The sequence below is a fragment of the Clostridium sp. genome, from assembly GCF_022482905.1.
In the GTDB taxonomy this organism is placed as follows: Bacteria; Bacillota; Clostridia; order Clostridiales; family Clostridiaceae; genus Clostridium_B.
Map to the genome: position 1 here is coordinate 2249189 of NZ_JAKVOI010000001.1, position 57671 is coordinate 2306859.

The following is a 57671-nucleotide window of genomic DNA, read 5'->3' on the forward strand; positions in this document are numbered from 1 at the left end:
TACCATCAAAGAAGAAAAATGTTACTGAAAAATCAGCTGCACTTGAAGCAATGTCCAGCCTGGACATCATAAAAGCACCAAAAGCAAAAAATGCTATTCCAAACATCATAACCTTATAATTTCCAAAGTAATCAGAAATTTTTCCTGCGACAGGACTAAAAATAGCACATCCAATGGGACCCGAAGCCAAAAGCAATCCTGACATGGATGTAGAATATCCCATTGCCTGTTGAAGATAAAAGGGAAATATAAGAGTGGATCCGGTAATTACTGCATAAAGAAGTACGGCTACAGCAAGACTTCCAGCAAATAAAGGATTTTTAAACATACTCAATTCTACAAGTGGAAACTCTATCTTTTTTTCATAAAATATAAATACGGCAATTCCTGAAACAGCACTGCCAATAAGTATTATAACTATAGTATCCAGGCCCTTATTTTCTGCAAAAGTTATACCCAGATTATAGCAAACAAGTATGCTTGCCAAAATAAATACCCCTATGAAATCGAATTTCTCCACATGTTCTGTTATTGGAATCTCAGGGAATTTTGAAACTAAAACAAACGCTAGAATTCCTATGGGAACATTAAAAAAGAAAACAGCCCTCCATCCGCTTAAGCCTATAAGTACACCGCCAACTGATGGTCCCAGGGCAATTCCTATGGGGAGCATTGATGTCAAAACTCCCATACTTTGAACGAGTTTATTTTTAGGAATCAGATCACCTGCAATCGCAAAAGATAATGAAGTCAGTACTGCTCCACCTATTCCCTGAAGTATCCTGAATAATATGATCATGTAAATGGAATCTGCCAGGCCACAAAACAATGAGGCTGCTGTAAATATTACAATTCCCAATGCAAATATAGATCTTTTACCAAATATATCTCCAGCCCTCCCTACACCTACTATTAGAGAAGTGACTGCAAGCAAATATCCCACAGCTATCCACTGGGCACTGGCAAAACTTATGTTCAGTGATTTTTCTATTGTAGGAAGTGCAATATTTACAATATTAGTATCAATAGAAGACATGAGAACAGCAAGTGAAAGTGTAAAAACAACCAGAGGGGGGTTATTTTTATTTTTTGTCTTATCTATTATCATAATTGTAGACATCCCCTAAAATATGCTGAACAAGTTATAATCTTCCTTCTTGTCGCTATTTTCAGTATTTATCTCACCAAAATTCACATATATGATTTTGTTGTTTCTAATCCCGACAGCTTTATTTGAAAAACCATTTATCAATAGATCCACAGCTTTTATACCCATTTTAAATGCCAGTATTCTGTCAAAAGCAGATGGATCTCCCCCTCTCTGTACAAATCCCAATACTGTACTTCTTATGCTAATGTCAAGCTTGCACTCAATATATTTTTGCAGTTCATTTATATCATACATCCTCTCTGTTACTATTATGATATTGTCCTTCTTGCCATTATGGATATTATCACTCAATTTTTTACATATATCATCAGGTTTCAGCTTATTCTCAGGTGTAGATATTATCTCAGCTCCTCCCGCAAAAGCAGAATACAAGGCCAGATCACCACAGTATCTCCCCATGACTTCCACAATAGTGGTTTTTTCGTGTGAACTGTCTGTATCCTTTATTTTTTTTATACATTCAAGAACTGTATTGAGAGTTGTATCAAAGCCTATGCAATAATCCGTGTAATTCAAGTCATTGTCTATAGTGCCAGGAAGTCCTATAGTATTAACACCAAGTCTGCTCAATTTCTCCGCACCCTTGAATGATCCATCTCCACCTATTACAATCAAGCCACCTATTTGAAATTTTTTCAATGTATTTAGAGCTTTTCTCTGTCCTTCTTCTTTAACAAATTCAATGCATCTGGCAGTTTTTAGAATTGTTCCCCCTCTTTCAGCTACATCATCCACCTCTTTATTATCCAGTTTTATTAAATCTCCATCTATTAAACCTTTATAGCCATATTTAACTCCAAAAACCTCCGCTTTTTTATAGGAGGCAAATTTTACTACCGCCCTTATGGTAGCATTCATTCCCGGAGCATCTCCACCGCTAGTCAAAATTGCTATTTTCATATATTCCATCACCCCATAATTTACTATAATTATCGCTCATATACTAATTTTGAATTTATAAAAATACACTGCACCTAAAAATCCGACTGCAGATATAAATGACATGAAATAATAGGAAGTACTTATGCTATAATTATTTGCAATAATTCCTGTAAAAACCGGGAATATTGTCATACCAAGCGCATAAATCGCCTGAAAATATCCCATGGCAGTTGATTTTCTATCCTGTTTTACATTTTTCATTGCCTCACTTGTACAGAAGGAAAAAAGAATTCCTGTGGACATTGCAATTAAAATTTGGGCAAAATATATATATATTACAAAATGTACATTTGGAATAATCAAACAATATATACAAATACAAATAAGTACACCTGGAATCCAAATCCCCGGTCCCTGTTTCAACGCTAATTTTGAAGCTGAAAAATAAGAACTGATTACAGCTGCAGATATATATATTATTGAACTTATGCCAATCTGCAAACCTGAAGCCCCAAGCTGTCTGGCAACCTGATTGGTAAAAGACATTGCCGTGGACATGAGTACTCCCTGTTGTATCAGTGCAAGCAGGGAAAATCCTATAAGCCTTTTATCTTTATAGACAGTAACAAGCTGTTTCACAGACAGTGGTGTGAAATTTACAGTAGGCTCTTTTATAAAAAATCCCAAAATAGTAGAAGGTAAGGCCGCTATAAGACTCAGTATACATAAAAAATTCATTCCCAGTTTGTCATAAAATAAAGAGCCGCATACAAAACCTATAAGAATACCTATATTATTTGCAGCAATAATGGTCCCCATGGATTTTTGCATTTCCTCTTTTTTAAAATAATTTGAGTAAAGAACCATAAATGAAATCCACATGGCTGATGCCAGCCCTGAAAACAAACTTCCAAGCAGGAATCCAATACCATCTGGTATAAATATTCTAAAAAGAGAAGCAAGTCCACTGGAAGCAGCACCTATTATGATAAAAAATCTGTGGTGTCCTCTCAAATCCGCTATTATTCCTACAGGCATACGAAGCAGCATCTGGGATAGTCCATAAGCTCCAACAACTACACCCACAAAACTGGCAGTCACACCTATAGAAATCAAATATGGAGTTTGATAGGGCATATAAACATACTGAGAAAACCAGAACATCACAACTACAATCAATAAAATATTTTTCTGCACTTTTACATTCAACTGCTTGGTCATCGTTAAATATCCTTCTGATTTTATCAAATTATCATCCCCCATTAAAAATATATATTACAGATATACTTTTGTTTTCTCCGCACCAATACGTATTACATCCTCGGGTTTCATATTCCAATATTCCGGACGGAATAATTCCAGAGAAGCAATTTTATCATATCCCTTCTCCTTCAATATGTCCATAATTCTATTTATAGGAATACAACCATCCCCCGGGAAAAGCCTGTGACAGTGATCCAGAATTCCAAGCGGAAGATTTTCGCAGTCGTTAATATGAAACACAAAAATCTTGTCTTTAGGAATTTCCCTGAGATATTCAATATCTGCACATTTATCATTCAAATAAAAATTTATACAATCTATTACTAATCCAACATTGTCTCTGTTTATTGAACTTATAATTTCATATGCCTGCCGAATACTGTTACAAACCCACCTCCTGTTTCCAATCGGTTCAAATGCCAATTTTACCCCATATGCTTCTGCAATATCTGCAAGTTTATTCAATACATTCACAGAATCAATAAAAACCTCCTGCTCATTTCTATCAGATACCTTCTGACCTACCGTTGGTACTACAACAATATAAGGATTGCCAATTTCCCCTGCAACTTCACATCCAAAAGTAAACAAGTCAACAAGTTCCTTCCACTGAGCTTTACTGCAAAAATTAATGTTTTCAATAGAATTCAATGCAAAGGGCTTCAAGCTGCTTGTCTCAAAAAAATTTTTCAGATCTTTTACAGTGTTATGTTTAAAATATTCCTTAAGCATGTCAAGACGAAGTTCAATATAATCATAACCATATTTTTCACAAAGTTTCAAGTCCATTTCAACATTTGATTTTTTCATGCATGTTGCTTCATTAAATCCCAATTTCATTCAACTTTCAACTCCTTTTTAAGATAATATAACCTTTATTTATTTTTAGAATAAACAAAGGTTATATTTTATATAAAATCAACTTGTTCTTTATAAAATTTCAGATATCTTGACAGGTCTATTCTCATGAAGAGATTTTTTTGCTGCAAGTCCTATGAGTACTGCTTTCAATCCATCATCGGCATTCACAGGTGTATTCTCATCATTTACAATAGCATCTACAAATTCTCTTATCTCCTCCGCATATGCCTGAATATATCTCTCCAGGAAGAAAAACATTGGCTTTTCACCTGTAACACCTTCCGATGTAGATATTACCGCGGATGACTTAAAGTCATTTGATATTCCAACCTGGCCTTTTGATCCAAACACTTCTGCTCTCTGATCATACCCATACACAGCTTTTCTTGAATTATCTATAACTGCCAGCGCTCCACTTTCAAGTTTTAAGGTTACAACTGCAGTATCCACATCTCCAGCCTCACCTATTGCATTATCTATTAAAACATTTCCCGAAGCATAAACTTCCACTACTTCACTGTCCATAAGGTATCTGACCATGTCAAAGTCATGTATCGTCATATCCATAAATATTCCGCCTGAAACTTTTACATAATCTATTGATGGCGGCTCAGGATCTCTGGAAGTTATTTTCAATATATGAGGTTTCCCTATTTTTCCCTCTGAAACAGCTTCTTTCACAGCCCTAAAATTATGATCATATCTCCTATTGAATCCTACCTGGTATTTAACTCCAGGATTTTTCTGAAGTTCAGAGATAACTTCTTTTATTCTGGAAATACTATGATCTATTGGCTTCTCACAGAAAACATGCTTATGTGCCCTTATAGCTTCAATAGAAATTTTTGCATGAGTGTCAGTTGACGAACATATCAGGACCGCTTCTATTTCAGGATCATCAATTATCTTCCTGTAGTCCGTATATACATTCGGTATTCCTTTTTCTTTTGCCCATTTTCTCTGCTCATCTTTCATATATGGATCTGCTATAGCCTTAATTTCCGCACCTTCCACGTATTTTGTTATACTTTCACCATGTGTCTTTCCTATTCTCCCTGCACCAATAATTCCCACTTTCAACATTTTCATGCTACCCCCTAATATAATTTTTTATAGGTATCTATTATATCCTGTCTTGAAAAAGGCTCATAGCTATTTACGAGAAGTCTTTGCTGTCCCTTTATTACTTCGTCAGTAAATATCTCTATCTCCTTTTCTTTCATTCCATATTCTCTGAGAGGCTTTCTAGGAAGTAATTTGTCCAGAACTTCTGATAGATTTTCATATACGCTTTCCTCATTGCATTGCAATATAACAGATAATATATTATTCAGTTTTTTTATTTTCCCATGTGGATTTTTCTTAACATAGGTTTTAAATATCTCCGTAAAGAAAAGATAATTGGCTTCACCATGAGGTACATGATAATTTCCCCCTATTGGATAGGATAATGCATGTACAGCTGCACAACCGGCATTCCCAAATGCAATGCCTGCATAGTTGCTGCCAAGAACAAAATCGTCAATTATCTTTGTCCTGTAATCTTCATCATTTTCCAGTATATTGATATATCCATTCAATATTAATTTTATAGCTTCCGTACTGAACATCTCCGTATACGGTGTGGCTTTTGGTGATAAATATGATTCAGATGCATGTATGAGTGCATCTACGGAACTTGTGACAAAGAACTTATATGGCAGCCCCTTCACAACTTCAGGTATAAGAACTGCATAATCTGCATAAAGCTGATCTGATGCAATTCCCTTTTTAGTATGTTTTGATTTGAGTTCTGCAACAGATACATTGGTGACCTCCGAGCCTGTTCCACAAGTTGTAGGAACTATAATCAGCTTTTTATTTTTTACCAGAGGAATCCTGCCCTCAAATAAATCCAGGGAATCCTTCGTATACCTGAGTCTCAGTAATTTGGCTATATCTATAACCGTACCACCGCCCAGCGCAATCACTCTTTCAAATCGTTCATTCCCTATATTTGGGATTATACTGTTTATCATTTCATCCGATGGTTCTCCTGCCCCATACTTCTCCTGAAATACAGTATATGCCCCCTTTTCATATTTTTCCAAAAACGGCCTGTATAGAAACTCATTAGTGATTATAAGATCACCTTTACCGATATTGAAAAATTCTACAAATTCTTTGGTACTGTCAAACTTATAAATTTCAGGTACTATCTGCAATAGCTTCATATAAATCCCCCCTATTTGTAAAATTCAGGCTGTTCTCCTACATTAATTGTCTGTGCCTTTCCCTCATTACGCGACCTAATAAGTGAATCAGCAGTTACACATGCAATATATCCATCCCAGGAACTAGGTCCTGCCAACCTGTTATTTTTAACTGAATTTACCCATTCCTGAAATTCTATGTCATAGGCTTCTATAAAGCGCTGTGACCAGTCCTCGTATATTTCATAGGAACGCTGACAATTGTAACGCATAAGTACCGTATTAGGATCAGGCAGTCTTACTGTACCTTTCTCGCATACTACTTCACATTGTATGTCATATCCATATCCTGATGACATATTTACTTCAACATCTATTCTCACACCACTCTTTGTCTTGAGAAGCATGATCTGCGGATCAAGAAGTTTATCTGATGAATTTTTATTTTGTTTTACGGTAAGTACCTGTCCGCTTTCATAATCTTCACCTAGCAGCCAGTGTGATATGTCTATCTCATGAATACCTGAATTTGTAATAGTCATGTCTGTAGTATGGCTTGGAATATGGGTAAGATTTCTGTGACATGCATGAATCATCAAGGGACTGCCAAGTTTTCCACTTTCTATGGTCTGTTTCAGTGCACGATATCCTCTGTCAAAACGCCTCATAAATCCGACCTGCACAAGACGTTTCCCAAATTTGGTCTCAGCTTTAATAATATCTTCACATTCCTTCGCAGTAGTTGCAAGTGGTTTTTCACAAAATACGTATTTCCCCTGCCTTATGGATTCCAGTACATATCCTGCATGAGTAGGGTCCCAGGAAGTAATTACAACAGCATCAACTTCATCACTGTGGATAACTTCTTCACCGGACTTATAGAATTTTGCTCCATATTTTTGTGCAACTTTTTTAGCTGTATCTTCATTTATATCTGAAACTGCAACTACTTTTGCACCTGTAACTACATCAGTTAAACGCCTTATATGATCACGTCCGATTCCACCTGTACCTATAACTCCTATTTTCAAATCCATAATAAAATCCCCCCGGACAAATTATTTATATCTCAGCAAATTGCAGCCATGCAAGCTGCAATTTACTTTATACATGCTCCCTAGCCTTCATATGGAAGCATCTGACCTTTTTCAAATGATTCCTTGCATCTGTTTGCAATTTTCGATACAGCCGTACCATCATATACTGTTACATCAGGCTGATGATTTTCCTGAACACACTTAACAAATTCCACCATTTCGTCTATATAGGCTTCATGCCAGCGAGCAAGGAAATCCGGATAGCATTCACGGCATACGCCATGTTCACTCAATACTTCAAGCAGACTGTCCGTTCCCACAGACCCAATACGAAGTGTACCACGAGTACCAATAATTTCCGTTTCTACATTACAGCCATGTGCTGCAGCTCTTCCTGCAAACAGAAAAGCCATGGTCTCATCTTCAAACTGGATTAGACAACTTACATTATCTCCATCGTTCCACTGACGATATTGCTTAAATTCAAAGCATCCACCGATCCCCCACATATTTTTAGGTTCACTTCCGGTAAACCATCTGCACAGATCTATATCATGTACGCACATATCAAGAAACTGGCCACCACTGTGAGGAGCAAATGCCAGCGTACCTTCTATTGTAGTAATAGGATCCTGTGTATATGAACGTACCAGAATAACTCTTCCAATATCACCATTTTGTATCTTTTCTTTTGCCTTTCGGTAGGATTTGTCATAACGACGCATGAAACCCAGCATGAATATTTTGTCCTTATGCGCCTCTACTATCTTTTCAGCCTGTTTGCAGTGCTCTACATTGGTATCAAGCGGTTTTTCACAGAATACATGCTTGCCTGCGTTCAATGCAATGGCAATCTGCCCGGTATGGAGGGCAGACGGAGTTACTATGGCAACTGCATCCAGTTCAGGATTATTGCACATCTCCTTGAAATCCGTATAGGTATATGGAACATTTAATTCTTTTCCTACTTCATTAACTCTTTTTTCATCTATATCACAAATAGCAGTCAATTCAGCTCCAGGTATACGACTTGCAAGATTACAAGCATGCTCATATCCAAGCCTTCCCAAACCTGCGGAACCAATTTTTACTTTTTTCATTTTATATACCTCCATATTTTTGTTATTTTAATATTCGCAATATTACACTAATTATATCAGATACCAGTCTGCTCTTTTATATATGCTCGTGCCGTTTCCGCATAATCCAGCGGATTGTATTTATATGGGTTCTGTTCTGCCTCAACAACCAGCCAGCCTTTGTAATTTCTATCCTCCAGTATCTTAAAAATGGAAGGATAATCTATGCAGCCTTCTTTATCTCCGGGTACAGTAAACACTCCCTGCAGCACAGAACGTAAAAAGCTGAGTTTTTTCTCCCTGCATACCTTCAACACATCAGGTCGTACATTCTTGAGGTGAACATGTTTAATTCTGTCAAAATGTTTATCAAGAATTGCAATTGGATCTTCTCCTGAGAAATAAAGATGTCCAGTATCATATAACAGACTTACATACTTAGGATCTGTGAGTGCCATAAGCTTGTCAATTTCTGAAGTTGTCTGTACAACTGTTGTCATGTGATGGTGATAAATCAATGTCATTCCATTATCTGCAGCTATTTTCCCAAGTTTGTTAAGTCCTTCGGCAAGCTTGTTCCATTCAGCCTCATCTGTTATGACATACTTCTCTCCAACAAAAATATTGCTGCAGTGCTGTATACTATGGCTCTGGTCTGAAACCACAACATGTTTTGCCCCAATTTCCTTCAGAAAATTCATATGATCGATAAATCCCTTTTCGCTAACTTCATAGGGTTTTTCAGTGAGATATGAACTATACCATGCAGTAATGGCTGAAATTCCCCTGCGGGCAAACTCTTTATTCAAGATATCAGGATCTCTTGGAAACTGGCAGCCTATTTCCGTCCCCTCATATCCGGACAAGGCTATCTCACTAATAGTTTGAAGAAAAGTGTTTTCCTTTCCCCATTCCGGCATATCATCTTCTGTCCATGCTATAGGTGCAATACCCAATTTGATATTCTCTCTCTTTAACATAAGGTCTTCCTCCTAAATATTGGATTATATTAATACATTCTTGCCTTTTTAAGTTTTTCACACAAATTTTTGTAAGCTTCCCTGGTCTTTTCAGATTTGCTGACGGATGCAACACCTATATGCCACCAGGATTTATAACCCTCCGCCATGGTCTTAGGAAGTACCTTGGCATCTATAATGCATGGCTTGGTCTGTTTCCTGGCATCCTCCAGAGCAGCTCTCAATTCCTGGGGTGTCTTTGCAGTATAGCCCTTCATGCCATAGCCTTCTCCTACTTTTGCAAAATCTACGTAAATATATTTTCCATCTGTTTTCCCACTTTTTTCATCACGATAACGGAATTCAGTACACAAACTGTCTATGCCGCTTCCCATCTGAAGATTGTTGATGCATCCAAATGCTGCATTATCAAATACAACTATAGTAATTTTGGCATTTTCCTGAACTGCCGTAGTAATCTCGGAATTCAGCATGAGGAATGAACCATCTCCAACCAATGCATATACTTCTCTTGAAGGCTCTGCCAGCTTGGATCCTAATGCTCCGGCAATTTCATAGCCCATGCAGGATGCACCATATTCCATATTGTAACTGTCTTTTACATCTGTAACCCAGAGACGTTCCAGATCAGCTGGAAGCGATCCTGCCGCAGCTACAACAATTGCATCATCATCTATAACTTCACGAACAATGCCAACTCCATTGGATTCCGTTATTGTTCCTCCGATATCCCTGATGTAGTCATTTATAATCTCTGGTGTCCAGCTTGGAACACATGGTACGAAATCTTTACCAGTATAAATAGCATTGCAAACTGATTTTCTCTCTTCTTCCCATTCTTTCTTAATTTGAGCTATCTCATCTTTTCCATAAGACGGTTTGTAATTTATTTGTTCAAGCTTTTCGCATATAGCCTGCAAATTCAGTTTTGCATCTCCTACAACTCTTGAAGCATCCATTTTGCCAGCATCAAATTCTGATGTGTTTATAGTAACAAACCTTACATCCGGATTTCTGAAAACTTCCTTGGAGCAGGTTACAAAATCATTGAATCTGGTTCCTATGCCAACAACAAGATCTGCCTTTTCAGCTATGGTATTTGCAGCCAGAGTTCCCGTTATACCGACTCCGCCAAGATTTAAGGAATTGGAGGACGGGGTAGCACTTTTACCTGCCTGAGTTTCAGCATATGGTATTTTGAATTTTCTGCATACTTCCTGAAGTGCTTCACCTGCTTCTGAATATCTTACACCGCCTCCTCCAATAAACAGAGGATATCTGCTCTTTGAGATCAACTCTACTGCATTTTCAATTTCCTTTGAATCTGCAAGTCGTCTTGCTATATGATGGATTCTCTTTTTAAAGAAATAATCAGGGAATTCAAAACTTTCTCCTTGTACGTCCTGTGGAAGTGCAATACACACTGCTCCTGTACTGCTAACATCTGTAAGTACACGCATAGCATTTATCAGTGCAGTCATAAGATGCTCGGGACGTGAAATTCTATCCCAGTAACGCACTACAGGCTTATAGCAGTCATTTGTCGTAATGCTCAAATCATAAGGTTGTTCTATCTGCTGCAGAACTGGATCCGGTTGTCTCGTTGCAAAAGAATCGGATGGAAACAAAAGCAGAGGAACATTATTTATTGATGCTGTAAGTGCCGCAGTAATCATATTTGCAGCTCCGGGTCCAATTGAAGACGTACATGCAATTATACGGCGTCTGTTGTTTTGCTTTGCATAACTCATGGCTGCATGTGCCATACCCTGTTCATTACGTCCCTGATAAACTTTTAGATGTCCGGGATCTTCTGCAAGGGCCTGACCAAGTCCCACTACCATTCCATGCCCAAATATTGTAAAAAAGCCATCTACAAATTGATTTTCAATACCATCAAATTCTACATACTGATTGTTTAAAAACTTGACTATTGCCTGTCCTACTGTCATTTTTATTCTACTCAAAGTAATAACCTCCTCTTTTTCTTTTAATTATTAAACAAATTAATAATCTATTCAGCAGTAACCTTTGTTTTTTTATAGTTTCTGAATTTCTCCTCCAATTGCTCCAGAGAATATCCAAGTGTTTCAGGTACAAATGCAGTTGAACATATTATACATACAACTCCCAGTCCTACAAACACGAAAAATGTATTTGACAGACCAATTGATGCTATGGCCAGAGGAAATCCAAGTCCAACTCCAAAATCAGCAATCCAGTCAAAGAAGGTTGCTACCCCATATCCCATTCCTCTTACTCTGAGAGGGAAAATTTCGGATAAAAGAAGCCATGTCAACGGGCCCAGAGTAGATTGGAATATAGCCAGATAAATCATTGTCAATACAACAACTATATATGGCAGTATAGCTGCACCTACAAGAGCACGTGAAACTATACCCATTAATAGAAGAGTTATAGTACTTCCAACATATCCTCCTATAAGCAGAGGCCTCCTTTTGCATCTGTTTGCCAGATAGTGCATATATACCCATGATGCAAGAACTGACATACATCCATTGGCTACGTTTGCAATCAGTGCAGTTTTTACACTGAAACCCGAATGCTCAAGCACAGTTGTTCCATAATACATTATTACATTGATTCCTGCTATCTGCTGACAGATAGTCAATACACATCCTATTAATACAATTCTTCGAATCCATGGAGTTCCCAGGTCCTTGAATGTAGCTTTGTCCAGATGCTTTTCAGCTTCAATATTCTTTTGAATTTCATTGAGATCCGCTTCTGCTTCTGCTTCATCACGTGTCTGCCTCAAAACCTCCAGTGCCTGTGCTATCTTTCCATTAGCCGCCAGCCATCTTGGTGTCTCAGGGACTATAAACATACCAATCCACAATACAATCGCCGGAATACTGGACAGAACTATCATATAACGCCAGATTCCAGGATAATCAAACATATTTCCCAAAATAGCATTGAACACATATGCAAGAAGTTGTCCTGTAACAATCATAAGTTGATCCTGAGAAACAAGACTTCCTCTTATACTTGTAGGTGCCAGTTCAGCAAGCAGTGTCGGTACGACAACAGATACTCCTCCTACACCCAGTCCCACTACAAACCTGCATATAATTATAACCGATGCATTTGGCGAAACTGCACATCCTATTGTTGAAACAAAGAAAATCGCCGCCAGTATTTTAAGTATTTTTCGTCTTCCATATTTGTCAGCAAAACGTCCCCATAATATAGCACCAAAAGCTGCTCCAAGCAACAACGAACTAGTAACAAGTCCTTCAGTCAGAGGTGTTAGATTCAGCTGATCCTTCCTGGTCATAAAACTAAGAGAACCATTTATTACTCCGCTGTCATATCCAAACAAAAGTGAACCAAATGTTGCCAGAATGGATACTTTTTTCAGGAATTTTTTCTTTTCCTTGATATTACTTTGCTCCATCTTATTAATTCCCCCATCTATTAATCATTAATCTGCAAAATTGCAGATTTTAAATCACAGGTATTCACTGGTGTCACCTTGCCTTATAAGAAAACGTTTTATTATCTTTTTCTATTTACAGCCTTTTTGCAGCTATTGACTATATCTCCTACTGTCAAACCATATTCTCTTTTTAGATAATCTACTGATCCTACCTGTCCAAATCTATCGCGTATTCCCACTCTTTCAAGAGGTACAGGGATATTTTCACTTAATACTTCGGAAACTGCACTTCCCAGTCCATTTATTATACTGTGATTCTCAGCAGTTACTACAGCACCTGTTTCCTCTGCACACTTTATTATAAGCTGTTTATCAATCGGCTTTAATGTAAACATATTCACAACTCTTGCACTTATACCTTCCCTATCAAGCATGTTGGCAGCATCTATGGAATCATTCACCATAATTCCACTGGCTATTATAGTGACATCATTGCCATCTTTTAATGTAACTCCCTTTCCAATTTCGAAACTTGAACCTTTCTCATATATTTTGACTGGATTTTTTCTAAGCAGCCTGATGTAAAAAAATCCTTTCAGCTTTTCAGTCTGTCTTATAATATCAGCAAGCATTGCCCCATCTACAGGTTCTATGATAGTTGCATTCGGTATATTTCTTACTATTCCCATGTCTTCAAAGGGCATATGAGTTCCCCCATTATAGGCCGCCGTCACACCTGGGTCGCTTCCAATGACTCTTACATTCTGACCTGAATAACCTATGGACAGAAACAGCTGGTCAAAACATCTTCTTGTGGCAAATGGTCCAAATGTATGTGCAAAGGGTATCTTGCCCGTAGCTGAAAGTCCTGCTGCCACGCCCATCATATTTGCCTCCTGAATCCCAACATCAAAAGTTCTATCCGGAAATTCTTCTGCGAATCTCTTCATGCCCATAGATGACATTAAATCACCATCCAGCGCAACAATATTTTTGTTTTTTCCTGCAAGATCTATGAGAGTACTACAGTACACATTTCTCATTTCTTCATCTTTAATCCTATTGGATGCCAGAACTATATTCATGATTACACCACCTTTTTAAGTTCCTGTTTCAGATATTTTAATGTATCTTCAAATTGTTCCCTGCTGACTTCTATATGGTGGTTCAATTTCAACTTTTCTGCAAATGGTATACCTTTCGCCTTTACTGTATTCATAACTATTACAGAAGGTTTCCCTGCAACCTTTTTTGCTTCTTCTATAGCATTGTATACCTGCTCTACATCATTTCCATCTATTTCCTGAGCATGCCATCTGAAAGCTTCAAATTTAGCTTTTACATCCCCAACGTCATTTATATCCTTTACATATCCATCAAGTTGTTTTTTATTGTAATCTACAAATGCAATCAAATGATCCAGCTTTTTCTGTGCAGCATAAAGTGCCGCCTCCCATACCTGACCTTCCTGTATCTCACCATCCCCAAGCATCAGATACGTATAGTTATTTCTTCCATCCATCTTGTTTCCCAGGGCAATCCCTACTGCAAGTGAAGAACCTTGTCCAAGTGATCCTGTAGACATATCAATCCCTCTTGTAAGATCCTTGTTGCAGTGGCTTGGAAGTCTTGTTCCTCCCTGATTTAAAGTCATAAGTTCTTCCTCCGGGAAAAATCCTTTTAATGCAAGTGCAGCATATAACGATGGTCCAGAATGACCCTTGGAACATATAAACCAATCCCTGTCTTTCCATGCTGGATTCTTTGGATCATATTTCATAACCTTTCCATATAGTACAGCAAGAGCGTCAACCATGGACATTGCCCCTCCAAGATGCCCTTTTCCAAAATTTGCAATTGCTTTTAGCGTATCTATTCTTATCTCTATGGCAAATTTTTTAAGTTCTTTTACCTCATTTTCTGTCAACATCTCATACCTCCTTATCTAAATTTCTGGAAAGTACTTTGCGTCCGGTGCAGTTGTCCACTCATGTTCCGGCTCTACAGTTGTAATTATATTCTGATCATCTCTAAGACGGATTACCCAGATATAATATTCTGCATAACCTGGTGCTGTAGCCTGTGAATGTGTTTTTTTACTGGGCATTCCCGTAAGTTCATTGTTATTTACCTTGTAAACGTCATCCCCGATTTCCGCAAATCCATAGCCGTTTTCCGGTAGGAATTTATAAAAATATATTTCCGGCTCTACATGTGTATGCGGTGGGAAAGATGACCATTTACCCGGATAACTGACAACTTCACCTACAAAGAAATTTGTTTCCGGACAATTGGATCTGTCAAAGAAAGTCCTTACAAGACGTGCAGAACAGTCATTAAGTGTTCCTGCACCTCTTTCCTCATTGGCACAAAGACAATCTTTTCCCCTAAATAATTTTGGTTGAAAATTTTTAGAATTTTCTGTCCTTGATACAGTGAGTTCTGCAGTGTCAGAAACACACTCAATTGATACCAAAGTATTTTGAGGAACATGAAGCAGAACTGGCTCTTCATGAAAACAATCCTTTCTTTCCACTGTTTCAGTTTTTGCTTCCCATGAAAACGTAATCTTTCCGAATGTAAGAACATATATTACCTCTTGAGCATAATTAAATGAAAGCTTATCCTTTTTCCCCATGGAAAGTACTCCAAACTCCATACCCATCATTTCAGGATGTTCTTCTTTATCCACAATTTTATTGTATCCTTTTGAAAACGGAGTATTTCTAGAAATCTTCATTCATATCCACCTCTCATTAATTTTATTTTGCGCTTTATCACTTCCACGTTATATATAAATTATAAATTTATTACATATAAAATTCTATAGATTTCTTGCTTTGATATTCACCAATATAAAAGGGGTTTATGCCATTTGTGTGATAACGTTTAAACAAAATATAAAATTCTTGTTTTTTCCATATAAAAATAGAGTATAGCCTTCATATTCTATTCCTACAAGGACTATACTCGTACTATTTTTACGTCTTCTTTGCTTTTAATATATAGCTGTTTCTATATTTTCGCGGCGACATACCGACATGTTTTGTAAATATCTGATTGAAATTGCTAGGGTTGTCATATCCAACCATTGAAGCTATACGGGTGACAGGAAAATCCGTCGTTATCAATAATGTTTGAGCTTCTCCAATACGACGTCTCAATATGTACTGAATAGGTGAATATCCTATCGTGTCTTTAAATACATGAGACAAATAGTAGGAGCTTATATTTAAATCATCTGACATTTTTTGAAGACTTATATCTTCCATATAATATTTGTCAATATACTCACGAATACGTTTTCCCAATACATTTGCTTCTTCAGATACCGTATCATGAAAATCAAGCTTCCTCTGCAACAGGTGCATAACTTGAACCAGAAGAGACAATGTAAGATAATGACAGGTTTCCTCCGCACCTGCATAATCACTTGAAAGAGTTGAAAATATCAGTTCAAAGATACCTGACAAGGTTGAAAAGTATTCCCTGCTGGGTATAACAGGACTTTCATCATCACCAATCAGGGCATTTTCCCTTAATCCACCTAGCTTAATTCCCCCAATAGCACAACAATAACTTCTAATTCTCGTATTTGGGCCTGAAATTTCATCATGAATAATTCCACTGTTATATATCAGAATATCGCCTTTTTTAATATTATACATTTTACCATTGATTGAATATTCACCTTTGCCATTGCAGATTAAAACAATTTCAATAAAATCGTCATGAGAATGCATTATACGCGGATAGATACTAGCTTTTTCTTCTATTTTACTTACATAAAGCAATCTAGGAATTCTATTAATATCAAAGCTATGAATAAAATTTTTCTTCATAAAACATTGTATCATCAACAAATCCCCCCATTTTTGATACAACAACAATCACTTTTGCAACATAAGCTTGTTCTTATACCTCTTCCTCTTTCTAACCAGTGTAGATGCATTTATTCCAAGTTCCCGGGCAGCATCCCTAACATTTCCATGTCTTTCAAAAGCAGCTTCTATCAATGATTCTTCAAGACTTTCAACTTCCTCTTTCAATGTCAAATGCCTGCTTCCCAAACTTGTTCTCGATTTGTCACTGCTCCAGACTTCCTTTATAGGCAGGTCACTTCTTAATATTTTATCCCCCGTACTCATAATCATGACCCTCTCTATTATGTTCTTCAATTCTCTGACATTTCCCGGCCATCTGTATTCTTTGAGAGAATCCACTGCACCTGAGGTAATTATCTTGTTGAAATCATACTTCTTATTGAATACGCACATAAAATGTTCTATGAGCGGTTCTATATCATCTTTCCTATCTCTAAGGGGCAATATTGTAATAGGCACTACATTCAGGCGATAATACAGATCTTCCCTAAAGGTCTTTTTCTTCACCATCTCTTCAAGATTCCTGTTTGTAGCAGCAATTACCCTTACATCTATTTTAATCGTATCTGTTCCACCAACTCTTTTTATTTCACCCTCCTGAAGAACCCTCAAAAGCTTTACCTGCATGTCAAGCGGAAGTTCTCCAACTTCATCCAGAAATATGGTTCCGCAATCTGCAAGTTCAAAAAGTCCTATTTTCCCTTCCTTGTTTGCACCTGTAAAAGCTCCTTTTTCGTATCCAAAAAGTTCCGATTCTATAAGATTACAGGGAACACATCCGCAGTCTATCTTGATGAAACTCTTATTGCTTCTCTTACTGTTCTTGTGTATATACTTGGCTACCTTCTCTTTTCCTACACCCGTTTCCCCAAGCAGCAGAACCGTTGTATCAACCTTTGCCACTTTTTTTGCTATTTCGAGTATATTTAGCATTTTTTCATCTTTTGCTATAATGTCCGAAAATTTAAGAAGCTGATTTCTCATGGCCTCCAGTTGGGAATAATATTTTTCCGTAAGCTGCCTGTTCTTTTTCAACTGCTCTTTGAGTTCATAAAGTTCTGTGACATTTCTGACATTTGTAACTACCATTGTTATATTTCCATGGTCGTCAAAAATAGGGCTGCTGGAAACGAGTACAGTCTTTCCAGTCTTGAATTTCTGTTCAATTGTGACATCTTTTCTGCTTTCCAGCACCATAAGAGTACCTGATTTGGAAATATAATTATTCTTTTCCAGATATTTCATATTCTTTCCAATCATTTCAGATCTCTTCATTCCTGTAATTTCTTCATAGGATTTATTTAGAAATATAGTATCAGCATTTCCATCTGTTATATATATACCATCATAGGAACTCTCAATAACCTGATATAGTTGTCTTAATCTAAGCCTCAGAGTATCTACATCTTCTCCTGACAAATCATCAAATTCCAACAATTTTCCAACTTGCATAATACAATCCCCCTTTGAAAATTACAGAATATAACAAACAATTGTTAAATAAACTACAATGAAATGCATATCATATATTATATTCTATAAAAATTATAACATACATTCAATAGGCACTGTATCATTATAATTGCAGTTGAACATATTTATAAATGTCCGCAAATCCTCCTAATTTAGAGGAGGCATTACAAAAGCCTCTCCTGTTAGAACTTTATGCCCCTCGTCATTAATACAAATAGTTTTTAGTTTAACTATATTTTCATCCTTGTTTATTTCGGCAACCTCAACTATGGCTTTTACAGTATGGTCTATATACACCGGCAGATTGAATCTTGAATTCTGGCTCAGGTAAATAGTACCTGGCCCTGGAAGCTTCATGCCTATACAGGCTGATATAATGCCTGTTATCAATGCTCCATGAACTATTCTATTCTTGAATTTATCCTTATATTTGAATTCATCGACATGGAGTGGGTTAAAATCTCCTGTTATTTGAGCAAATAAATTTACATCATTCTCAGATATGACTTTTTCAAAGTAAGCCTTATCTCCAATTTTCAGTTCGTCAATTGTTAAACCTTTCATAATATAGCTGCCTCCATATGCAAATTAAAATTAAAGGGTCAGCGACTCCTTTTTAAAAGTCCGCTACCCGATAAACATATTACCCGGTTAGATGTTCAAGCTGCACCATCTTACAAGCTCATTTATCATAAAACATCCATCCCAAGGAGAATCATAAGTATTCATTGTACCTATATTTACAACTCTGGCTGCACCAGATCTTGTAACCATGTCTGCAAATTTCAGAATTTTGCCTTTGTCCTCAACAGCATAACCTATAGTCTGTATTCTATGGGTCATTAGACCATCTATATCAAATATACTGTCTATCTGTTTTAAAAAAATACATCTTCCACCTATGGGTTCTTCCAATTTAATATCACCATTGATTAAAATTGTATACTCAAGCCCCTTGCTGCAGAATATATCCTTATCCAGGCTGAGAGCATATACTCCTCTTTCATTTATTATTTTTGCACACTCTGCTTCACTTAAAGTGTTTTTATACCTTTTACCTAATTTTTCAAGGGATTTTCCCAATATTTCAGCTAAATGCTTCAATGGTACATTACTTTTCTCCACAAATAGAACCTGCGGAGAAGAACATGCCTTCTGACCAAACAGTATTATATCCATCGCAAGTTTGTCCATGTATTCACATAACTTATGACCCTCCACAACATTCCTGTCAAATACCGCGAAAGAATATTTTGGCCCAAAGATTATATCCCTGCATGTAGTTTTTTTTGTCAGTGAAGCAATACTGTCAACTGCCTGCTTTCCTCCCCATATGATTCTTGAGTCAGAAGCTATTGACATTGCCTGATTCATCGATTTATCTTTGCTTGGAAAATATACTATGGATATATTTTTCAATATATCGGAGGAAAAATAGGATTTATTATTATAGACAACTTGTATGTCCATCATTGGCTTTAACAGCTTCAACACTATATTAATACTATTCTCAGGTACCCTTGCAATGTTTGAATTTTTAGCTATAATAGATTGAAAAATTGAGTAGAGTGCAAGTGTATAAACATTTCCTGCTATCCAATGGCAGCTTATTCCTCTGCCCTGGGCCTTTATAAATCTGCCATTTCCCCTGAATACAAATTCATCCAGATATTTTCCGTCTCCCAGACTCATTTCTATCAATTTTTCCACATTCGATTTTCTAAAATAAAAGGATAAATAGGCCACACCTTCAATTCCAAGAAGCTGTTTATTCACAGACAGCCTTCTGCTGTATTCATTCAGTATTAAAATAATAGCCTGTGACGGTATAGCATTCAGCAATTTCAAATTTTCCTTCAAATTACTTACTATATCCTTAAAGTTTTTAAAAACCTTTTTTTCTTCAAAAAGGCATCCATTCAATGAATAACAATCTATCATCCAATATCCTCCTCTTCTGCAAAAGTGTCACCACACCCTCTGATTTCAGCTTTCTCGACTCTGGATCGAAACTTGAAATACTTTCCGTGCCTTCCGCACCTGCAGTCATCAATTCCAATAAGTTCCCCTACATCTTCTGTCAGGATACCCTGGGAAGGATAACTTGAGCCTAAAATACTCATAACTTCTATAATTCCACGCTGTCCTGGTTTTACCTCATCCAGTGTGTTAAAGTCCCTTATTATGACATCTGCGAAGTCCGGGACATGTTTATGTCCGTACTCACAATCTACAAACACAACTCCAAGCTGTTCTACCATACCATAAAAATCCATTATATTCTCTTTTTTAGTTCCGAATACCCTTGCCGTCCTGCTGTTGAATTCGTCCTTTTCAACGCTTTCTGATACTAGTTTTTTCCATCCACCACTGTGTAGAAGCTTCATTCCCGGTAATGACAGCTTAATATTCCGCCTCTCCAGTTCTCTTACAAATCTTCTCCATATTATATAAGTAAATCCATACACCAGTATGTCTCTGTCTGCATTTTCACATTGGAATTTTTCAAGTCTTGGCAAATTTACTGCCAGCTCACCATCTTTTTCATCCATTATATAGGTTATACTGCTTGCAAAGTTGCTCACTCCCCTTATGGCAGCACCACGGGCACTCAATATCTGACCATCTTTATTTATAGATTTTGTATCCAGAATAAGAAGAGGTCTTCTCTTTCCACCAAGAAAACTTTTTAGAGTATTTAAAAGCGCCTGTGTCTGTCTTATGGACGTAAGTCTGTCGAGATATATCCTGCTTGGTATTCCCGAAGTTGTAGCACTTGAATTAAGTGTTCTTATTATATTTTCACTATTACAGGTCAGAAGATCAAACTTTTTAAACATGTTTACCGGTATAAATGGAACCTGCTTCAAACTTGAAATTCGTGAAACATCCACATTCAGTTTTTTGTACATGCTATTTATATTCGCATTAATTTTATTGGATTCAAGCTGTCCCTTGATTATATCAAGCAGCTTCTTTTCCTTTTCCTCCTGATACATTTGAAACTGGTCATTTAACACCATATCCTCTATTAAATCTTCTATTTTCATGTATCCTCACCCGTTTCATTTTATTTTACATCTGCTTTAATTTTCGGAGGAGAACTTTGCCCGACGAATTTTTAGGAAGTGATGATAAAAATTTTATATATTTTGGTATTTTGTATCTGGGCAATCTGCTTGAGCAATAGTCAATTATATACTTGGAATCTATACCTTCAGTGTTATTTTTCAAAACTACAAATGCCTTTACAGCTTCTCCAAGTATATCATCCTCCACTCCTATAACAGTACATTCAACTACCTGCTGTATACCACATATGGTATTTTCAATTTCTTTTGGACTTATTCTGTTTCCGCCGCACTTTATTATATTCTTCTCCCTGGAAACTATGAATATATACCCATCTCCATCTCTATAGGCTAAATCACCTGTATACAAGAGTCCATTTTTAAGTACCTTTTTTGTTTCCTCTTCATCATTGAAGTATCCTTTCATTATGTTTCCGCCTCTTGCAGCTATCTCTCCAACTTCACCAGTCCCAGCAGTATTACCATTCTTGTCCAATACAAGCAATTCGGTTCCTGGAATGCCTTTTCCTATAGATCCCAGTTTATTCTTCAACTGCTCCGGTGGAAGATAGGATAATCTTGCAGTAGCCTCTGTCTGTCCATACATAATATATATTTGAACACCTTCAAGTGCACTGCACAATTCCGATATAAATACCTCTGGAAGTCTTCCCCCTGCCTGGGTTACATATCTCAAGGATGGAACTTTGGAATCTTTAATATTGGTAAGCCTCAAAAGTATCTGATAGGTACTTGGCACACCTGCAAAGCCTGTACAATTATACTTTTTTATATCTTCTATGACAGTCTGTGGAAACATAAATCTATTATTTATTACAATACTTCCGCCGCACCTGAAATGTGTATTCAGCAGAGAAGTCCCATAACAATAGTAAAATGGAAGTACAACTTCTATGCGGTCATTTTCTTTCAAATTCAAATATTCTATTATTGAATTCGTGTTATACATCAGATTATAGTGTGTCAGCATTACACCCTTTGGTTTTGAAGTAGATCCCGATGTAAACATTATAAGAGTCACATCTTCTTTTATATCTACAGAATCACCCGAAGAAATTTCATTCTCAATTTCACCAATATTCCGTTCACTGTATACTGTAACATCATCAGAAAACAGTTCTTTTATTTTATCAACATATTTCTCCTGACAAAATACTGTTTTTATGTTCAATATATTGGAAATATAGGTTATATCGTTTTCAGACATGGATGGATTTATGGGAACACATATGCTGCCGTTCTTTATTACTCCAAAATAAACTTCTATAAAGAAAGCCGAATTGTCCGAAATTAAAAGCACACTATCCTTCTTTGAATAATTTCTTTCATGTAATAGATTGACTACATAATTTATACTGCCGTAAATTTCTCTGTAGCTTGTAATCTGATTCCCCTCTATTACAGCAGTCTTTTCTAAATTTACGGATTTCTCAAATACATAATCCGTGAAGGTCATACTTCTACCCCATATTTATTTAATATTTTTTTTATATCTCCTATAGTGTACATTCTAGATATATCCACCACGTCAAAATTTATATCAAAATTTTCTTCAAGTCCTGAAACAAGTTCTACATGAGCCAGTGAATCCCAGCTTTTTATTTCATCAGGTCCCATTTCATCTTTAATATTTACTATATCTTTTATATTCAAAGTATCACAGATTACTTTATTGAATTTATCCAGGTTTTTCATAGTGTATTCCTCCAAAAATATATTTTGTAACATACTATAATTTTATTGAAAGCAATTATTATACCACCTCTTGCAACCCCTATATCGCAGTACCTAAACAAATTCTTTCATATATGATTGTTGCACAAATGCATCAATAAAATGGAATATTTATAGTTATATCTACATTCTGTATATGCTATTATATATGTTGCAAATATGCATTCTGTTTCCGATTTGCAATTTAAAGAGAGAATGAGATCTTTTCCATATATAAATATTATTCGTACAGACCAATTCCTACAAAATAGGCTATTACAACAGATAAAGGTCCTGTTACAACTCTTGAGAATAGAACTGCCGGAACCCCCACTTCCACTGTTTCAGGTTCCGCTTCTGCAAGGCTCAATCCAACAGGTATGAAATCACATCCTACCTGTGCATCTATTGCAAACAATGCTGGAAGTGCAAAATGCGGTGGTATATGTCCTTTGCCTATTTCCGTTCCTACAAGAACTCCCACTACCTGAGCCACAACTGCTCCAGGTCCGAGTATAGGTGAAAGTATGGGCAGTGTACAGATAATCGACACTATGATCAGCCCTACAAGAGAACCTGCTGCCGGTGAGATTGCCTTTGCAATAATATTTCCTATACCTGTCTTGTTTATAATTCCAATTATCATACATACGAAAGCCATGAATGGAAGTATGTTTTTTATTATTGAATCAATCGTCTCTCTTCCTGCTTCATAGAACTTTCCTATTACATCTCCAACACCTTTCCCAAGCCTTACTATAAAATTCTCTTTCTTCTTTGGTGCCGCTTCAACAGCTGCCGCCACACTTTTCTTTGCCTTATCATCAGGAATATTTGTTTTTGCTTTTTCCACTTCTGGAGCTGATGATACCGGTGAATTGCCCTCATGGATGGAAATACAGGATTCATTTACATCAGATACATACAGCTGCTCCGTCATAAATTTTGCAAGAGGACCTGACTGTCCAACAGATTTTACATTTATAGTAAGTATACCTTTTTTTGGATAAACTCCGCATCTTGCAGTACCTCCACAATCTATGACAACTGCAGCTATCTCCGCATCGGGAACTCCAGTAGCAAATCCATTTACCAGTTCTGCATTGGTCATTTGGGCAAGCTTATATGCTACAGGATGCATGTCCTGTCCCGTTACACATACAATTTTATTCCTTTTTCCTTCCGGTTTTATATAGAGAGGTCCTCCCCAGCCACTTCTTCCTTTTTCAACTTTTACTGTATTATACATGATAACCCTCCTATTTTTTATTTATTGACAAAATCAATGTCATACTGGTTGAACCTTTTTATTTTTCTCTTTATTCAGTAAATAGATAGTAATCCTTTCCGTAAGCAATCCTTTGATAAATATTACAATAACTCCCGTTATAAAATATCTCACGGCAAGTTCACCTACAGGCAGTCCCAGTTTCGTTATTCCCTGTGCTATACCCATGTAGACAAACAATTCGGCAGGATTTGCATGCGGAAACAGTCCTGTAATCGCATGGACAAATGAAACTGTAGAATCATAATAGGCTGGTTTATATTTTTCATCCAAAAACTTACCAAAAGTATATGCCATAGGATTCGTTAAAAAGAACACGGCAATAACTGGGAAAACAGTGTATCTTGTTACAAGATATTTGGATGAGGATCTGGCTAAATTATTGACTCTTTCTTCACCTATTATCTTGATAAGAGAATTGACAGCCGTAATAAGCACAACTAAAGTAGGCAAAATTCCCGTAACCATTCCAGTGAAGCTTTTTCCACCCTCCTGAAATAGTCCTATGAACCCCTGAGCAGCATTTGCTAGAGCAGTTAACATGATTCAAACCTCCCAATTTTGATTTTTAAATTTTTTATATGTTTTCACAAACAATATTTAATGATATAATTATTTTGGTCAATCTTTGATGTGATGTTTTGATTTGTAGTAAAATATCATACAAGGATAATTATTTTAGGTGATTGCTGTTTATCCAGCAATTTATGCATCATGCTAAAATCTAGATAGCATATTTAGATTTTAGCATTTTTTGAGTTTTTATTGAAACCAATTTGGGGCATTGGTTTTCATAACGTTTTCATAGTTGTTTCTTGTTCTTCCCCATCAGGACAATATCGTTAACTATACCGGACTCTAACTAAGTTATATATGAATAATTTCATTGCTATAGCCTCCTTTTTTACATTTGTTCTTTTATGAAATATTGTTACAGCATTATAATATAATTTCATTTCAAAATAGTCAATATATTTTTATCATATTATGCTTTATTTTTTTCCAAACCGACTCTACAATAATATCAGAAATTACTTTTAACAAGTATTTCGCTATCTCCTATTTCTTGAGTCAGTCACTCCTCGACTCTAATATTCTCAATGGCATGATAGACCCCTTATTTACATATGTTTTTACAATTTTCTATTTACAACTCCATATTTTATGTTATTGTATAACTAATAATAAATAATATTATTCAAATTGAAGGAAATATGCAATTGATTATACAATGGCAATAAGTTTATGGGGGGCTATTATAAATATGAATGATATAAAAGAACTTGTGAAAAAATATTATCCTGAAGTAGTAGATTTACGGAGATATTTTCACAGACATCCGGAAATCAGCAAACGGGAATTCAATACTCAGAAAAAAATTTTTGGTGTGCTGGGCACACTGGATCTTGATATAAGAAAAGCAGCAGGAACCGGCATCATAGCTGACCTAAAGGGCAAAGAGCCTGGAAAAACCATAGCTATACGTGCAGATATAGATGCACTGGCTATAGACGAGGAAGGAGATAAACCTTATAAATCACAAAACAAAGGCGCATGCCATGCCTGCGGTCATGACGGACATACTTCTATACTATTGGGAGCGGCAAAAATTCTATCACATTTTAAAAGTGAAATCAAAGGTAATATAAGATTCATATTTCAGCCAAGTGAAGAAGAGGTTGCAGATGGATCAGGTGCTGCAGCCATCATAAGGGACGGTGGGCTTAAAAATGTGGATGCAATCATAGGACTGCATCTATGGCAGTCACTTCCAATAGGTACAGCAGGTATATCTCCCGGACCTGTAATGGCTGCAAGCGATGAATTTACCATAATAATAGAGGGAAAAGCCGGTCATGCTTCCATGCCCCATCAGACAATAGATTCAATACTGACTGCATCGGAAATTGTAGTTGCATTGAACACTATTGTGGGGAGGGATGTAGATCCCATGAAACAAGCGGTTGTATCCGTAGGCGTATTCCAATCCGGGAAAATTTACAATGCCATAGCTGGAAAGGCAGTATTAAAGGGAACTATACGATCTCTCGATGAAAATGTCCGAAAAAATGTATATTCCCATATAAAAAAAATCGTAGAGGATATATGTGACATGACTGGGGCTAAATGCAGTTTGAAAAGAGATCTATGTACTTACGTTCTTGAAAATGACCCTAAAGTTACAAGCATAGTACTTGAAGCCGGAAGAGAAGTTTTAGGTAAAAAGGCACACAAGATACCGCCTTTTATGAGTAGTGAAGATTTTTCCTACTATCTTCAGGAAGTACCTGGATGTTTCATATTTGTCGGAATAAACAATCCTGAAAAAAATATTGTATATCCCCAGCATCATCCTAAATTCGACATAGACGAGATATCATTGTCATATGGATTGGAAATTCTAAGCAGGTCAGCTCTCAAATTGCTGGATAGATTCTAAAAAGCAAGAAATATATAGTTAATTTATGATATAATTAACATATAAGGCATATTTGAGAAGGTGGGTTAGTTGATCAAAAATTATATGGAAGAAATTGTAGACAGGCTGCTGCCTAAAGTTCTTGAAAACTATGATGATATTTGCAAATGTCCAAAATGTATTGATGATATAAAAGCCATAACATTGAACAACTTGCCTTCTAAGTACATATCAACTGAAAAAGGTCTATTATATGTCAAGCTAAATGAACTTTCCGACAAGTTCAATACAAATATAGTAAAGGAAATAGCTCTGGCCATAGATATTGTATCCAAAAATCCTTCTCACGGTACAGTAAAAAAATGAGCAAAAATTTCATTTGAAATTTTTGCTCATTTTGTCTATTATTTAAGTGTATCAAGAAGATACTTCTCGGCTTCGGTGCTCCAGAGTCCGTTGTGTTTTCTCGTTATTTTTGCAAGTTCTGCAAATAGGGGATCTGTCCTGCCCTTTTCCTCAAAATCGTCTATAGCAGTAAGTTCCATATTTATATTTGTATATATGAGCTTCTTGCCTCCAGGAATATTGGGAAGATTCAATGTAGTTTCAGGAACACAGTTCAAGCCTCCTATATGTGTAACCATTACTGCCGGATTCATGGAACCTTCCTCAGTCATCCTTAGTGATTCTTTAAGATCATCCGTATTTCCTCCTGTAGTACCTATAACATGGGTTGATCCATAGTGAACATTATAGTAATTGAGCTCTCCACTGAAGTTTTTATCCGTAGGACCTGCGAAGAAATTCAGGCATCCATCCCTTCCAAGTATCCTGTCAGCTTCCTCTACTACCTGCCTTACAGGTGTATAGGCATATACATCGTCAAATCCAGTACCTCCTGTCATCTTTATAAGATACTCGGAAGAATTCTCTATATTTTTTGTGTTGACAAATTCTATATCTATGCCCTTTTCACTCTTGATCTTGTCTTTATCAAATATTTCCTCTGCCCTTTTTATCCTGGCATCGTCTATATCCGTTACAACAAGGAGAGACGGTCTCCTGTCACAATTTATTACATATTCTACAGCTCCAAGTCCCATCGGACCTGCTGCAGCAAGAAGTACAAGCTTACCTCCTTTTTTTATTCCCATTTCATGATGATAGGAACCCATTTTAGTATGGAAACATGCATGATATGCACCTATTATACATGACATTGGCTCTGCCAGGGATGCTTCATAGTAGGAGTCTCCATTATAATTCAACAGACAGCCAAGTTCCATTACCTCGTGAGGTATTATCATGTATGTTGCATCTCCTCCGAAGTATTTGTACGAATAACCGGGTGATGCCATGCTTCCCTTGTAATTGAGAGCAGGCTGCTGTGCAAATTTTCCACCTTCCTCAAACTGTCCTCTCCATTTGTTCCCAACCTTTATTATATCACCAGCAAACTCATGTCCAACTATTACAGGATTTTTGTCCACATCTTTGGGAACTCTTTTGTGGTCAGGTCCCTGCACAGCAGCTTTGTATGTTGACATACATATGCTGTCGGATACTACCTTTACAAGTATTTCATCATCTTTTATTTCAGGAAGTTCAAATTCCTCCAATCTCAAATCATTTTTCCCATAAAGTCTTACGGCTCTTGTTTTCATAATAAACTAACTCCTCTCAATACTTTTATTCTTCTTCCAAAATTGTTCTGATTATTTCCTTCTTGTCATCTGACTTTACCAGCTTTTTCACATTCTTATCGTACTGACAAACTATTGCTATTTTGGACAGTATATTCATATGGTCATCATTCTTGCCTGCAATTCCTATTACAAGATATGCAGTATTTCCTTCCCCAAAATCCACACCATCTCTATATTGTGCAATTACGATTCCTGAATGTCTTATATACTTCACATATTCATTCATTCCATGTGGTATTGCCACCCCATTGCCTATATACGTACTTATATCTTCATTCCTTTTTATCATTCCTTCAATGTACTTATCATCTACATACCCATTTTGAACAAGTAAATTGCCAACTCTCCTGATAGCTTCGTTTTTTGATTCACTTTTAACATTCAGCAGTATATTATTTTCACAAAGTACTTCTGGTTCCATTATACTTCCTCCCTATTCAGTATTTCATCCATTTCAATACGTAGATTTTCAATATCATATTTTCTCAAGATTTTGGATATGTTTTTTTTCTCTATCAAAGACATACTTATCCTGCCCATCTGCTCAAGTACGAAAGGATGTTCCTTCTTTTTGGCAAGCAGTACTATAAAAGTATCTACATTTTCACAATCAAATCCAATACTCCTTAACTTCATGTTTTCCTTAAGTCTATACACTCCCATAAATGGTCTTACAACACAGTCTGACCTGGTATGAAGAAGTGACATATGGGAATTCGGTATTACTACATTGCCAAGCTTTTCCCTTGTAATTATAAGATTTTCAATTTGCTCAATATCGCTTATAACGCCGCAATCATAGACATCCCTGCAAATTAATCTGACAAGTTCTTCAAAAGATTCTGTTTCTATATTCTGAACACGTATGCCATTTACAAGATTATCTATTATTTTACACTTCTCTTCTTGTGACATATCCTTTTTACCAACAGTAAATTCATTCTTGTTAAAAGTATTGTTTTTCTTGATAAGTCTGGCAATGTGACTATTTATCCTGTCTATATCATCTTTTTTCAAGAACGGTGAAACCACTATTACATCATCCATTTTTAATTTCCCGCTGAAATCAATATTTACGGTGGAAATTACTATATCATATTTATTATCTTCCTCAGTACAATCTTTAAAAGACTTGATGGTTATACTCTCTATATCATTTATTGCTGCTTTGAGTCTGCTAAAAAGCATTTTTGCAGTTCCTATTCCATTTGGACATATTACAAGAACTGAAAATTTGTTGTTCAAGCTATTTGACCTCTCAAGTGCCGAACCAATGTGCATCGTTATAAATCCTATTTCATCCTGTGACATTGCTATATTATATTTTGAAAATATCAATTTACACGAATAGTCCACAATTTCAAAAAGGCTGCTGTAATATTCTTTTATTTCCTGAAGTATTGTATTTTTTACCGGTATATCCATATTGACTCTATAAAGTGCTGAATTGATATGCTGGGATAACCCGGTAATCAACTGGTCATCACACTTTATTTTGCTGTTTAATTTTCTTTCAACCTCATATACAAGTTCTCGTGATATCTGCTCGAAAGAGACTCCAAATTCTTCAAACCTTCCATTTTCCTTATAAATATACTTATCTCCAAGGAGGTTTATTGCTATATATGTCAGTTCACTATCCGAGAGAGCCATATTGACAGATACCAAGTACTCTTTTATATCATAAATAAATTGAAACCTCTCGGAGGAAAGCACATCATGAATTAAATAGTCAGGCAATTTTATAGAATGTCCCAATCCAGACTTTTTTAAAGATATAAGAACATATATCAAGGAGTTGAAATAAGTTATATCATCCATGCTGGATAAAGATTTCTCACAAATTTCCACTATTTTTTTGGAAATCGGAATCAGTTTATCCTCAAACAAAATTTTAAAAAATGCATTCATAATAGTATCTTCCGTACTTCCATATATATACGAACACAGTTTGTCTATAGGTTTCAATTCATAAATCAACTCTACAAAAGAATTCCTTTTAATCCACTCGGGACCATCAGTTGTTATTCCATGTCCCCTTTTTCTTACAAGTCTTATATATCTGACTCTAAGCCATCTTTCAATTTTATCCATATAAAGGCTTATGGTAGATTCCGTTACATTCAACTGATAACTGAAGAATGCCAGCTTATAGGATTCATCTATCAAAAGCAGTTGGGCTGTAATCAACAATAATCTTTGTTCCTGATTCATAAGCCATTGTGCCGGTATGCCGCCCAAGGAATCTCTGAGGCGGCAAATATCTTCTTTTTTCCCCATTATGCTCAAGTCTGAATTATTATCGTATATTTTCACATTGGTCCGTTTCAAAACTCTGTTAATTGCATTGACTTCCCTGAGTATAGTTCGACTGCTAACATCAAATTGTGTGGAAAGTTCATTAATGCCCAATGAATTCTTATCCAGTATTGTATTTATAATAAATTTTTGCCTTGCAGTAAATTCATTTATACTATACACAGCATCACCTACCTAGTTATCTTTTTAAAGATCGAATATACTCATCATAAACTTTGTTGTCGAGGAAATTTTTTATAGTTATAATCCTGGCATCAGGCACTATCATACGTGCTCTATCCTCAAGACTTTCCTGAGTAAATACAACATCTGCATCCTTTGGTATTTCGTTTACAGGAGAGTGTTTTACTTCAATTTTAAGTCCTGCATCTTTTACTTTCTTCTTAAGTATAGATTCTCCCATTGCAGATGATCCCATACCTGCATCACAGGCAAACACTATAAGACCTGGCAGTTCATTTGTATTTGATACTTCAGCAACAGCCGTTTTACCCTTGCTTTCAGCTTTCATCTGGCCTACAAGATCTTTAGCACTGTCAAATGATTCGTCATCATCCGTACTGCTTGTCTTTATTATAGGACAACTTATCAGAAAAGATACTACAGCTCCTACCAGTATACCTGCCAGTACGGGAAGAAGTCCTCCCTTGGGGCTCATTGCTATTTCAGCAAATATACTGCCCGGTGCAGGTGAAGCAACAAGCCCGGCTCCTGTAACCAGGAATGTGAAATCAGCAGCCATGCCTCCTCCTATTACGGCCAGAAGCAAAAGCGGTGTCATCATTACAAATGGAAAGTATATTTCATGAATACCACCTAAAAATTGAATTATTATAGCACCTGGTGCAGATTGTTTTGCATTGCCCTTTCCATATATACAGTAGGCAAGCAATACTCCAAGGCCCGGTCCAGGATTGGATTCAAGCAAGAAAAATATTGATTTTCCTACATCCTTTACCTGTGCAATTCCCAGTGGATCAAAAATTCCGTGATTTATAGCATTGTTCAAGAACAATATCTTCCCAGGTTCCACCAATATTGCTATGAGTGGAAGCAACTTAACCTCCGTTATCCATTTTGCCCCATTGCCAAGTGCAACTGTAACTGCAGCTACTACAGGGCCTATTATCGAAAATCCAGCAAGTGCAAGAATCAATCCAAGAATACCTGAAGAAAATGTATTTACAAGCATTTCAAATCCTGTAGGTATCCTGTCCTTTACAAGTTCATCAAACTTCTTGATAAGATATCCTCCAAGAGGACCAATTACCATTGCCCCCAGGAACTGTGTTACCGAAGATCCAACAATAACACCCATGGTAGCTATCGCACCAACGACACCTCCTCTTGTACCATATACCATTTTACCGCCGGTATAACCTATAAGTACCGGCAAAAGATAGGTAATCATCGGTGATACAAGTTTGTTAAAGTTTTCATTAGGAATCCATCCAGTAGGAATAAATAAGGCCGTTATAAGTCCCCATGCAATAAACGCTCCGATATTCGGCATCACCATGCCTGCAAGAAATCCTCCAAACTTCTGAACCCTGGCTTTACCGGTTCCACTTTTTTTAGAAATTTCCATTTATAAATACCTCCTTACCTTTGTTACTTATAATATATAATGCAGTAAACGTTTATACAAGCATTACTACTTAAATCCTGACTTGATCAACTGCTGACAATTTTAAAATTTCCTGTAAAATCTAACTTGCAACGGCATTTAATTTAATCAAAATAAATGTTACAATAAAAGTATTTCCAAATAAATTTTAGGATAGAGGCGAGAAATTTGATAGATATAAAAACGAAAAAAGAAATAGGTTACATGGCTGCCGCTGGTAAAATACTTGCATCATGCCATAAAGAAATTCATAAGATGATAAAACCGGGTATAACTACCATGGAAATAAATAGCTTTGTGGAAAAATATTTGGATGAACACGGTGCTTCGCCGGAGCAGAAGGGTTATATGGGATTTCCTTATGCTATATGTGCTTCTTTAAATGATGAAATCTGCCATGGGTTTCCAAATAAAAAACCTTTAAAAGAAGGTGACATAGTAACTATAGACATGGTTGTAAACTTGAACGGGTGGCTGGCAGATTCTGCATGGTCATACGCAGTAGGCAAAATATCAAAAGAGGCCGAGGATCTTATGAATATTACTAAAGAATGCCTTTACAGGGGAATAAAAAAAGCTGTAATTGGAAATCACATAGGTGATATAGGTCATGAGATTCAAACCTATGCAGAATCTCTGGGATATTCCGTAGTAAGGGATTATACGGGACATGGAATAGGGAAAGTCATGCATGATGATATAGCTGTGCCACACTATGGAAAACCTGGAAGAGGCCTCAAGCTTGTAAAAGGAATGGTAATAACTATAGAACCAATGATAAATATAGGTTCCTATCATACTGTTATAGATAATAACGGTTGGACAGCCCGCACTGTGGATGGAAGTCTCTCCGCCCAGTATGAACACACACTTGCAATAGCTGAAGACGGTCCTATAATCCTGACAGATCAGGACAATATATAGAATTATATCCACGAATGGGAATTTGCCTTAGGTAAATTCCCCCTTTTTATTATAAATTGTTCCTCACATTCCATATGATTTTTATTACTTCACTATAAAATTTGCCTTATAGGTATTGATATTGATATTTTCAGATGCTAAGATTACTCTAAGTATTTACACATATTCAATTCCAAAGGATGAATCATAATGAACATCAGGCTAAATTTTTCAAATTATAAAAACAGCTGTGGAATTCTTGCTTTTGCACTGGTTGTACTCATAGGATCTATTACGTTGTTCATACAACCTATAATAGGGGTGGCAGACAATGGAGATTTCTTTCGTATAATAAGTCAGAGTAATCTGTACTATCTTCCTCAAAATGAAAATAATAAATTTCTTGGATATTTTAATCGAGACTATGGAATCTACAAATACAACAATGAAAATCCAAGAATGCTAGTATCCACACAATTCATATTTACAAAAGCGGCAGTCTTATTGGACAGGCTATTTACAGAAGATTATATATTTGATATAAGATTTCTATCCGCTATATATCTGGTAATCTATGCTTTGAGTGCATATCTCATAGTAAAAGTACTTACCTGCGATATAAAATCTACAAAATATAAAATTTTAATTACCGGGATCTTCATATTCATATTTTGTGATACCGGTTATATATCCTATTTTAATTCGTTTTATGGTGAAGCATTGAGCATAACATCCTTCATGCTCAGTATTGGTATACTTTTATATATGTACAAGTTTAAAAAATATACCATGGCAAATTTTCTGCTATTTTTCATATTATCCATATTATTTGTCGGTTCGAAGCAGCAGTTTGCACCTGTAGGTATGCTGGTATGTGCAGTATTGTTCAGACTTTCAACCTGTTTAAAAAACAGACTATTTCACTATGTCCCAGCCGTATTGATTGTTGTAACTTTAGGCTTATCTACCTATTTCTATAAATCCATATCCGGAGATTTTGATTATATAAACAGATACCATGCAATGACAAGAGGTATCCTTATATACGAAAAAAATCCAGATGATCTGTTGAAGAAACTCAATATAAATCCCCAGTATTCTCTATTGAGCGAAACTACATTTTTCAACCAAATACCTGTTATAAATCCAAATGATGATAAATTGAAGAAAACTTTTTACAGTAAATATTCCACCTTTAGCATTTTAAAATTTTATTTGAAAAATCCTGAAATATTTCTCAAAATGATGAATTTTGCTGTGAAAAATGGTTATTCCATAAGGCCAAAGGCAATGGGGAATTATGAAAAATCAGCGGGAAAGTCCTATGGGAGCCAATCCTATTTCTTCTCCGCCTGGAGCGGAATAAAAGAACACTACATGCCCCATAATCTATTTTTAACAATAATTGCTTTTGGAATATATTTTGTGTTTTCTGCAAAAAGATATAGAGTGGCAAGTAAAAACAGTGACATGGATTCCCGGCTTTTTGAAGAAACCTTTGTATATATTTTTTTAACAGGTGTATCACAGCTGTTTATATCTGTAATCGGAGCCGGTGATGCAGATCTTGGAAAACATGTATTTATGTTTAATGTATCCTTCGATATTATATTTTTGTATTCAATATATCTGATAATTAGAAAAATAGATGCACAGTTCATTACAAATACACAAAAGGAGGTTGAAAAATGGAATTTGGAAACTATGGGAAAAAAATAGACATATTTATGACACTGCTCATAGCTTATTTTTTTATAATATGTATTTCATTTCAGTACATTCAATCACAAAATATTTTTGAAAATTACATCATGCTTCTTGTGCTCATGTTTGTAGCTCTAATAAGTTATTACACAGATATGACCTTTTCTCTCATAGTAGTCTTGATCTGCGATTTTGCTTACTTCAGCTACAAACTCTACATGTCAGTTACAAACAGTATTTCAATAAATGAAAATTCATATTACTGGGCAGTATCAATACCTCTGACAGCCCTGATCGTATCATTTCTGTCAAGATATATACTTTATATTCAAATGGAATCAAAAAAAATCATGGCTGAAAACAAATCCTTTGTAATGATAGATCCATTGACCGGAATACGAAATTCATCTGCACTTTTAAATGAACTTCCCATATACATGAACATGTCCAAAAGGCATGGTATTCCACTATCACTCATGGTTGTAAAATTCAAATACAACAGCAATCTCAAAAGTATTGCAGGCATGGAATTTTTTAGAGACATACTTGTGAAATGCTCCAGATCCCTTGAAAACTCTTTAAGGATTGAAGACAGAAAATATATACTACCGGAAGATGACATATTTGCATTCATACTTATATCTGATGAAAATGGATGTGAAATAATAAAAACACGTCTGAAGGAAAATATAAATAATATGACACTGGATAGATACGACAGGCTTGGAAATTTAAAACTTGAAGTTCAGATTGGATATTATATCTACAATGAGGACATACAAAATCCTATGGATTTTTTGTCGAAGGCCGAGAAGGAACTTGATTATGATATATAATACGAAAAAAATTTATTCACTTTCATTAATATTAGTTGTATCTGCATCCATCATATTTTCTGCAGCTCCGAATGTAGAAAGCAGCAGTAAAAACAGCACTGCAATAATATATGACACCTACAATGAATTCGGTTCAGAAGAAAATAGGCTCAATTCACTGGTGCGGTTGATCCTGGGAAGCGGCAGCGGAATAGACATATTAAATTCCAGTTCCTATTTCAAAGGATCAGCCAGCAAGTATAAAATACTGTTCATACTCTACAATAATTTCTCAAAGCTTCCAGTTTCACTTGTAAATGACCTTTTAAATTTTAAGGGCAGAATAGTATGGATTGGTAAAAATTTTGACCAATTGCCATTAAATAAATCGAACATAAAGTATATATCCAGTCTTTCCTCACAAAATTTAAATTACAATATTTTAAAAAACGATTTTTACAGATTGATCAACAATACATATCAGGAAAATCGAAATGTATATCTTCTTATAGATGCTGTATACCCCTTTACAGACTTAGATGTTTTTGCCAAAAAAATAGATTTTCTCTATAGCAATGGTATACCATTCATATGCAGTGTAATGCCGGTATATGAAAATCAGGACATGGATGCCATGAAAAGATTCTGCGGGATATTGGAATATGTACAGAATAACGGGGGAAAAATAATATTGCATTTTCCTGTACTGTACGGGGAAAATATTCCCGAAGATAAAATAGAATCTAAAATTCGTCTTGCACAAAAAATATATATGGATTATGGAATACAACCTATAGCTCTCGACATACCGGAAGGATTCTTATACAGGGAAAACTCAAAAGCCTTAATACATTCAACCAACACTGTATTTATACACAAAGACACAGATATGGGGATTTTGGATCTTGATAATTATTCCATATCACCATTCAATCTGGTCATCGACAAAGTAGACTTTAACAACAAGTATATACGTGAACAACCAGATTCTATCCACAATACCGCACTCAGTCTAAGTTCAGACATGGACTATGATAATTTTAAAAAGCAGATAAATGATCTTTTAAAGGATGAATTTTATTTCAGCAGCCCCGAATATCTTGATATTCCGGCAAAATACGCGAAAAAACATTCAAATGAAAGCAAGTCCTCCCCAAGCAGATCTATCGATATAAGCAGCGGTAACATGGACATCATAAAAATCACCCTATTTATATGTGTCTTTTTTGTAGCAATAATAATTATAGGAATAAAATTAGATGTAAAAAAATTTTTCAGATAATGTGGTGACCCATAAATATGAATATATTTGACATATTGCTCTTGTATTCTCTTGCCGTCATATGGATAACAATATTTATAAATGTGATACTTATTACAGGCGGTTATTTGTATTATTTAAAAACTCTGAAGTTAAACATGCATGAGATTCCTGCATATTATCCCTTCATATCAGTTATGGTGCCCGCCCATAATGAAGAGAAAGTAATTGCCAGAACCGTTAGATCACTGCTGAATCTGGAATATCCCGAGAATAAATATGAAATTATAATTATAAATGACAATTCTTCGGACAATTCTACCCTGATACTGGAAGAAATAAAAAAGAACAATCCCTGTAGAAATCTGAGTGTAATAAATACGGATAATATTACAGGCGGCAGAGGGAAATCAAATGCTTTGAATATTGGATTTAAAAAAAGCTGCGGTGAGTTTCTGGCAATATACGATGCAGATAATACTCCTGAAAAAAAATCCCTGAAATATCTGGTTCAGACTATAATCTCAGATAATAGCCTAGGAGCTGTAATCGGAAAATTCAGATGCAGAAACCGTAGAAAAAATCTTCTCACAAAATTTATAAACATTGAAACGCTCACCTTCCAGTGGATGTCCCAGGCAGGAAGATGGCAGCTTTTCAATTTATGCACAATACCCGGAACCAACTTTATAATAAGAAGAAATCTAATTGAAAAAATGGGCGGATGGGATACAAAGGCAGTAACAGAAGATACCGAAATAAGCTTCAGACTATATAGAATGGGCTACAAGATAAAGTTTATTCCCCTTGCTGTAACCTGGGAGCAGGAACCTCAGACTCTTAATGTGTGGTTCAAGCAGAGAAGCAGGTGGGCCAAGGGAAATGTATATGTGATTATCAAAAACTTCAGGTACCTTTTTACCAGACATGCAAATGTAAGTAAATTTGACATTATATATTACATCATAATATATTTTTTCTTTCTATCTGCTGCAATTATCTCGGATCTTATTTTTATACTAGGTCTATCCCGGATAATACATCTAAATATAAGTGGCTACAGTATCATTCTATGGATCATGGCATACAGTGTATTTTCCCTTTCCATCTTGATAGCCATCTCTACAGAAAAGGGAGAATTGACATTTAGTAATTTTCTGGTAACCCTGCTGATGTATTTCACCTACTGCAAACTATGGTCAATTGTGGCTGCTCTTGGATTCTACAGTTATCTTGAAGATGTAATATTCAAGAAGGAGTTCAAATGGTATAAGACGGAAAGATTCTAAAACTGAAGAAAGGAATGTGAAAAATGAGAAAATACAATTTCATATTGATGATTTCATTGATTTTTATTATTTTATTTTCCTGCAGAACAGAAGTTTCATCTGCTTCATACAATAATCTGGAATATAGAAATTTTACCTTTGGGAGCGATGTAACCTTTAGTGGAGTATTTTCATCACATTCTCTATATTTCAATGTAGATAAACATTCCGAGATAAAATCCATACAGGCAAATATACATTTCAATATAAGCCAGCTTGTAGACAAAACTAAAAATGCATCCGTCACCTTTTCAATAAACGGGAAACCATTCTATTCCTCCCCACTATTTTATAAAGAACATCAAATAACATATTTAAAAGCTTCAGTACCTCTAAGTGCAATTAAACCTGGAAGCAACGAATTCAAAATAGATACTTACTCCAGAATATCCGACAAACCCTGTACAGATGATGTCAACAGTGGAAACTGGCTGAATTTATACGGCGATTCAAACCTGTCAATGGGATTCATAAGTAAACGGAGCTCAAATAATATATCAGAATTTCCATATCCTTTTATCAAAAACGACAGCAATGACTATGCTACCGTAATAGCTGTACCCGACAACTATACTGAACAGGAACTCTCCGCAGCCCTCATGCTTGAAACCTATTTTGGAAAACAAAATGGCTCTGAAAACTATAACGGAACCGTTGTCAAATATTCCTCCGTTCCGCAGCACAAAAACATAATATACATAGGGGATTCAAAAAATATTCCCCGGGAGATTAGATCCATTTATCCTCCAGCAGCACAAAATTACAGCAAATGTGCTGTAATAAAGGAGTTTTACTCCCCCTTTGATAAAAAATACAAGTTTATGTCAATAATAAGTGAAAATGGAAATATGCTCAAAAAAGCTGTAAAACTGCTTACAAACAGGGACATTGTAAAACAGCTTGCTGTGGATACATTTAGAGTAGACAGCAGCATCAAGGTAGAAAAAAGGACTTCAGAACCAGCTTCAAAGCTTACATTTAGAGATCTCGGATTAACCGGAATAAATTTTAAAGGTCCTTTCAGACAGAGCAGTTCAATACAATACAGTCTTCCTAAAAACAGACTTCCTTCCAGTGGATGCAGAATAAAATTAATCATGAGATATTCACAGAATCTGGATTTCAACCGATCACTTGTTACTGTATATGTAAATGGTACTCCCATAGGCAGTAAAAAATTAAGTTCGGATAAGTGCAACGGCGACCAACTGGAGCTTTCAATTCCGGATGATGTCAAGAAATCAAATTCCCTCGGCATAGAAATTGCCTTTGATCTTGAAATAACGGATTCATTTTGCCAGTTAAGACGGGAAGAAATACCCTGGGCCCTTGTAACCGGTAATTCATATATATATACCGGATAATGAAAATAAGTTCTACAGTTTCATTACTTATCCACAGCCATTTGTTTCAAACAGAAAGCTGGACAATACAGCACTTGTAGTTCCTGAAAGCCTGTCTGAAAATGAAGTTGAAGGTATAAGCAGGATGTTTTTATATATGGGAAAAGATATAGATTACAGTACAGGAAATATAGAAGTTTTAACTGACAAAAACTTTTCAGAAAAATATCATGACATGAACCTGATATTATATGGAACCCCTGAAAACAACCAGATTATAAAAAAAATGAATTCGAAACTCTGGTTTAAATACAATAAAAAATACACATCATTTACGGGTAATGAAAAATTGTACCTAACAGATCCCTATGCTTCAAACATATCAGTATTTCAGTTTGACATATCGCCCTATAACAACAGCAAATCTGTTCTGGTGCTGACTTCACCCAAGAAAGACCTGCTTTTGAAATCTCTTGTATTTTTATCTTCTCCAAACCACTTTTTAAAGCTGTCCGGTGATTCCATACTGATAGACAGCTTCGGCAACATAAAAAGCTTTCAGTTTAAAAAAGAAAACACGGAATCCACATATGACAAACTCAGTTCCATGGATACAGAAACTAAAACATTTACATTATTTGCAGCACTTTTACTCGCATTTGGTATTGCAGCAATACTATTATACAGATTCAAAAATAGAAGATTCAGGTAATTTTATAAAAACTATCATCTAGCTTATGGAGTCAGATGATAGTTTTTATTTGTCGAACTTATATTAATTCAAACTCTATTATTTTTCAAAATACTTTGCAGGGACTCTGCTATAGAATTTAAAATCAAATAACAACTTGTGGCACCAGCATCTAAAACTCCCCTTGAACGCTCTCCCAATCTACTTGCCCTTCCAACTTTAGCAATCATGTTTTTTGTCGATTGACATCCTTTCTTAGCCGCAGCTTTCATTTTCTCCAGAGAATTGTAAAAGCTTTCACCATCATCTACCGCCTTCTTATAAGCATTTCTGGCCGGAATCAGAGTATCCAGCAATGTCTTGTCTCCAATACTAGCACTGCCAATATCCTGTACTCCTTCCAAAGCTGTATTTAACATATCTTGAAATACAATTTTATCAATTTTTTCTCTATTCATTGATTTTTGGGCCAAGCTGTCAAAGAAAATACCATACAAAGGTCCCATTGAACCTCCTATGTCCTCCAATAAAGTTGATCCTAGAATGGAAAACCCCTTTGACATATTGTAGGTCTTATCTTTCAACTTCTTTTCACATATAGTAAAACCCTTGTCCATATTGATTCCATGATCACCATCACCAATTTTCCCATCTATCTTGCTCAAAAGATCCCTATTTACATGGATTGTCTTGATTAAATCCAATACAATTACAGCACAATCATTATTTTTTACAAACACTCTACCACCTTCTCTCAATTCATAACTGTTTCAAATCAACAGAGCAGACTGGTAAATCAATGCATTCCTTCAATTCTTCATCCAACTTCATAATGGTCAATGTCACTCCCTTCATGTCAAGCGATGTAAAATAATTCCCAACATAGGCTTTATATATCCTTATTCCCCTGCTCTTTAGTATATCTTCAACTTTGTCATACACTATATATTGTTCCATAACAGGTGTGGCTCCAAGTCCGGACAATAGAACAACCACCTCCTCACCAGCCTTGAAAGTCAAATCCTTCATAATAATATCGAGCATTTCCTCTGCTATTCCATCAGCATTCTTTAATGGCTCCACTTTAATACCAGGCTCCCCATGATGCCCTATTCCCACTTCCATAGTCCCTTCTTTTATTTCAAAATTTGGATGTCCGACAGCCGGTATTGTACACGGAGCTATTCCAATTCCTACTGAACGAGTATTATCAATTGCTTTTCGTGCTGTTTCTATTACTTCATCCAGATCTGCACCCATAGAAGCTTTTGCACCTCCCACTTTCCACATCAATACTTCACCAGCAACTCCCCTGCGTTTTTTAGAATCGCTTTTCGAGGCAGAGGCACAGTCATCATTTGCAACCACTGTTTTAACTTCAATTCCAAGTGCCTTAGCTCTACCTACAGCTATTTTCACATTCATATTGTCACCTGCATAGTTTCCATAAAGACAAGCAACACCCTTACCTGAGTCAGCTGCCCTTATAGCATCTAAAAATGCTGATGCTGTAGGTGATGAAAAGACTTCGCCAACTGCTGCCGCATCACATATGTTTTTACCTATATACCCTATAAATGCGGGTTTATGGCCGGAACCACCTCCTGTTACGATTCCAACCTTGTTTTTTACAGGAGCATTAATATATTTCAGTACTCTTGAATTTTTTGTTGGTAAAACGATATCATCATTGGCCTTTATAAAACCGCTTAGCATGTCTTCAACTACATGATCCCGTTCATTCACAATACTATTCATTTCTACCACCACTCTTTTCAAGGAAAAACTTTCTTTCGATTTCAGAAATTCGATTGACTTTTGATATAGAATGTCCACCATCGAATTCACAATTCAACCATATATCTACAATACATTTAGCCAGTTCTACTCCTATAACACGTGCACCCATACATAGAATCTGGGCATTATTGCTTTTTCTAGAACGCTCTGCCGAATATGGATCATGACACACAGCTGCACGTATACCTGGAACTTTATTGGCACTTATTGACATGCCAATTCCGGTTCCACATAACAAAATTCCCCTGTCCACCCTACTTTCTGAAACAAGTCTTGCAACATTTAATGCTATATCAGGATAAAGGACAACTTCATCCTGATCGCAGCCAACATCAATTAAATTGATTTCATCCATTTTATTTATATGATTTTTTATTTCCACCTTCAATTTGTATGCAGCTTCATCACAGCCTAGTGCTATTTTCATTTTTTACCTACCTCGATTTCATTAAAAATAATTACATGTGCGAAGCAATCTGCTTTAAATTCGCAAGACCCTTGACAGCCAGCTCCTCACCCGTTTCCGCAAATTTTCTCCAAATCGCACAATTTGCATTCAATTGTTTAAAGTTTGGATCAAAGGATTCAATAACCAATGGTCCGTCATATCCTACCTGATCAAGTGCAGAAAAAAACTCTTTGAAAGGGACAAGCCCCGTTCCGGGTATTCCTCTGTCATTCTCATTAACATGAACATATCCCAGGTATTCTCTCCCGCAAGTTTTTACTACACCAGAAAAACTTTTTTCTTCCCTAATCATATGGAAGCAATCCAAATGTACTTTAACATTTTCAGTTCCTACATCCTTGCAAAATTCAACTGCATCTTCAGCTATATTTAAAAAATGGGTCTCAAAACGATTCACACATTCGACACAGATTGTTACTGAACCGGTTTCCTTCGCATATTCCGCAGCCTTCCTCATACAATCCACACCCCAATTCCACTCCTCATTTGTCCTTGGACTGCCGGTGGTGTATCCCCAAGCCGCATAATTTACGCCGCCTAGAATAGGAGCATCAAGTTCATTGCAAATATCAATTGCTTTTTTCATAGTTTTTATTGCAACCTGCCTTACAGCCGGGTCAGGTGAAATAGGGTTTGTCTCACGTGTAAGCGTTGTAGTACACACACAGTCGATTTCAACCCTCGAAAGTTCTTTTTTTACAAGTTCTGTTGGAAAACTATACGGATCTGAAATTGCAAAATCAATTACTTCAAAACCTAATTCCTTGGCTTTACTAATTATCCATAGGTCATTTTTACAGAAATTCTCTGTCCAAATGAATGTGTCAACTCCAAACTTAAAATACATCTCCACTTTCCCCTTTACTAATTAATTATGAAATCTTGATACTGCTGTCAGATATATCTGCCTCTTCAGTATCACCTTCAGGGTCACTTGAATTTATATCGACAGGCCTTTTAAAGATAACAAGAACAATTGCAGTAGCTAGAGAACCTATGAATAGTGAAAGAAGAAATGCCAATGGATGGTGCATGGTAACAATAGCAAACAGCCCTCCATGTGGAACAGCAGAATCAGCTCCCCACAGCATACTGAATCCTCCACCTATAGCACCACCTACTCCTGTTGCAATTACACAGCGTACAACATCATTCATGACAATGGGCAAACATCCTTCTGTTATCATACAAATACCCATTGGAAAGGCCACTTTTAAATTTTCGACTTCTTCTCTCTTATAAATATTTTTTCTGAATATCTTCTGTATAAAATAGGCCATAGTCATTCCGAATGGAGTAACCATAGATGCTATCATAAGTACTGTAACAGGTTCCTTAACCCCCTGGGACAATAATCCTAGTACAAAGGCATATACAACTTTGTTTATAGCTCCACCATAATCCACCGCTGAAAGCACTCCAATAACCATTCCATAGATAAACTTGGAGGAACCACTTAGATTTTCCAGATAATTTTCCAGTATAATAGTACCGGACCTAACTGGAATACCAATGACAAAGAACATTAAAAGTCCACAAATTGCAGATGAAATCAATGGTATGATAAGCATGGGTTTCAATCCTTCAGCCCAATACGGTACCTTTAACTTTTTAACTACAAATTTAGTAACATACCCGGCTATATATCCACCAATAAAACCACCAAAGAAACCTGCTCCAATAGCTTTAGAAACCAGCCCTATAATTACTCCAGGAGCAATTCCCGGTTTATCTGCAATAGAGAATGATATCCCTGCTGATATGACAACAGGTAATAATCCCAAGCCCAGACTACCCATGGTGCTAAATGCGTCAAACAAGTGAAAATTTTTCGAAAAATCAGTAATTGTTATACCCCCGCCAATACTGCCAATAGCCAGTAAGAAACCCGCAGCAACAACAACCGGAATTAGAAATGAAATAGCAGTCATGGCATGCTTTTTTAATTCTGCCAACATTGTTAATTTCCTCCCCACTTTTTTTATTTATTGATAATACTTTCCACTTTCTTGATAAATTTTTTTGGAGATCTTATTACAGTATCCGTCGATACCTCCACTTTCCTCTTGCCATCAAATCTTTCTATACCGCTTACCTGAATATCTGCTGCAATTATCACAACATCTGCACTTTTAATATCGTTTTCATCCAATTTATTCTCCGTACCAATAGTTCCCTGAGTTTCAACATGAATTTCATGACCTGCACTTTGGGCAGCCTTAATTAACTTTTCCTTGGCAATGTAAGTATGGGCAATACCTGCTGCACAGGCAGTAATTCCTACAATTTTCATAATTACTCCTCCCTTTTCTAAAAAAATGCCTTCTTGATATCATCAATTGAATTAGCTTTTAAAACTTTACTGACTCTCTCATCATCTCCAAGTTTTGAAGCCAGCTCCGATAGTAGCATCAAATGCTTTTTTGCATAATCATTGTTGTTGCAAACAGCAAACAAAAATATTACCTTAACGCCTTTATTATCCAATGTTTCCCACTTAATCTCGTCTTTTAATTTTCCAATTGCTATGCCTATTTTTTTGACAGAATCACTTTTACCATGTGGGATGGCAATATAATTTCCAATACCGGTTATTCCCAATGACTCTCTATAGTATATATCCTTTTTGAAAGACTCTACATCGTCAATATAATTTGAATCTTTCAATTTATTAGATAAGAAAGTTATTGCCTCTTCCTTGTTTTGTGCTGACATATTTACGCAAATGATCCTGTCATCTAATATCTCACTCAAATCCATGGCAAACTCCTAATCTTCAATAAGAAATTTTAAAGTACTTTGTTTTATCGGCATCATTGAACAGATCAATTTTTTGCTCAACTACTTTTCGACATGCCTTTATGCACTCGGGAAACATAATATTAGGTTCTCTTATTTCACTTATATCTTTTTCCATTATAATTTCTTTTAACTTTTTAGCAAATGCTATTTTAATGTCACTTGAAATGTTAATTTTACATATACCAAGTTCAACTGATCTTGCAATTTCATCATCAGGATTGCTAGATCCACCATGAAGAACAAGTGGAATATCAACTAGCTTTTTTATCTCCTGTAGAATATCCAACCTAAGTTCTGGTTTCAAATCCTTAGGATAAATACCATGGGCTGTACCAATAGCAACTGCCAGAGAATCGACATTGGTCTTGTTTACAAACTCTCTTGCCTTTTCAGGATCTGTATATATAACTTTTGTGACCCCTCCCTCTATACTATTTCCAGTGTCTCCTATTGTGCCTAGTTCAGCCTCCACAGAAACTCCAACTGAATGTGCCGCTTCTACAACTTTTTGAGTGATTCTTACATTTTCATCAAAGGGCAGTCTTGAACTATCAATCATAACTGAAGTAAATCCTAGTTGAATTGCATGAATTACCTGTTTAAAATTTGCACCATGATCCAGATGCAGTACAATTGGAAGTTTAGTATGATTACACTCATAAATAATTTGTGATACAAAACTGTCCCTTAAGAAAGATAGCTCATCTGGATGAATAGCCATGATAAATGGAGCTTTTTTTTCTTCGGCACTTTCCATAACAGCAGTCAATAATTGTCCTGAACCCGCATTAAATGCAGGAACAGCAAATTTATATTTTTTCGCGACATCTAATATTTCCTTCATACTAATCAACATATTAAATCACCCTTTCAAAATTATTTAGTAGAAAAATGGCTAACAAGTCGTGGGTCACTATACAAATCTGAAGCATCATCACTATTGGAAGAAAATTCAGATACTATTGCGCCATCAGGTCCACCTGCGAACCAATGCGGTGTACCAGGAACCATCGTGTACTCTTGACCAGGTCTTAATACAATTTCATGCCTTGATGTATAGTACTTTTCATCTCCTTTCGGAGGTTTTACAGCAGGGCTAAGCGTCTCCTCTCCCGGAACATAAACATATACTATACCACTTCTGCATCTGAACGTTTCCTGTTTTCCAATACTTCCATCCTTTCTAGTAGGATGCTTGTGTTCAGGGAAAATCTGCCCCGGAAACATCAGCATTTCTTTTCCACAATACCTGGATGTATTAACATACACTAAAATCTGCGAACCGACTTCATCAATCTTTCCCAGTCCAAAATCTGCAATTTCAATCTGATTCTTTTCTTCTTCAGTTAAAGCAATTTTAGCACCTTCAAACCATTTAACAGCACTTTTCCTTCGATTTACTATTTCCTGTTCAGTCATAACGACATCTTCCTCCCATAATTTTTATTTTGAAAATATTTTATATATATCCTCTGGCTTTTCAGCCAGTAATAAACTTTTACACACCTCATCATCTCCTAGCATTGTTGCTATTTTAGAAATCAATTTATCATTTTCACTAATTTCACTATCTTCCTTTACTACAAACAATATAATAAAATACACCGGCTTATTATCCAAGCTTTCCCATTGTATTGGATATCTACTTTTGCCTATAGCTACAACCGTTTTATTTACAAATCTTGATTTTACATGCGGTATTGCAATTCCACTTCCAATACCGGTAATTCCCAAAGCCTCTCTCTTATTTATATCATTTAAAAACTCTTTTAAATCTGTTACAATTCCACAATCTTTCAACAATAATGACAATTCAGCTATAGCTGCTGCCTTGGTTCTGGCATTCATTTCAAATTTAATTGTCTCCTTCTTAAGCACTTTTCGAACATCGTTTATTTCAAATTTATCTATTTCATCATCAACTTCAATACAATTAATCCCATCCCTATACTTATTCATAGATACTACAATTTCCTTGATAGTATAATGGGCTTTGTAAAAATAATATATTGCTGATATTATTTCAGTTATCATACTTGTATCATCCATCATTATATAAAAAACTATCTGTTCCTTTGAATCCAAAATACTTTTAAAGTTTATAGCCAGATTTAAATTGTTGGTGAATGCTAACTTTATTTTTATTCTTTCACTAAAAGATATATCATTAAGTTTGATATCATGATTACACTTTTTATTCATAATTCTAAGTACTTCGGAATCCTGTCTATTGAAATAAACGTTTTCTTTAAAGACATACTTATTGATATAATATATTCCTGCTTCCACATTTTTAAAATTTGTCGGCTTGGGATTACACTCCAGTATATTAGAAATATTTAGAATGTCTTCATCACTTAAAAATGCAGATACTATTATATATGGCTTCTTTACATTTACAGGCACTGTTGAAATTACAAGATCAACTCTGTTCAAATTATATCGACCAAGATCATATGCAGAAATCACATCACTGATTTCCCATTGAGGAAACGTTTTCTTTATTCTAGTCATTAATAATTGTGATGTTCCAAATCCACTCTGACATACTACAACGGCTCTTTTTTTCACAGGCAGACGTTCTATTGCCGTTTGATAATAAACCGCTAAGTAACCTATTTCATCAATTGGTATGAAATCTCGGTTCAAATCATGAAAAGTCAATAAAGTAGCTGCTTTACAAATTGCCAATGTCTCAGGGTATTCCTTTTCTATATCTTCTAATAATGGATTCGTTATTTGAATATCATTCCTCAACCGATTTAACATGGGACGTACATGCAGGAAAACATTTCTCATAATTTTTTTATCATTAGAAATATTAATACCCATAATTTTTTCTATAAATGTAGTAATCTTTCTAGTAAAGATCCTGGCTCTACAGTTTAATTCGTCTAAAATCATACTTGAATTATCTTCTGTATTTTTTATTAATCCACAAGAAGAAAAATATTCATATAAATAGTACACCTCTGCCTCACCTAAATTAATTCCAAAATCCCTGTTCATTTTTGTGACCATATTCATTGCAATTTTATAAGAGACTTCATTCTTAAAGCTGCATTCATCCTCTATAAAATCATTATTGATCTGCTTTCCAGCTAATCCTCTGGTCAATGAAATAAGAATATGCGTCAAAAGATTGATATAGTAAGGATCATTGATAGAACAGCTATACTTTTTTTCCAGTTTCATAAGACATTCATTAACATAAATAATTTTATCATTATCAAAAAGTTCCAGTAGAGCATTAAACGTAGATTGATCTATTCTCGATGTTATATTCTGAAATATATTATGCTCTCTGTAATTTAATTTGGAATACTCAATCATAAGCATTGACAGTGCCTTTCTTATGTTAACTTCGTCTCCACTCAACTTGGTTCCTTTAACGCTCTTTTTCAGCACTAAGTTAAATCTCATCAACCATTCCTCAATATAGCTTATATCAGCCACTATACTTGTTTTACTTACATAGTACATATCAGAAAGTTTCTGTATAGATGTAACAGTATTTGAATTAAGCAGCATGTCCCGTATTATTTCAAGTCTGCGTTCATTAGCCGTAACTTTTTTGCACTTTATACGCTGTAGTTGGAGATTATTGAACAAAAGCCATCTCGCCGCTTTAGAATTTATAATCTTGATTCCTATGCCCCTTTTTCTGGAAAGTACTATATTAAAACTGCCTAAATACTTTTCTATTATTTTTAAATCCTTCTGTAAAGTTTTACAGGAGATCTTTAAAAGACCAGAAAAATAACTAATCGTTTTATATTCACTTTCTGACAATAACAGTTTTATAAATTCTATTTGACGATTGTTTAGACTGTTCAATTTTTTAACCTCTCTTATAAATTAGCTTAGTTATATATTATCATCTTACCTGAATTTCTAAAATACCAAATCGGTTCCTTTAATTAGGGAATTTATGTATCACAAATAAGTATGCTATAAAATAAAAAGAGCCAACTCCTGCATGATACAGAAGTCAGCTTTTTCCGCTGTAAAGCTAAATAATATTCCTCCAGCTTTTAAATTTTGAAATATCTTCACCTTTTGTCTGCATATAACCTTCACAAATAAAGCCTAATACCCTTGTTCCATCATCAAGTTCAACTTTCCCTATGCCTAATGGCTCCGGAATCATCTCTAAAAATTTGCCCAATTGTGTTCTAGGAATATTCCATATTTCCAGTTTAATTCTTTTTCCATTATTTTGCACCCTTATCAAGCCAGGTTTGGAAGGATTAGTTGGAAGTTTTATCAATCTATAATCAGGCGAGGTTTCTCTTTCCTCTTTAAATTTTGCATTCAGATCAATCAACTGGTTTTCCAGGCTAAGACCTCTCATATGCAAACCGCAGACAGCCAAAGGTATCATTTTGTCTTTCAAATGCATAAACTGCCATATTTTTGCAAAGCCCAGATTAATTCCATCCTCTCCACTTAATGCAAAACTCGTAACACCAAAAGGAATTTTCTCTTCAACAAACCCTATTTGAAATGCCAAAGCTGAAAGTTCAAGCAAATTACAGTGATTTGTATAGAGTCCCATATTGCTGTTGGTTTTAACCGGATCTGAGTCAACCTGTTTCCTTGTATAAGTGCCTCCGCAGGTCGGCAATATCAAAATACCATCTTTCAATATTTTTCTCACCTTACATTTTATTTCTGCCAGACGGTGCATTGCCTTAAATACAGAATCAGCTTTTAAATTTTCCTTCTTTCCGCTTTTTAAAATGCTTTCCGTAACGGGAACCATGTCCGCTCCGTCATTTTGGGTGATGAATTCTCCAAGAGCTGCCCATCTTTCAGCAATCCACGGACCATCATACAATATGGATGCCGCTTCGGCAAATATGGAATAATCTATATATTCAACGGGAATATCCATCTTCTTTACAGTTTCAACAAACATTTCCCATCCACATCTGTATTGTTCTGCATAATCGCCATAAAATATCAGTTCCCTGTCAGGCATGCATATTTTTTGAGGCAGTTTTTCTTTTATCGAGTCAAGATTCTTTGACCAGGGACAATTTTCATCATAACTCCATACTGTTTCATTTACCAGCCTGGCATCTTCCAGATTATGAGTAAAAACTGCAACACAATCCAGTGAAGCACAAGCTGGAACAACTCCATTTGTAGACCATGCACCCAGACTTGGCTTGAGCCCCACTAAATTATTCAATGCTGCCGGAACCCTTCCTGAACCTGCTGTATCTGTACCCAGCGCAAAAGCTGCCTGTCCCAAGGCTACACTAACTGCCGAACCCGAACTGGAACCACCGCTAATCAATTCAGGCTCAAGGGAATTGTGAGTTTCTCCAAATAAGCTTCTCGTTCCTACAAGTCCGGTAGCAAACTGATCCAAATTAGTTTTCCCGACAGGAACAGCTCCTTCTTCTACTAAAAGCCTTACTACTGTTGCATCCTCTTTCGGCATATATGCAAAATTCTTGCATCCTGCCGTAGTGCAGATTCCTTCTACATCAATATTGTCTTTAATGGAAAATGGAATACCCCAAAGTCGGGCTTTTTCTTTATCCAAAGTTTTTAGGTGCTCTAAATATTTCTGAATAAATTCCATGGAGGGAGGAACAATCCAAATATTCATATCGGCTGTTTCACTCGCCCTTCTTACTATCTCACGGCATATGTCCTCCGGAGTAAAAGCACCCGACTTATAACCTTCTTTAAGATATGAAATTGTCAATTTACTATTTATCACAGCAATTTTCCTCCTTAACCAATAGTAACCAATATTTGTCCACTTGATACATTCTGTGTTTCTTTAACATAAACTTCCTGTATTACTCCATCACAGGTAGCATTTTGTGGAAACTCCATCTTCATACTTTCCTCTATAATTATAGGGTCACCTTTTTTTATCCTGTCTCCGGCATGCACAAGTATTTTCCAAACGCTTCCCGGCATGTTTGAATAAACAGGTATGGCTCCCTCCGGTATCTCCTGCTCTTTTACACTGCTCTCATCATGCTGTGAAACAAACTTGTCAAGCCCCTTGTCCTTCCACATCTGCTTCTCCATATTAAAAAATTCTACCTGACGTTTTTTGAACTCTTTTTCCTCATTTTCAATGGATTCCAGATACTTCAGGTATTCTCCATAATCAAAAACCGTATCTTCAATTTCTACCTCATACCTGCCTCTTAAAAAATTTTCTCTAATCTGTAGAAGCTCTTCTGCAGATACCGGATAAAATTGAATCTGGTCAAAGAAATTCAAAAGCCAGGGTTTACCTTCCTTAAAGCTTTTTGTGGTTCTAATAGGATTCCATGTCTGTATGGTCCTTCCGACCAGCTGGTATCCACCAGGGCCTTCCATTCCATAGATGCCCATATATGCCCCTCCTATTCCAACAGCATTCTCAGGCGTCCATGTCCTGGCAGGATTATACTTTGTCGTAACCAGACGCTGTCTTGGATCCAGTGGAATACACACCGGGGCACCTAGATAAACATCTCCAAGTCCCATAACCAGATATGTTGCACTATACAATATCTCCTTAACCTTTTCTATTGAATCCAATCCATTTATCCTTCTTATAAATTCAATATTGCTCGGACACCATGGTGCATCCGGCCTCACATTCTGATAATACCTGTCTACTGCCAATTGTGCACCTGGATCATTCCATGACAGCGGCATTTTAATCCTGCGGGATTTAATCTTGAAACTGCTTAAATCTCCAATTTTTCTATCCAATTTTACAACTTCATCTGACAGCTCACGAATGGACATTTTCGTTGAATCAACATGAATTTGCAGTGAACGAATACCCGGTGTCGTATCAATCAACGGAATTTTTTTATCCTGCTTTACTAGTTCCATTAATGCATGTATTCTGATACGTAACCTCATTTCAATTTTCATTTCACCATATTCAACCAGTATATATTCATCTCCTGCTACACGAATACACAACGAAGCTCCTTTGTCTCCATCAATTTGCTTCAATATTGGATATGTACAGTCCAATATTTCTGTTTTGACCAACTCCGGAAGTTCCAATTCTTTTTTCATTGTAATATTTTCTAAATACTGCTCTTGTTCTCTTCTAATTTTTTCTGCGGTTTCAATGGAAATCAAATAAAATTTCACCTTGTTTCCCGGTGAAAGCTGCCCTATTTTCCACAATTCACCTGACGGGATCGTAACAGGGCATACAAATCCTCCCAGGCTAGGTCCGTCCGGCCCCAGAATAATAGGCATATCTCCAGTTAAATCAATAGTACCAACAGCATATGCAGTGTCATGAACATTTGACGGATGCAGCCCTGCCTCTCCTCCATCTTCTCTCGACCACAAAGGAGCAGGTCCAATAAGTCTGACTCCTGTTCTGTCACTGTTGAAATGCACTTCCCATTCAGTGCTTGTAAGTTGTTCTAAATACTCTGTTTTTAAAAACTCCGTTGTACAGTGCGGTCCTGGAATTACACCTATTTCCCAAACCTCTTCATATTTATATAACTGCTCTTTTTTTATCCCACATATGCCGTTTTCATTTTCCCGACTGACATGAATCAAATCTCCTGTTTTTAGCGTCCTACCGCCATGCCCTCCAAAACCTCCCAGGGCAAAAGTCGATGCACTTCCAAGTATGGATGGTACATCCAACCCGCCTTTTACCAATATATAAGTTCTCATACCTTTTACTGCTTTACCAAGTTCTAATATTTGGCCGGTTTTTACCGAAATAGCTTCATACATTGGAACACTATTATTGTCCAATCTGGCTTTCATATCTGCACCAGTAAGACAAATGATCATATCGTCACGAAATTTATAGCTTCCTCCTCTTAAAGTACATTCAATTCCAGGAGCATTTATACTATTGCCAAGTATTCTATTTCCAATTCTGAATGAAAAGTTATCCATAGCCCCACTTGGCGGAACACCGACGTCCCAATAGCCAAGTCTGGCTGGATAGTCCTGAATCGTAGTCTGCACTCCTCCGTCCAGCACCTCAATCTTTCTTTCCTTATAGGAAAAACCATCCAGCATATGAGTATGCAATTTGCCTTTTTTGTAGTCTTCCGTATTAATAAAACAATTGAGATAATCTATATTGGTGGTTATACCATATATCCTGGTTTCCTGTAAAACTGAATGCATTTTTTTTATGGCATTTTCCCTGCTGTCAGCTTTCACAATAATTTTGGCAAGCATTGGATCATAACTGGGAGTAACGACCACATTATCTTGAATCCAGGTTTCTATACGAGCATCTTTTGAAAATTCAACCTTGTCAAGTTTTCCAGCACTAGGTGCAAAATTTCTCATTGGATCTTCTGCATAAATCCTTGCCTGAATACTGAAACCTTTCGGTTCATGAACTAGACCATCAAGGTTTTTAAGCTCTCCGGCCGCCTCCTTTATCATCCACTCTACCAGATCAATATTCAAGGTCTCTTCTGTAACACCATGTTCAACCTGCAATCTCGTGTTTACCTCTAAAAAATAGAACTTTTCCTCCGAGGAATCATATAAAAATTCAACTGTTCCTGCACTTCTATATCCAACCTGCAGCGCAATATTTCTAGCCGCCTCGTGCATTGCCTTCTTTGTAGCTTCAGAAATGCCAAAAGCCGGACTCTCCTCCATTACTTTTTGATTACGCCGTTGTACGGAGCAGTCCCTTTCTGACAGTGCGACCACTTCTCCATATTGATTCCCGAATATCTGAACCTCCACATGTCTTGCTTTCTGCAAGTATTTTTCCATGAACAATCCTGCATTGTCAAAATTGGTTCTGGCCAAATAGCTGCAGGATTCATATGCTGATTTTAACTCTTCTTCATCAAAACATGTTCTCATACCTATTCCACCGCCTCCGGCCGTACTTTTCAAAATAACCGGATATCCCAAAGCATCTGCCGTTTTCACTGCTTCCTCTACATTGTTCAGCAGTCCTGTACCTTCCAGCATCGGTACTCCTGCTCTTCCAGCAATTTCACGTGCCGAATGCTTGAGTCCAAATAGCTCCATCTGCTCCGGCAGTGGTCCAATAAACTTAATTTTATTCTCCTCACATTTCCTTGCAAAATCACTGTTTTCACTTAAAAAACCATATCCGGGATGAATCGCTTCTGCTCCGGCACCCTTTGCAATTTCAATAATTTTATCACCATTCAAATAGGTTTCAGCTACTGTTCCATCCCCCAGATAATACGACTCGTCGGCATAATCCACATGCAAACTATCCTGATCTGCTTTCGTATATACTGCAGCAGACTGTATATTCATTTTTTTTAATGTTCTCTCAATTCTGACTGCTATCGCTCCACGATTGGCAATAAGTACTTTTTTAAACATAAACTATCACTCCAATCAGCATTATACTGTATCCTTACCTTCGCCACTGTGTAAAATTCTAGTAACTTTTCTTCTCAATTCTATAAACTCCTTCGTATCTTTCAAGTCTATATCCCTGTCATATGGAAGGTATACAGGCACACCCGATATAATTCTTCCCGGATTTGTTCCCATAACATAAACTCTCGTTGACAAAAACACTGCTTCTTCTATATCATGAGTAATAAATATAATTGTTGTCTTCTCTTTCTGCCATATTTGTCTCATTAAAAGCTGCATTTTGGCTTTTGTCTGGGGATCCAAAGCACCAAAAGGTTCATCCATCAATAAGATTTCAGGGCTGTTTGCCAGAGCCCTTGCAATTGCAACCCTCTGCTTCATGCCGCCAGATAATTCCTTTGGCAGGGATTTTCTAAACTGCGTGAGTCCGATAAGATCAAGGTACCTATCTACAATTTCCGAAGCTTTGTCTTTTGGAAGCTTTTTTAGTTTTAATCCAAACCTTATATTCTCCTCTACATTCATCCATGGGAACAATGAATAGGACTGGAATACAACACCTCTATCGGCCCCTGGCCCCGACAACTCCTTACCGTCCAGAAAAATAGAACCTTCTGATACATCATCCAATCCTGCTATCATTTTAAGCAAAGTAGACTTTCCACATCCTGAGGGTCCTACAATGCAAACAAACTCATTTTCCAGTATTTCAAAGTTGGTCTTATCAATTGCAAGTGTATTCTTTTTCTTTCCTTTGTATATCTTTGTCACATTCTTTCCCAAAAGCTTGCTGTTTGCAAGTGTCGCCTCAATCATATCGCCATCTTTAACTTTATTTTTTTCTTTCGCGCTCTTGTTAAACAACATTACTGATTGCCTCCTTCTGCCCATGCAAACACATGCTTGCTCACAAATCCAAAGGTTCTGTCAATAACAAGTCCCAATAGCCCTATGATCAAAATATTTGCAAACATTACATCGGTTTTAAGATATCTCTGGGCTTTCAATATACTGTACCCGAGTCCGGAACTTGCAGCAACCAGCTCGGCAACCACCAAATATGTCCATGCCCATCCCATCATCATTCTCAAGGTATCCATCAATTTTGGAAGCATGGCAGGAATAATTACCTTCCATAATACTTCCCCTCTTGAAGCCCCCAGGGTATATGCTGCATTTATAAAATCTTCCGGCACTGCCTTGACATCATCCGATACCATTGGAATCAGCTGAAACAGTGTTCCTAAAAATATAACTGCAATTTTGGCCTGTTCTCCTATGCCAAACCACACCATAATAAGTGGTACAAATGCAGGTACCGGGAGGTATCGAATAAATTCAGTAAGCGGCTGTACGAATGCTTCGATTCCAGAAAAACATCCAACAAGTATTCCAATTACCACACCTACAATCACTGCATACAAAAATCCCATAAATATTCTATAGCAGCTTATATAAAGATCACCCCATATATTTCCCGATGTAATACTTTCAATAATTGTCTTTACAACTTTTTGGGGTGTTGGTAAAAATACCGGATTTACAATTCCCGAAATACTTGCAAAATTCCATACTAAAATAAGCAGTACAAAAGATATACCCGCAACCAGCATATACAATTTTTTATCAATATTTTTTCGTATTCTAAACATTTTCCTCATAGTATACCTCCATATACCTTTTATAAGCTTGCAACAAATTATTTAGTAGTATCTGGAACAGGCTTAGATTCTCTGGTTTTTAATACATCTTTCAGGTAGGTGCTGTTGTACATCTTTTTAGTATTGTCAGGCATTTCATCAATCATTTTTACCTTCTTCAAGAATTCCGCAATTTTTTCTGTCGTATAAGGCAGGTATGAATAATTATCCTGTTGTTTATCCATTGCATCTATAGAATCCTTAATAGTAAACAATTTGGAACCACTCATTGCAACCTTCATTTCATCTGCAGAAATTCCGGCACCTTTTGCCATGTCTTGAATAGCTTTGTCTTTGTTCTTTGCATAGAATTCCATGGAATCATAATATGCATTTACAACTTTTTCAATATCGGATTTTCCATTTTGAACCATATCCTTGTTGGCAACCAATACATCAGGAATCAATCCTGGAGTATCCTTGGAGCTCACCAGCAGCTTACTGCCATCTTTAGACAATGCCTTGCTGAGAGAAGGCTCCCACAAGCATGCTGCATCAACTTTTCCAGACAAAAATGCTGGAGCTGCATCAGCTATGGACAAATTTACAAATTTTACGTCCTTTTCCGTCATGCCGGCTGTTTTCAATGCATTGAGCAGGAAGAAATGTTCTATTGTTCCATATTCAGTAGCAACAGATTTTCCCTTTAAATCCTTGATGCTGTTTATACCTTTTCCCGCTACAAGACCATCCGCACCATTGGAATTATCCAATAACAGCACTGTTTCGAATCCAATGTCATTAACATATGGTGCAATAATGTCCGGTACTGCTGCGGACAACATGTCAATTTTTCCTGTATTGAAAGCCTGCACGCTATCACTATATACCGGGAAATAAACCAATTTTACATTTATCCCCCTTGCTTTGAAGAATCCTTCCGCCTGAGTGATATACCATGTATAAAATGCCGGATATGCTGAAATACCCAGTTTATATACCTTTTCACTGCTTGATTTGTCATTGCTGCCGCCCGTTTTACTCTGGCATCCGGTAAATGCCATAATGAATACCATCAACATAATTGATATTGATATGACTCTCTTGTTTAACTTTTTCATATTTATGCCCCCTTTTATTTATTAATATTTCTATATTACATCAGTGAATTTACACCGCTT

At 36.2% G+C, this 57671-nt stretch carries 52 protein-coding genes (2 of these 52 running past the window's edge); 9 read left to right on the forward strand and 43 right to left on the reverse strand.

Features of this window, described 5'->3' with window-relative positions; all coding sequences use genetic code 11:
* From LKE46_RS11120 to srlA, 23 genes are all read right to left on the reverse strand, one after another.
* Window positions 1-1108, reverse strand: partial view of an MFS transporter gene (locus LKE46_RS11120; RefSeq protein WP_291721986.1) — the 5' portion only. The gene continues 296 nt to the left of window position 1, outside the view; only the first 1108 of its 1404 coding nucleotides appear in the window; its start codon is at window positions 1106-1108; its stop codon lies beyond the left edge, outside the window.
* 15 nt (window positions 1109-1123) lie between these two features.
* Window positions 1124-2071, reverse strand: coding sequence for a 6-phosphofructokinase (gene pfkA, locus LKE46_RS11125; RefSeq protein ID WP_291721988.1), 948 nt, complete (start codon window positions 2069-2071; stop codon window positions 1124-1126).
* 36 nt (window positions 2072-2107) lie between these two features.
* Window positions 2108-3301: an MFS transporter gene (locus tag LKE46_RS11130; protein WP_291721990.1), complete on the reverse strand. Its 1194-nt coding sequence runs from the start codon at window positions 3299-3301 to the stop codon at window positions 2108-2110.
* A gap of 27 nt (window positions 3302-3328) precedes the next feature.
* Entirely contained in the window at window positions 3329-4156 is an 828-nt protein-coding gene (locus LKE46_RS11135) for a sugar phosphate isomerase/epimerase family protein (protein ID WP_291721992.1), read from the reverse strand.
* A 90-nt stretch (window positions 4157-4246) separates the two neighbouring features.
* Window positions 4247-5260 (reverse strand): inositol 2-dehydrogenase, encoded by a 1014-nt coding sequence (gene iolG, locus LKE46_RS11140; protein ID WP_291721994.1) that lies wholly within the window; start codon window positions 5258-5260, stop codon window positions 4247-4249.
* Between the two features lie 14 nt (window positions 5261-5274).
* Window positions 5275-6390 carry a 4-hydroxybutyrate dehydrogenase gene (locus tag LKE46_RS11145; RefSeq protein WP_291721996.1) on the reverse strand — a complete coding sequence of 372 codons (1116 nt, stop codon included), beginning with the start codon at window positions 6388-6390 and terminating at the stop codon, window positions 5275-5277.
* Window positions 6391-6401: 11 nt separating this feature from the next.
* On the reverse strand, window positions 6402-7406 hold the full coding sequence (locus tag LKE46_RS11150) for a Gfo/Idh/MocA family protein (protein ID WP_291721998.1): 1005 nt from the start codon (window positions 7404-7406) through the stop codon (window positions 6402-6404).
* Window positions 7407-7486: 80 nt separating this feature from the next.
* Window positions 7487-8506 carry a Gfo/Idh/MocA family oxidoreductase gene (locus LKE46_RS11155; protein WP_291722000.1) on the reverse strand — a complete coding sequence of 340 codons (1020 nt, stop codon included), beginning with the start codon at window positions 8504-8506 and terminating at the stop codon, window positions 7487-7489.
* Between the two features lie 56 nt (window positions 8507-8562).
* The gene (iolE, locus tag LKE46_RS11160; protein ID WP_291722003.1) at window positions 8563-9465 is read right to left on the reverse strand and encodes a myo-inosose-2 dehydratase; all 903 of its coding nucleotides are present in this window, start codon (window positions 9463-9465) and stop codon (window positions 8563-8565) included.
* Between the two features lie 29 nt (window positions 9466-9494).
* The gene (iolD, locus tag LKE46_RS11165; protein ID WP_291722006.1) at window positions 9495-11432 is read right to left on the reverse strand and encodes a 3D-(3,5/4)-trihydroxycyclohexane-1,2-dione acylhydrolase (decyclizing); all 1938 of its coding nucleotides are present in this window, start codon (window positions 11430-11432) and stop codon (window positions 9495-9497) included.
* 47 nt (window positions 11433-11479) lie between these two features.
* Complete coding sequence (locus LKE46_RS11170; RefSeq protein WP_291722009.1) at window positions 11480-12886, reverse strand: sugar porter family MFS transporter; 1407 nt, start codon at window positions 12884-12886, stop codon at window positions 11480-11482.
* A 101-nt stretch (window positions 12887-12987) separates the two neighbouring features.
* Window positions 12988-13953 (reverse strand): transketolase family protein, encoded by a 966-nt coding sequence (locus LKE46_RS11175; RefSeq protein ID WP_291722013.1) that lies wholly within the window; start codon window positions 13951-13953, stop codon window positions 12988-12990.
* 2 nt (window positions 13954-13955) lie between these two features.
* Window positions 13956-14798 carry a transketolase gene (locus LKE46_RS11180; protein WP_291722015.1) on the reverse strand — a complete coding sequence of 281 codons (843 nt, stop codon included), beginning with the start codon at window positions 14796-14798 and terminating at the stop codon, window positions 13956-13958.
* A gap of 15 nt (window positions 14799-14813) precedes the next feature.
* Window positions 14814-15608, reverse strand: coding sequence for a 5-deoxy-glucuronate isomerase (locus tag LKE46_RS11185; RefSeq protein ID WP_291722018.1), 795 nt, complete (start codon window positions 15606-15608; stop codon window positions 14814-14816).
* Window positions 15609-15849: 241 nt separating this feature from the next.
* Window positions 15850-16725 carry an AraC family transcriptional regulator gene (locus tag LKE46_RS11190; protein ID WP_291722021.1) on the reverse strand — a complete coding sequence of 292 codons (876 nt, stop codon included), beginning with the start codon at window positions 16723-16725 and terminating at the stop codon, window positions 15850-15852.
* A gap of 33 nt (window positions 16726-16758) precedes the next feature.
* Window positions 16759-18204: a sigma-54 interaction domain-containing protein gene (locus LKE46_RS11195; RefSeq protein ID WP_291722024.1), complete on the reverse strand. Its 1446-nt coding sequence runs from the start codon at window positions 18202-18204 to the stop codon at window positions 16759-16761.
* A 168-nt stretch (window positions 18205-18372) separates the two neighbouring features.
* Window positions 18373-18789: a MaoC family dehydratase gene (locus tag LKE46_RS11200; RefSeq protein ID WP_291722027.1), complete on the reverse strand. Its 417-nt coding sequence runs from the start codon at window positions 18787-18789 to the stop codon at window positions 18373-18375.
* A gap of 87 nt (window positions 18790-18876) precedes the next feature.
* Window positions 18877-20166, reverse strand: a complete 1290-nt coding sequence (locus tag LKE46_RS11205) for an acyl-CoA reductase (RefSeq protein WP_291722030.1) — start codon at window positions 20164-20166, stop codon at window positions 18877-18879.
* Window positions 20163-21275, reverse strand: coding sequence for an acyl-protein synthetase (locus LKE46_RS11210; RefSeq protein WP_291722034.1), 1113 nt, complete (start codon window positions 21273-21275; stop codon window positions 20163-20165). The genes LKE46_RS11205 and LKE46_RS11210 overlap by 4 nt, the downstream gene beginning before the upstream one ends.
* A 25-nt stretch (window positions 21276-21300) precedes the next feature.
* Window positions 21301-22773: an AMP-binding protein gene (locus LKE46_RS11215; RefSeq protein WP_291722038.1), complete on the reverse strand. Its 1473-nt coding sequence runs from the start codon at window positions 22771-22773 to the stop codon at window positions 21301-21303.
* Window positions 22770-23012, reverse strand: a complete 243-nt coding sequence (locus LKE46_RS11220) for an acyl carrier protein (RefSeq protein WP_291722041.1) — start codon at window positions 23010-23012, stop codon at window positions 22770-22772. Before LKE46_RS11220 ends, LKE46_RS11215 begins: the two co-directional genes overlap by 4 nt.
* Before the next feature lie 259 nt (window positions 23013-23271).
* Window positions 23272-24279, reverse strand: a complete 1008-nt coding sequence (gene srlE / locus LKE46_RS11225; RefSeq protein ID WP_291722044.1) for a PTS glucitol/sorbitol transporter subunit IIB — start codon at window positions 24277-24279, stop codon at window positions 23272-23274.
* Between the two features lie 39 nt (window positions 24280-24318).
* Window positions 24319-24861, reverse strand: a complete 543-nt coding sequence (srlA, locus tag LKE46_RS11230) for a PTS glucitol/sorbitol transporter subunit IIC (protein WP_291722047.1) — start codon at window positions 24859-24861, stop codon at window positions 24319-24321.
* Window positions 24862-25582: 721 nt separating this feature from the next.
* On the opposite strand from srlA, the gene LKE46_RS11235 reads away from it, so the two are divergent.
* The gene (locus LKE46_RS11235; protein ID WP_291722050.1) at window positions 25583-26758 is read left to right on the forward strand and encodes a M20 metallopeptidase family protein; all 1176 of its coding nucleotides are present in this window, start codon (window positions 25583-25585) and stop codon (window positions 26756-26758) included.
* Window positions 26759-26827: 69 nt separating this feature from the next.
* On the forward strand, window positions 26828-27103 hold the full coding sequence (locus tag LKE46_RS11240; protein ID WP_291722053.1) for a late competence development ComFB family protein: 276 nt from the start codon (window positions 26828-26830) through the stop codon (window positions 27101-27103).
* A gap of 38 nt (window positions 27104-27141) precedes the next feature.
* Here the strand turns inward: LKE46_RS11240 and LKE46_RS11245 are convergent, their stop codons facing one another.
* From LKE46_RS11245 to LKE46_RS11260, 4 genes are read right to left on the reverse strand one after another with little or no spacing between them, the layout of a single operon-like run.
* A complete protein-coding gene (locus LKE46_RS11245; protein WP_291722057.1) occupies window positions 27142-28401 on the reverse strand; it encodes a zinc-binding dehydrogenase in 1260 nt (419 codons plus the stop codon).
* Between the two features lie 25 nt (window positions 28402-28426).
* Entirely contained in the window at window positions 28427-28864 is a 438-nt protein-coding gene (locus tag LKE46_RS11250; RefSeq protein WP_291722060.1) for a PTS sugar transporter subunit IIA, read from the reverse strand.
* Window positions 28864-30924 carry a BglG family transcription antiterminator gene (locus LKE46_RS11255; protein WP_291722065.1) on the reverse strand — a complete coding sequence of 687 codons (2061 nt, stop codon included), beginning with the start codon at window positions 30922-30924 and terminating at the stop codon, window positions 28864-28866. Before LKE46_RS11255 ends, LKE46_RS11250 begins: the two co-directional genes overlap by 1 nt.
* 16 nt (window positions 30925-30940) lie before the next feature.
* The gene (locus tag LKE46_RS11260; protein ID WP_291722068.1) at window positions 30941-32350 is read right to left on the reverse strand and encodes a PTS mannitol transporter subunit IICB; all 1410 of its coding nucleotides are present in this window, start codon (window positions 32348-32350) and stop codon (window positions 30941-30943) included.
* 207 nt (window positions 32351-32557) lie between these two features.
* Here LKE46_RS11260 and map point away from each other — a divergent pair, with 207 nt between their 5' ends.
* The 7 genes from map to LKE46_RS11295 all read left to right on the forward strand — a co-directional run bounded on the left by map (window position 32558) and on the right by LKE46_RS11295 (window position 40455).
* Window positions 32558-33313, forward strand: a complete 756-nt coding sequence (gene map / locus LKE46_RS11265; protein ID WP_291722071.1) for a type I methionyl aminopeptidase — start codon at window positions 32558-32560, stop codon at window positions 33311-33313.
* Window positions 33314-33502: 189 nt separating this feature from the next.
* Window positions 33503-35011, forward strand: a complete 1509-nt coding sequence (locus LKE46_RS11270; protein WP_291722073.1) for a hypothetical protein — start codon at window positions 33503-33505, stop codon at window positions 35009-35011.
* On the forward strand, window positions 34981-35832 hold the full coding sequence (locus tag LKE46_RS11275; RefSeq protein WP_291722077.1) for a GGDEF domain-containing protein: 852 nt from the start codon (window positions 34981-34983) through the stop codon (window positions 35830-35832). The genes LKE46_RS11270 and LKE46_RS11275 overlap by 31 nt, the downstream gene beginning before the upstream one ends.
* Window positions 35822-37093, forward strand: coding sequence for a DUF2334 domain-containing protein (locus LKE46_RS11280; protein ID WP_291722080.1), 1272 nt, complete (start codon window positions 35822-35824; stop codon window positions 37091-37093). The genes LKE46_RS11275 and LKE46_RS11280 overlap by 11 nt, the downstream gene beginning before the upstream one ends.
* A gap of 17 nt (window positions 37094-37110) precedes the next feature.
* A complete protein-coding gene (locus tag LKE46_RS11285; protein ID WP_291722083.1) occupies window positions 37111-38361 on the forward strand; it encodes a glycosyltransferase in 1251 nt (416 codons plus the stop codon).
* A gap of 23 nt (window positions 38362-38384) precedes the next feature.
* On the forward strand, window positions 38385-39764 hold the full coding sequence (locus LKE46_RS11290) for a cellulose biosynthesis cyclic di-GMP-binding regulatory protein BcsB (RefSeq protein WP_291722086.1): 1380 nt from the start codon (window positions 38385-38387) through the stop codon (window positions 39762-39764).
* 22 nt (window positions 39765-39786) lie between these two features.
* Window positions 39787-40455 carry a cellulose biosynthesis cyclic di-GMP-binding regulatory protein BcsB gene (locus LKE46_RS11295; RefSeq protein ID WP_291725667.1) on the forward strand — a complete coding sequence of 223 codons (669 nt, stop codon included), beginning with the start codon at window positions 39787-39789 and terminating at the stop codon, window positions 40453-40455.
* A gap of 68 nt (window positions 40456-40523) precedes the next feature.
* Here the strand turns inward: LKE46_RS11295 and dhaL are convergent, their stop codons facing one another.
* From dhaL to LKE46_RS11375, 16 genes are all read right to left on the reverse strand, one after another.
* Complete coding sequence (gene dhaL, locus LKE46_RS11300; RefSeq protein ID WP_291722089.1) at window positions 40524-41174, reverse strand: dihydroxyacetone kinase subunit DhaL; 651 nt, start codon at window positions 41172-41174, stop codon at window positions 40524-40526.
* Window positions 41175-41193: 19 nt separating this feature from the next.
* Window positions 41194-42192, reverse strand: coding sequence for a dihydroxyacetone kinase subunit DhaK (locus LKE46_RS11305; RefSeq protein ID WP_291722092.1), 999 nt, complete (start codon window positions 42190-42192; stop codon window positions 41194-41196).
* The gene (rpiB, locus tag LKE46_RS11310; protein ID WP_291722094.1) at window positions 42185-42661 is read right to left on the reverse strand and encodes a ribose 5-phosphate isomerase B; all 477 of its coding nucleotides are present in this window, start codon (window positions 42659-42661) and stop codon (window positions 42185-42187) included. The genes LKE46_RS11305 and rpiB overlap by 8 nt, the downstream gene beginning before the upstream one ends.
* A gap of 31 nt (window positions 42662-42692) precedes the next feature.
* Window positions 42693-43550, reverse strand: coding sequence for a sugar phosphate isomerase/epimerase family protein (locus LKE46_RS11315; RefSeq protein WP_291722097.1), 858 nt, complete (start codon window positions 43548-43550; stop codon window positions 42693-42695).
* 25 nt (window positions 43551-43575) lie between these two features.
* A complete protein-coding gene (locus LKE46_RS11320; RefSeq protein WP_291722099.1) occupies window positions 43576-44661 on the reverse strand; it encodes a PTS fructose transporter subunit IIC in 1086 nt (361 codons plus the stop codon).
* Window positions 44662-44684: 23 nt separating this feature from the next.
* Window positions 44685-44996: a PTS fructose transporter subunit IIB gene (locus LKE46_RS11325; protein ID WP_291722103.1), complete on the reverse strand. Its 312-nt coding sequence runs from the start codon at window positions 44994-44996 to the stop codon at window positions 44685-44687.
* A gap of 17 nt (window positions 44997-45013) precedes the next feature.
* Window positions 45014-45463, reverse strand: coding sequence for a PTS sugar transporter subunit IIA (locus LKE46_RS11330; RefSeq protein WP_291722106.1), 450 nt, complete (start codon window positions 45461-45463; stop codon window positions 45014-45016).
* A 16-nt stretch (window positions 45464-45479) separates the two neighbouring features.
* The gene (locus tag LKE46_RS11335) at window positions 45480-46349 is read right to left on the reverse strand and encodes a ketose-bisphosphate aldolase (protein WP_434735194.1); all 870 of its coding nucleotides are present in this window, start codon (window positions 46347-46349) and stop codon (window positions 45480-45482) included.
* Window positions 46350-46381: 32 nt separating this feature from the next.
* Window positions 46382-46924 (reverse strand): D-lyxose/D-mannose family sugar isomerase, encoded by a 543-nt coding sequence (locus tag LKE46_RS11340; RefSeq protein WP_291722112.1) that lies wholly within the window; start codon window positions 46922-46924, stop codon window positions 46382-46384.
* A 24-nt stretch (window positions 46925-46948) separates the two neighbouring features.
* Window positions 46949-49342, reverse strand: a complete 2394-nt coding sequence (locus LKE46_RS11345) for a BglG family transcription antiterminator (protein WP_291722115.1) — start codon at window positions 49340-49342, stop codon at window positions 46949-46951.
* Window positions 49343-49517: 175 nt separating this feature from the next.
* Window positions 49518-51242, reverse strand: coding sequence for an allophanate hydrolase (gene atzF / locus LKE46_RS11350; protein WP_291722118.1), 1725 nt, complete (start codon window positions 51240-51242; stop codon window positions 49518-49520).
* Window positions 51243-51256: 14 nt separating this feature from the next.
* The gene (gene uca, locus LKE46_RS11355) at window positions 51257-54850 is read right to left on the reverse strand and encodes an urea carboxylase (RefSeq protein WP_291722121.1); all 3594 of its coding nucleotides are present in this window, start codon (window positions 54848-54850) and stop codon (window positions 51257-51259) included.
* Window positions 54851-54871: 21 nt separating this feature from the next.
* Window positions 54872-55717, reverse strand: coding sequence for an ABC transporter ATP-binding protein (locus LKE46_RS11360; protein ID WP_291722124.1), 846 nt, complete (start codon window positions 55715-55717; stop codon window positions 54872-54874).
* The gene (locus LKE46_RS11365; RefSeq protein ID WP_291722126.1) at window positions 55717-56511 is read right to left on the reverse strand and encodes an ABC transporter permease; all 795 of its coding nucleotides are present in this window, start codon (window positions 56509-56511) and stop codon (window positions 55717-55719) included. Before LKE46_RS11365 ends, LKE46_RS11360 begins: the two co-directional genes overlap by 1 nt.
* A 38-nt stretch (window positions 56512-56549) precedes the next feature.
* Window positions 56550-57611, reverse strand: coding sequence for an ABC transporter substrate-binding protein (locus LKE46_RS11370; RefSeq protein ID WP_291722130.1), 1062 nt, complete (start codon window positions 57609-57611; stop codon window positions 56550-56552).
* Window positions 57612-57646: 35 nt separating this feature from the next.
* Window positions 57647-57671, reverse strand: the 3' portion of a protein-coding gene (locus LKE46_RS11375; RefSeq protein ID WP_291722133.1) for a P-II family nitrogen regulator. It continues 329 nt past the right edge of the window; the window shows 25 of its 354 coding nt (coding positions 330-354); its start codon lies off the right edge, out of view; its stop codon occupies window positions 57647-57649.

Bases quoted from the DNA above. Each gene is read 5' to 3' on its own strand.
- pfkA (WP_291721988.1), bottom strand. From the start codon at position 2,071: ATGAAAATAGCAATTTTGACTAGCGGTGGAGATGCTCCGGGAATGAAT.
- LKE46_RS11135 (WP_291721992.1), bottom strand. From the start codon at position 4,156: ATGAAATTGGGATTTAATGAAGCAACATGCATGAAAAAATCAAATGTT.
- iolG (WP_291721994.1), bottom strand. From the start codon at position 5,260: ATGTTGAAAGTGGGAATTATTGGTGCAGGGAGAATAGGAAAGACACAT.
- LKE46_RS11145 (WP_291721996.1), bottom strand. From the start codon at position 6,390: ATGAAGCTATTGCAGATAGTACCTGAAATTTATAAGTTTGACAGTACC.
- LKE46_RS11150 (WP_291721998.1), bottom strand. From the start codon at position 7,406: ATGGATTTGAAAATAGGAGTTATAGGTACAGGTGGAATCGGACGTGAT.
- LKE46_RS11155 (WP_291722000.1), bottom strand. From the start codon at position 8,506: ATGAAAAAAGTAAAAATTGGTTCCGCAGGTTTGGGAAGGCTTGGATAT.
- iolE (WP_291722003.1), bottom strand. From the start codon at position 9,465: ATGTTAAAGAGAGAGAATATCAAATTGGGTATTGCACCTATAGCATGG.
- LKE46_RS11170 (WP_291722009.1), bottom strand. From the start codon at position 12,886: ATGGAGCAAAGTAATATCAAGGAAAAGAAAAAATTCCTGAAAAAAGTA.
- LKE46_RS11175 (WP_291722013.1), bottom strand. From the start codon at position 13,953: ATGAATATAGTTCTGGCATCCAATAGGATTAAAGATGAAGAAATGAGA.
- LKE46_RS11180 (WP_291722015.1), bottom strand. From the start codon at position 14,798: ATGTTGACAGAAAATGAGGTAAAAGAACTTAAAAAATTTGCCATAGAG.
- LKE46_RS11185 (WP_291722018.1), bottom strand. From the start codon at position 15,608: ATGAAGATTTCTAGAAATACTCCGTTTTCAAAAGGATACAATAAAATT.
- LKE46_RS11190 (WP_291722021.1), bottom strand. From the start codon at position 16,725: ATGATACAATGTTTTATGAAGAAAAATTTTATTCATAGCTTTGATATT.
- LKE46_RS11195 (WP_291722024.1), bottom strand. From the start codon at position 18,204: ATGCAAGTTGGAAAATTGTTGGAATTTGATGATTTGTCAGGAGAAGAT.
- LKE46_RS11200 (WP_291722027.1), bottom strand. From the start codon at position 18,789: ATGAAAGGTTTAACAATTGACGAACTGAAAATTGGAGATAAGGCTTAC.
- LKE46_RS11205 (WP_291722030.1), bottom strand. From the start codon at position 20,166: ATGATAGATTGTTATTCATTGAATGGATGCCTTTTTGAAGAAAAAAAG.
- LKE46_RS11210 (WP_291722034.1), bottom strand. From the start codon at position 21,275: ATGAAAATAGAAGATTTAATAGAGGATATGGTGTTAAATGACCAGTTT.
- LKE46_RS11215 (WP_291722038.1), bottom strand. From the start codon at position 22,773: ATGACCTTCACGGATTATGTATTTGAGAAATCCGTAAATTTAGAAAAG.
- LKE46_RS11220 (WP_291722041.1), bottom strand. From the start codon at position 23,012: ATGAAAAACCTGGATAAATTCAATAAAGTAATCTGTGATACTTTGAAT.
- srlE (WP_291722044.1), bottom strand. From the start codon at position 24,279: ATGTATAATACAGTAAAAGTTGAAAAAGGAAGAAGTGGCTGGGGAGGA.
- srlA (WP_291722047.1), bottom strand. From the start codon at position 24,861: ATGTTAACTGCTCTAGCAAATGCTGCTCAGGGGTTCATAGGACTATTT.
- LKE46_RS11235 (WP_291722050.1), top strand. From the start codon at position 25,583: ATGAATGATATAAAAGAACTTGTGAAAAAATATTATCCTGAAGTAGTA.
- LKE46_RS11245 (WP_291722057.1), bottom strand. From the start codon at position 28,401: ATGAAAACAAGAGCCGTAAGACTTTATGGGAAAAATGATTTGAGATTG.
- LKE46_RS11250 (WP_291722060.1), bottom strand. From the start codon at position 28,864: ATGGAACCAGAAGTACTTTGTGAAAATAATATACTGCTGAATGTTAAA.
- LKE46_RS11260 (WP_291722068.1), bottom strand. From the start codon at position 32,350: ATGGAAATTTCTAAAAAAAGTGGAACCGGTAAAGCCAGGGTTCAGAAG.
- LKE46_RS11270 (WP_291722073.1), top strand. From the start codon at position 33,503: ATGAACATCAGGCTAAATTTTTCAAATTATAAAAACAGCTGTGGAATT.
- LKE46_RS11275 (WP_291722077.1), top strand. From the start codon at position 34,981: ATGGAATTTGGAAACTATGGGAAAAAAATAGACATATTTATGACACTG.
- LKE46_RS11280 (WP_291722080.1), top strand. From the start codon at position 35,822: ATGATATATAATACGAAAAAAATTTATTCACTTTCATTAATATTAGTT.
- LKE46_RS11285 (WP_291722083.1), top strand. From the start codon at position 37,111: ATGAATATATTTGACATATTGCTCTTGTATTCTCTTGCCGTCATATGG.
- LKE46_RS11290 (WP_291722086.1), top strand. From the start codon at position 38,385: ATGAGAAAATACAATTTCATATTGATGATTTCATTGATTTTTATTATT.
- LKE46_RS11305 (WP_291722092.1), bottom strand. From the start codon at position 42,192: ATGAATAGTATTGTGAATGAACGGGATCATGTAGTTGAAGACATGCTA.
- rpiB (WP_291722094.1), bottom strand. From the start codon at position 42,661: ATGAAAATAGCACTAGGCTGTGATGAAGCTGCATACAAATTGAAGGTG.
- LKE46_RS11315 (WP_291722097.1), bottom strand. From the start codon at position 43,550: ATGTATTTTAAGTTTGGAGTTGACACATTCATTTGGACAGAGAATTTC.
- LKE46_RS11320 (WP_291722099.1), bottom strand. From the start codon at position 44,661: ATGTTGGCAGAATTAAAAAAGCATGCCATGACTGCTATTTCATTTCTA.
- LKE46_RS11325 (WP_291722103.1), bottom strand. From the start codon at position 44,996: ATGAAAATTGTAGGAATTACTGCCTGTGCAGCAGGTATTGCCCATACT.
- LKE46_RS11330 (WP_291722106.1), bottom strand. From the start codon at position 45,463: ATGGATTTGAGTGAGATATTAGATGACAGGATCATTTGCGTAAATATG.
- LKE46_RS11335 (WP_434735194.1), bottom strand. From the start codon at position 46,349: ATGAAGGAAATATTAGATGTCGCGAAAAAATATAAATTTGCTGTTCCT.
- LKE46_RS11340 (WP_291722112.1), bottom strand. From the start codon at position 46,924: ATGACTGAACAGGAAATAGTAAATCGAAGGAAAAGTGCTGTTAAATGG.
- uca (WP_291722121.1), bottom strand. From the start codon at position 54,850: ATGTTTAAAAAAGTACTTATTGCCAATCGTGGAGCGATAGCAGTCAGA.
- LKE46_RS11360 (WP_291722124.1), bottom strand. From the start codon at position 55,717: ATGTTGTTTAACAAGAGCGCGAAAGAAAAAAATAAAGTTAAAGATGGC.
- LKE46_RS11365 (WP_291722126.1), bottom strand. From the start codon at position 56,511: ATGAGGAAAATGTTTAGAATACGAAAAAATATTGATAAAAAATTGTAT.
- LKE46_RS11370 (WP_291722130.1), bottom strand. From the start codon at position 57,611: ATGAAAAAGTTAAACAAGAGAGTCATATCAATATCAATTATGTTGATG.